Source organism: Bhargavaea massiliensis (assembly GCF_018390575.1).
Lineage (GTDB): Bacteria > Bacillota > Bacilli > Bacillales_A > Planococcaceae > Bhargavaea > Bhargavaea massiliensis.
Window position 1 is genome coordinate 109,929 of sequence record NZ_JAHBCJ010000007.1, and the last position, 57,671, is coordinate 167,599.

Below are 57,671 nucleotides of genomic sequence, written 5' to 3' on the forward strand. Positions count from 1 at the left end.
CGCGATTTGCCACATGGCGCCCGGAGTTGCCACATGGCGCCCGGAGTTGCCACATGGCTGCCCGATTTGCCACATGGCGCCCGGAATTGCCACATGGCACCCGGAGTTGCCACATGGCGCCCGGAGTTGCCACATGGCTGCCCGAGTTGCCACATGGCTGTCCCGTCAGCTCTAAACTCATCATCATCTCGATTTCTTATATCGTCGTTCCGGAGGGATCCGTTTTATGGAAGATCAACTTCAACTTGAACAGCGTGTAAAGGAGCTCCACCAGCTCCTCAATGAATACGGGCATGCCTATTACGTCCTTGATAAGCCGCTCGTGCCGGATTCGGAATATGACGCCCGGATGAGGGAGCTCATTGATCTGGAAGAACGTCACCCGGACCTGATCATGCCGGATTCCCCGACGCAGCGGGTCGGCGGGGAGGTGCTTCCGGGCTTCAGCAAAGTCGTGCATGATACGCCGATGCTGAGTCTCTCCAACGTCTTCAATGAAGAGGACATCCGCGAATTCGACCGGCGAGTGCGGTCGGACGCGGGGGAGGTCACCTATGTATGTGAGCTGAAAATCGACGGTCTGGCCATCTCACTGAAATATGAGAACGGCCGGTTCAAGCAGGGCGCGACACGCGGGGACGGCACGGTCGGCGAGGACATCACCTCCAATCTCCGGACAATCCGCGCCATCCCGCTGAAGCTGACGGAAGACGTCACGATCGAAGCGCGCGGGGAAGCGTATATGCCGAAGAAAAGCTTCATGAAGCTGAATGAACACCGTGAAGAAGAAGGACTGGATATTTTCGCGAATCCACGCAACGCGGCAGCCGGTTCTCTCCGCCAGTTGGACCCGAAAATCGCCGCACAGCGCAATTTGTCCGTCTTTATGTACGGTATCGGAGGAGACGGAGCGGCCTATGGGCTCGATGCCCATTCCGACGCGCTCGACTATCTGGACCGGCTCGGTTTCCGGACAAACCCGGAACGCCGTCGCTGCAAAGACATTGACGAAGTCATCGCCTATATCGAGTCGTGGCAGGACCGCCGGCAGGACCTCTCTTATGAGATCGACGGCATCGTCATCAAGGTGGACAGTTTTTCCCGCCAGGATGACCTCGGCTTCACGGCCAAGAGCCCGCGTTGGGCGACGGCCTACAAGTTCCCGGCGGAAGAAGTGGTGACCGAACTTCTCGATATCGAGCTGACCGTCGGGCGGACGGGCGCCGTCACCCCGACGGCGATCCTGGAGCCGGTGCGTGTCGCGGGGACGACCGTCGCGCGGGCATCCCTCCACAATGGAGACCTGATCCGTGAAAAGGATATCCGGATCGGTGATCGGGTCGTCGTCCGAAAAGCCGGGGACATCATCCCGGAAATCGTCATGTCGCTTGCCGATCAGCGCAAAGGCGATGAAGAAGAATACAAGATGCCGACGGAATGTCCGGCTTGCGGAAGCGAATTGGTCCATCTGGAAGATGAAGTCGCGCTCCGCTGTGTGAATCCGCAGTGCCCGGCGCAGCTCCAGGAGTCGGTCATCCATTTTGTCTCCCGCAACGCCATGAACATCGAAGGCCTCGGCGAAAAAGTCGTCGCCCAGCTGTTCAATGAAGGACTGATCAAGGACGCGGCAGATCTATATAGCCTGACCGTAGCCCAGCTGATGAAACTCGAGCGGATGGGCGAGAAGTCCGCATCAAATCTCGTGAATGCCATTACCCGTTCAAAGGAAAACTCGCTCGAGAAGCTGCTGTTCGGCCTCGGCATCCGCCATGTCGGACAAAAGGCCGCACAGATTCTTGCACAGGAATTCGGCACGCTCGACGCACTAAAAGAAGCGACGGAAGAACAGCTGACCACGATCCACGAGATCGGAGAGAAAGTGGCGGACTCCGTCGTGAACTACTTCGACAACGAAGACGTCCAGAATGTACTTGATAAGCTCACGGCAGCCGGCGTCAACACGGTCTACAACGGGCCGCGCAAGCAGGACATCCCGGAAGACGGGCTGCTCGCGGGCAAGACCGTTGTCCTGACCGGTAAGCTCGAACAGTTTTCACGGAGCGAGGCGAAGGCGGCGCTTGAGTCCCTCGGGGCAAAAGTGACCGGGAGCGTCAGCAAAAAGACCGACCTTGTCGTGGCGGGAGAAGACGCCGGCTCGAAGCTCCAGAAGGCGGAAGAGCTCGGTATCGAAGTATGGGACGAAGCCGCACTTATCGAAGCCATCCAGTGACCAAAGGGGATTTGCACCATTGAAGATCAAGACAATCACCGCGGCCGCCATCGCCGCGCTGCTGCTTTCCGGCTGCCTGCCAAAAAGCGAGGAGCCGGAAGACGCCGCGGACCAGGAAAAAGAGGCGCAGGAGACACGGGTTATCATTCCGACCCATCAGCTTGAGGAAGACTACTACCGGATGCTTCTGCCCTATAAGAAAAGTGCCTCGTACGGCCTTGTCGTCAGCATGCTGAACTCGCAGTACAATATCGCGGAAGTCGAGGGCGGCCTCATGCGCCTGTCCCGGCAGCACTTCCCGACGGATGAGTACTATTACCAGGAAGGCCAGCACCTCGACCAGGAAACGATCCTTTCCTGGCTCGGCGGCAAAGATAAAGAGAATAACCCCGAAGGGCTGAACCCGGGGGGACAGGATGCCCCCCGCTACGTCGCCCATATTCTTGAACAGAACTACCTGAAGCGTACATCCGAGGACAAGATCCGCCTGGAAGGCGTCTCGGTCGGAGTCGCGCTGAATACGGTGAATACCATCACCGGTGATAAGCTGCCGGCTGAGCAGGTCGAGGAAAACGGCAAAAAAGCAGCCGCGGCAATCGTCAAGCGGATGCGGAGCATCGAAGGCTTGAAAGAAGTGCCGATTGTCGTCGGCCTGTTCAAGCAGAGCCCGAAGACCGAAATCGTACCGGGGAACTACTTTGCCGTCGGAGTTGCGGAAAAAGGCAAGGATGTGCTGTCCGGCTGGGATCCGATCAATGAGGAGTACGTTCTGTTCCCGACCCGCTCCAGCAAGGACCGTTACCGGGACGTCGACACCAGCTTCCGGAACTTTAAGCAGGATGTCGAGAAGTACTTTTCATCCTTCGTCAACGTGATCGGCACCGGCTATTACAAGGACGGGCAGATTGCCTCGTTGGATATCGATGTCCCGATCGAATTCTACGGCAATGCGGAAATTATCGGATTCACCCAATACCTGACCGGGCTGCTTGTGGACCATTTCCCTGACATCCAGGTCGAGGTGAGCATCACTTCCACAAAGGGACCGGAAGCGCTCATCGTGAAAAAGCGCGGGGAAGCCGAGCCCTACACCCATATTTATCACAACTGACGAAGGCTTTCGTGATATGATAGCGGAGGCAGACACACAGGACATTTGCGCGATTGGAGGAGACACAAATGGCAGCGATCACAAAGGATCAGGTGAAGCACGTCGCGAACCTCGCGAGGCTCGCCATCACCGAAGAAGAAGCGGAATACTACACCGGCAAACTCGCGACGATCATCGAGTTTGCCGAACAGCTGAACGAAGTGGACACGGCGGGTGTCGAACCGACGACACACCCGGTGCCGCTCGTCAATGTGTTCCGGGAAGACGAGCCGGTCAAAGGGCTCGACCGCGACCTGATGCTGAAAAACGTACCCGAGCATGAAGATGGCATGGTCAAAGTGCCGTCCATCCTGGGCTGACGGACAGAGGAGGAAACCAGAAAGATGACGCTATTCAATCATTCCGCGAAAGAGCTCCAGCAGCTCCTACATAGCAAGGAAGTGTCCGTCACCGAACTGACGGACGAGGCGTTCCGCCGCATCGGCAAGGTCGACGGTGACGTCAAGGCCTTCCTGGCGCTCAACGAAGAGCAGGCGAAGGCGCGCGCTGCTGAGCTCGACAACACGCCGGCGGACCAGCGCGGCCCGCTCCACGGCCTGCCTGTCGGCGTAAAAGACAACATCGTGACCGAAGGCCTCGAGACGACATGCGCGAGCCGCATGCTCGGCGGCTTTGACCCGATCTACCACGCGACGGCCGCGAAAAAGCTGGACGACGCCGGCCTCATCACAGTCGGGAAAGTGAACATGGACGAGTTCGCAATGGGCGGCTCGACCGAGAACTCGTACTACAAAAAGACGGCGAACCCGTGGAACCTCGACTATGTCCCGGGGGGCTCGTCCGGCGGTTCCGCAGCTGCGGTCGCGGCAGGCGAAGTGCCGTTCACGCTCGGCTCCGACACGGGCGGCTCGATCCGCCAGCCGGCAGCGTACTGCGGCGTCGTCGGCATGAAGCCGACTTACGGCCGCGTCTCGCGCTACGGCCTTGTCGCATTCGCTTCGTCGCTAGACCAGATCGGCCCGATCACGCGCACCGTCGAGGACAATGCGTTCCTCCTGTCCGCGATTTCCGGACATGACCCGTACGATGCCACGTCGTTTGACGTTGATGTGCCTGACTTTGCATCGGCACTGACAGGCGACATCAAGGGACTCAAGATCGGCATCGCGTCCGAATACCTCGGGGAGGGCGTCGGGGAAGCATCCCGCAATGCGGTAAAAGACGCCATCAAAGTGCTCGAATCGCTCGGTGCGGAAGTGGAGGAAGTATCGCTTCCGCACACGAAGTACGCGCTTCCTGCGTACTACCTGCTCAGCTCTTCCGAAGCATCCTCGAACCTGGCCCGCTTTGACGGCATCCGTTACGGATATCGCGCGGAAGGCTTCGGGAACCTGGAAGAACTCTACAAGAAGACACGCTCCGAAGGCTTCGGCGACGAAGTCAAGACCCGGATCATGCTCGGCACATTCGCCCTCAGCTCCGGCTTTTATGACGCCTACTACAAAAAGGCGCAGAAGGTCCGCACGCTCGTGCGCGACGACTTCACGAACGCATTCGAGAAGTACGATGTCGTCATCGGCCCGACTTCGCCGACAGCTGCGTTCAGGATCGGCGAACAGATCGACGACCCGCTCACGATGTACGCAAACGACATCCTGACGATTCCGGTCAACCTTGCCGGCGTGCCCGCGATCTCGGTTCCTTGCGGATTCGACAATGGCCTGCCGCTCGGCCTCCAGATCATCGGCCGCCACTTTGACGAATCAACCGTCTACCGTGTCGCCCACGCATTCGAGCAGGCGACCGACTTCCACAAGAAGATGCCGGAAATTCGGGAGGGACTGGAAAAATGAACTTTGAAACCGTCATCGGACTTGAAGTCCACGTTGAACTGAAAACCGACTCGAAAATTTTCTCTCCTGCCCCGAACCATTTCGGCGCGGGACCGAATATGAATACGCACGTAATCGACCTCGGCTACCCGGGCGTCCTTCCGGTGATCAACAAGCGCGCTGTCGAATTTGGCATGAAGGCCGCGATGGCCCTTAACTGCCAGATTAACCAGGAGACGAAGTTTGACCGGAAAAACTACTTTTATCCGGACAACCCGAAAGCCTACCAGATCTCCCAGTTCGATAAGCCGATCGGCGAGCACGGCTGGATCGAGATCGAAGTCGAAGGCAAGAAAAAGCGCATCGGCATCACGCGCCTCCACCTTGAGGAAGATGCGGGCAAGCTGAACCACACCGACAAAGGCTATTCACTAGTCGACTACAACCGTCAGGGCACGCCGCTGATCGAGATCGTTTCCGAGCCGGACATCCGCACGCCGGAAGAGGCTTACGCGTATCTTGAAAAGCTCAAGTCGATCATCCAGTACACGGGCGTTTCCGACGTGAAGATGGAAGAAGGCTCGCTCCGCTGCGATGCCAACATCTCGCTGCGCCCGTACGGACAGGAAGAGTTCGGCACGAAAGCCGAGCTGAAGAACCTGAACTCCTTCAACTTCGTCCGCAGGGGACTCGAGCACGAACAAAAGCGCCAGGCGGAAGTGCTGCTTTCGGGAGGCATCATCGAGCAAGAAACACGCCGCTTCGATGAATCGACCGGCAAGACGATCCTCATGCGCATCAAGGAAGGCTCCGACGACTACCGCTACTTCCCGGAACCGGATCTCACTGACCTGTCCATCGACGACGAATGGATGGAGCGTGTCCGCGCGGAAATCCCGGAACTTCCGGATGCCCGGAAAGAGCGCTATGTGAACGAACTCGGCCTCCCGTCTTACGATGCAATGGTCCTGACGCTCACAAAAGACATGTCGGACTTCTTCGACGCGACGGTCCGGGCCGGAGCGGATCCGAAGCTTGCGTCGAACTGGCTCATGGGTGAAGTGTCCGCCTATATGAACACAAACCAGAAAGAGCTTTCCGACACCGGTCTCACGCCGAACAATCTCGCAGGCATGATCAAACTGATCGAGGAAGGCACGATCTCCTCGAAGATCGCGAAGAAAGTGTTCCAGGAACTCGCTGACAACGGCGGCGATCCGGAAAAGATCGTCAAGGAGAAGGGCCTCGTCCAAATCTCCGACGAAGGCGAACTCCTGAAAGTCGTCACTGAAGTGCTGGACAACAACCAGCAGTCGATCGACGACTTCAAGGAAGGGAAAGACCGCGCCGTCGGTTTCCTCGTCGGCCAGGTCATGAAAGCGACGAAAGGCCAGGCGAACCCGCCGCTCGTCAACAAACTCATCAACCAGGAAATCCGCAAACGCTGATTCCGCAGACCGTCCTCCGGGGCGGTCTTTTTCTGTTTGCGTACGGATGCGCGGGGCAGGGCGAATGTGTAAGCTCGCGAAGGGAACGTGTAAACTCGGCGACTGAACGTGTAAACCCGGGGAGCGAACGTGTAATCTCAACTGCGCAACCTTTTCCGGAACGGTCCTTCCTCATAGGTGACCCGGGCCCAGACAAGTGAAATTCCGGCCGTCAATCCACCCAACATCCTGAATCTGCACAATGAAAAGGAGAGGGAATGCTCAGTTTATCTTTGCCCCGGAAGTGAATAGTAAAGTGAGATCATTAGAGGGGAGAAATGTGGAGATGAACCGATGGAAGTTGCTTGCGGCAATCGGATTTCTGATGGCCATTCTCGCGGGTTGCGGAAACCAGAATGCGGATCAGGAAGCGGAAAACGGGGATACGGGTGCAACGGAAGACAAGGCTGCTGAAGAAGCCACTGACGCGGGCGAGGACGCTGAAGGTACCGGCACCGATCAGGATACAGACACGGAAGAAGGCACGGATCAGGAAGGCCAGGAAGTCACCGTGAAACTTAATGATGTAGAGGGGGCTGAAGTCGGAACCGCGGTCCTGACGGCAAATGAAGACGGCGGCGTGCATGTGGATATGAAGGTAAGCAATCTGCCGGAAGGCCCACATGCATTCCACATCCATGAAAAAGGCGCCTGCGAAGCACCGGACTTTGAGTCGGCCGGCGGGCATTACAATCCGGAAGACAAGGACCACGGCAAGAACAGCGAGAATGGGCCGCATGCGGGAGACTTTGACAACATCGAAGTCGGTGAAGACGGCACAGCCCATGTTGAATTTGATACCGACCAGGTAACGTTGGACGAAAATGCGGACAACACCCTGTTCACCGCTGAAGGCACGTCCCTCGTAATCCATGGCGGCGAAGACGACTACGAGTCACAGCCTGCGGGAGACGCGGGTCCGCGCATTGCGTGCGGTGTCATCGAGAAATAAGGCAACTGTTGAACTGCAGCCCATCCGGTCTGCAGTTTTTCGGTTTTCGGCAAAGTATTGCGCGATGGGGCACCGCACTTCTTCCATTTGCCTAACCGTTTTCATTTCCGTACAATTTGGATAGGAGGGGATACCAATCAAAACAGAAGAGCAGTATTACCAAGAGGGAATTGCGCTCGCCGACTACATGGAGGGCATGACGACCCATAAGGAAAACAGCCAGAAAGTGTACGAAGGCTTTAAACTGCCGCAGGACGATGAGTTTCTCACGCTTCTCAAGGAAAAGCAGCCGCATATCCTCGTCATTACCGAGGACTGGTGCGGGGATGCGATGATGAACAATCCGATTCTCCGGCACATCGTCGAGGCGGCCGGCGTCGAGGCGCGCATCGCCTATCGCGACGCGGACACCGAACTGATTGACCGCTGGCTGACGAACGGCGGCCGCTCGATTCCGGTTTACCTGCTTCTGGATCAGGACGGAGATGTGCTCGCCAAGTGGGGACCGCGCGCGCCGCAAGTGCAGGACTACGTCATGGAGCAGCGCGAGGCGCTTCCGCCAAAGGACGCCCCGGACTTTGAAGAAAAGCAGAAGGAGCTGTTCAAAAAACTTTACGGCGAATATACGACCAACGCGGACTACTGGCTTTGGGTGTATGAAGATATCCGCCGCACGTTCATGACGGCACTCCAGAAACAAGACTGAACGTCCGGCTTGCACGTCCGGCCGGACAGGCATATGATGAAGGAAAGGGGAGTCGGCTGCAGCCGGCTTCTTTTTGGTGGATACCGCAACATCTGACGGGACCCGCCGTCATATCCTATATAAGTACTCAAGAAGCGAGAGGACAACCATGACGAAACGTGCACGCATTATTTATAATCCGACATCCGGCCGCGAAATCTTCCGGAAACACCTTCCGGAAGTGCTTGTCCGGCTGGAGGAGGCCGGCTATGAGACGTCCTGCCACGCAACGACTTGCGAAGGTGACGCCACAGAGGCCGCCAAGACTGCTGTCGAGCGCGGATTTGATATCATCATCGCCGTCGGAGGCGACGGAACCCTGAACGAAGTGGTCGCCGGGGTGAGCGGTTATGAAAAACGCCCGAAAATCGGGCTGATTCCGATGGGCACGACCAACGACTTTGCCCGCGCCGTACACATCCCGCGCGATATCGATGCAGCAGTGGACATCATTCTCGCAGGCGATACGATTCCGGTGGATGTCGGGATCGTGAACGACCGCCAATTCATCAACATTGCCGGCGGCGGCAAGATCACCGAGCTCACCTACGAGGTGCCGAGCAAGCTGAAGACCGTCCTCGGACAGCTCGCCTATTACCTGAAGGGCATCGAGATGCTCCCTTCCATTCGGGCGTCGCGCGTCCGAATCGAGTATGACGGCGAAGTGTTTGATGACGAGGCGATGCTGTTCCTCGTCGGCCTCACCAACTCGGTCGGCGGATTCGAAAAACTGTCCCCCGACGCAAGCATCAACGACGGGAAATTCAGCATGTTCATCCTGAAAAAGTGCAATCTGTATGAATTCATCCGCGTCGTCAGCCTGGCGCTCCGCGGCGAGCACCTGAGCGACCCGCTCGTCATCCATGCGAAACCGTCGAAAATCCAAGTCACCTCCGATGAAAAGGTGCAGCTGAACCTCGACGGCGAATTTGGCGGCCTGCTGCCGGCCAAGTTCGAAAACCTCCACCGCCACATTGAAATGTTTGTTCCGATCGACCAGATCAAGGAACAGGATCGAGTGTGATTGATGAGCCTCCGCTTCGGCGGGGGTTTTTGCTTTTGGATGGGGCTGTGAGAGTGACGATTTGGGGGCGGAGTGTGATGATTCGGGGGCTGAGTGTGACGATTCAGCATTTGAGAGTGATGATTCCGGCCCTGAGAGTGACGGTCGCCTCGAGAATGATGATTCAGGCTCCCGGGAATGACGATTCGCTCCCTGAGTGTGATGATTCGCCCCTTGAGAGTGACGAGTCGAAATTAATTTTATAAAAAGCCATCTTTGTATTTTGCCGCTATTTCGAGGGTCAAGTTTGGAATATGAAACAACTTCCGATGTCAAAATCAAAATATGCTCAATCGCTGAGATTCCAACGCTATTCTCTATCTTCTTCATGCATGGTATGTTGAGAGAAATAAGGAGGCGGAGGTAGCGATTTGGGGGAATCGATTCGACTGTTGCATGAGGTTGCATTGGATATGGTGCTCAATTTGTTGGCCCCGCAACACCGGTCAAAAAGCGCCGTCGAGAAACGGTTATATTCGCTGAGGGCAGGGATAGCCGGCGAGCGGAAGGTGTTGCAATACTTGTTCAATCTGGGGTTGCCGGCCGAGATATTATGGGATGTTAATCTGAGGCTTGCTCCGGGGCATTATCTGCAGATTGACGTGCTTGTGCTCACGCCTTTCCACGCGATTATTTATGAAGCCAAGAACATGGCGGATCGGCTCAGGTTTGAATCCGGCCCTTCCCGTTTGGACAAGTTGGATTCTGAAGGCAGGCTTATAGCCAGCTATGAATGTCCAATGCTTCAACTGCAGGAAGAGATGGCCAATCTGCGCAAATGGTTTGATGATCACAAAATTGCGTGTGCAGTTGACGGAGCAGTGATCATGACCGGAAGTGCGATGCTTGAAAAGCCTCCAGCTAGCGGAAAGTTATTTAGAATCCGTCAAATAAGGAATCATATTTCCGGGGATTATTATGGGGATGGGGGCAGAACACGGCAGGAGATTGTAGCGCTTGCTGAATATATCAGGACTCGCAATGAACCTTATTTCCCTTTTCCTTTGCTCGAGATCATTGGAATAGCAGTCATGGATCTTCTTTGGACGCCCGTATGTGAAAAGTGCTGGCGGAGGTTGGAGAGAGTCTCAGAGCGGCGCTGGAGATGCCAATGTAATTGGGAAACAACAGATCCGTATACACGGACTTTGGAAAGATGGTTCCTGCTGAGAAGCTCTTCAATCACGAATGAGCAAGTAAGAGAACTCTTTGGGATTTCACAGACAGCTGCCGCTAACCTGCTTAGCAAATACCCGTTACAGAAGGTCGGCCAGGGAAAGGCGACACGATACATATGGGATTATAAAGGACGACTGAAGCGGATAAAAAAGTGGAAATGATGATTGGCTTGGCGAGAATGATGAATCCGGGTCTGAGAATGATGATTCAGCCTCTGAGAATGACGATTCCGGTCCTGAGAGTGACGATTCAGCCTCTGAGAATGACGGTTCCGGTCCTGAGAATGATGAATCGTCCCTTGAGAGTGACGATTCGCCCTCACTCTCGTCCCGAGCCCCTCGCCCATACAAAAAAAGATCCGGCACACGGCCGGATCTTTTCGTTTCATTAAAGCGCGTCAATCGCCATATCCTGTTTTTCCGCGAGTCCGTGGATGTCGCAGACGGGCATCCAGCGGATTTGGAGTTTGAGCCCCTGGTCTTTGCCATCTCCGGTGACGGTGTGTTCCCATTGGTCAGGGCCGTCTCCCCGGTATTCCAGCTGGAAGATTGTGCGTTCGTACTTCCTGTCACGGTGACGGGGGAAGTACGTGTTTTTCGCGAGCTTGCCAATCAGGACCAGGTCATCCTTCTGAATGCCTGTCTCTTCTTCAATCTCGCGATAAAGTGCATCCATCAAGAGTTCGCCGCGGTCGATCGTTCCGCCCGGCACTTGCACACCCGATTCGGGATGATCCTTCATCGTGTAAACGAGCAACTGCTGGTCCGGCCCGTTTCCGCGAGTAATATAAGCCAGTACTTTTTTTCTAAGCTCAACCATCATAACGGCCGGCACCTCCTGTATAGTGTGATTTATTCAGTATATCCAATTCTTTGAAAGTTCGCAACTCTAAATGTCACGAGTTTGTCACTTGACCCTAACAATATTGTCATAGCAAGCTCAGAGTTCTGCCTTATTTAAAGCGTTAATCCCTCTACTAGCGGGGGTATACTGTTTTAAGAAGGAGAGGGATGCCTCGTGTATAAGAAGCAGGAACGCTGGCTCATGTGGCTTGCATTCGCCGTGGCAGCCATTATGCTGCTGTCGATTGCCGGCAGGATCTTTGGGGGATGACTACGTGTACATACCCCAAATCAATGCGTACCAAACGAGGGAGCTGACATAATGGGAAACGAAGAAGCTGTGTTTTTTTCAAGAGTCCTTACTGAGCTGACCTTGAGCTTTCACATCATCTACGCGACGATCGGCGTCGGTGTGCCGCTCATGATCATGATTGCCCAATGGGTGGGCATCAAGAAAAATGACGAACATTACATTCTCCTCGCCCGCCGCTGGGCAAGAGGATTTGTCATCACGGTCGCGGTCGGGGTCGTGACCGGAACGGCCATCGGGATGCAGTTGTCGCTGCTGTGGCCGAACTTCATGGAACTGGCGGGGCATGTCATTGCGCTTCCGCTGTTTATGGAAACTTTTGCGTTCTTCTTTGAAGCGATCTTCCTTGGAATCTATCTCTACACCTGGGACCGGTTTGATAATCAGAAAAAGCATCTCCTGCTGCTCGTTCCGGTGGCGCTCGGTGCATCGTTCTCGGCCGTGTTCATCACCATCGTGAATGCCTTCATGAACGCGCCGCAAGGCTTTGACATCGTGGACGGAAACCTCGTCAACATCCAGCCGCTCGTTGCGATGTTCAACCCGGCGATGCCGACCAAGGTTGCCCACGTCGTCATCACGGCATACATGACCTCCGCGTTTGTCCTTGCAGCCATCGCGGCGTTCCGGCTTCTCAAGGGCTCCAATCACGAATACCACAAAAAGGCGCTGTTCCTGACGATGAAACTCGGACTGATCTTCTCGATCGGGGCCGCTGTCATCGGCGACTTCTCGGGGAAATACCTGGCCGAGTACCAGCCTGAAAAACTGGCCGCCGCTGAATGGCACTTTGAGACCGAAGGCGAGGCGCCGCTCATGCTGTACGGCGTGCTCGATGGCCAGGAAGTCAAATACGCGATAAAGATTCCATACGCGCTCAGCATTCTCGCGCACTCGGATCCGACTGCTGAAGTGATCGGGCTGAATGAATTCCCGGAAGATGAAATCCCGCCGCTCTACATCCACTACCTGTTCGACACGATGGTCATGATCGGTATGTTCATGATCCTCATCTCCGGGCTGTACTGGCTCGGCAGGCACCTGCGCTGGCAGTTCATTCATTCCAGATGGTACCGCTGGCTGATTGTCGCGGGCGGACCGCTAACCATCATTGCGATTGAAGCCGGATGGTGGTTCGCGGAAGTCGGGCGCCAGCCGTGGATTCTCCGCGACATCATGAAAGTGCCGGAAGCCGCCACAACAAGCGGCCATGTCGACACAATGCTTTATCTGTTTGCGGCGCTTTATCTCGTCCTCGGCGTCGGAAGCGTCGTCGTCCTGAGACGGATGTTCCGCAACAATCCGGTTGAGCGCGAGATCGCCGACCGCGAAGCGGAAGCCATTGAAGGCAACCGGAAAGGCGGTGATCACCGATGAGCCTTGAAGTGCTGGGAATCACGGTCCTCATGACGTTCCTGTTCGGCTACATCATCGTCGGCGCCATCGACTTCGGCGCCGGGTTCTTCAACGCCTACAGCCTGCTGACGGGAAAAGAACGCATCCTGACGAATGTCATCCAGCGCTACCTGTCGCCCGTATGGGAAGTGACGAACGTTTTCCTCGTGTTCTTCTTTGTCGGGATGGTCGGATTCTTCCCGTCAACGGCGTTCTACTATGGAACGACCATGCTTGTACCTTTAAGTATCGCTCTGATCCTGCTGGCAATACGCGGATCGTATTACGCGTTTGAAACGTATGGCGCCCGCGGCCACAAAGGCTACTCGTTCATGTACGGGCTCGCCGGCTTGCTGCTCCCGGCTTCACTCTCGATCGTACTCACGATCTCTGAGGGCGGTTTTATCGACATGGTCGACGGCCAGCCGGTGCTGGATTACGGGGCACTGTTCACGAGTCCGCTTACCTGGTCAATCGTCTTCCTGTCGATAGCTGCGACCCTCTACATCTCGGCGGTGTTCCTCACCTGGTATGCCGACAAGGCGGGGGACCGCGATGCGACGGAACTGCTTAGGAAATATGCGCTCATCTGGTCGCTTCCGACGATCATCACGGCAGGCGGCATCGTCTGGGAGCTTCGCAGCCACAACGCAGAACACTACAATCAGCTGCTCGGCCTCTGGTGGATGTTCGCACTGTCCGGCGCGCTCTTTATCGGCACAGTTTACCTGCTCTGGAAACGGCATAACTACGGCCTCGCAGTCTGGCTCCTGATCGGCCAGTTCGCGCTCGCCTTCTACGGTTACGGAATCGCCCACTACCCGTACCTGCTGTATCCGCACCTGACGATCCATGACAGCTTTACTAACCCGGCAATGGCGACCGCTCTGATCATCGCCTTCATCCTCGGGCTCGGGCTGCTCATCCCGTCGCTCTACCTGCTCCTGCGCCTGTTCCTCTTCAACAAGGACTACGTGAAAGGGCGCAAAAAAGACGAACACGCCTAAAGGGCGAAGGAGGCAAAACCAATGGATGAATTCCTCATGTTCTACGCACCATTCATCGTGCTGATCGGCGCGATCATCCTCGCCTTCATCGTCGCCCCGATGGACGGAGCGGCGACAAGGCCACCGAAGGAAAAGAAGAAGTGAAGGAAGGAAGCCGTCCCGGGTTTGCGGGGCGGCTTTCTTTTGGGGTGAGGAGGGGAGTGCTTCGAAGCTTTGGGCGAGTGCTTCGGGATTTGTTGCGGGTGCTTCGAAAAGTTTCCCGAGTGACTCCATTCAACTAATCGCCGGATTCTTTGTGAGTTTTATTAGAAAGGGGCGAGTGCTTCAAAATGTGCGATGAGTGCGTCCAAACTCAGGCCGAGTGCATCCAAATCTTCGCTCAGCGCTTCGAATATGTGTCTAAACTTATTTAAGGACCGGCAGAATCTAATAAAACCCGCTCCGTTCTGCTAAAATAAACCCAACTGCACTGAATCGGAGGAAAACATACATGGCTTACGCAGTCCAACCGAACGACCGGCTCACCGGCGAGATCACCGACCTGACCCATGACGGCTCAGGCGTGGCGAAGATCGACGGCTATCCGCTTTTCATTCCCGGGGCGCTCCCGGGCGAGACCGTCGAATTCAAGGTCACCAAAACGCTCAAGAAATATGGCTTCGCCAAGCTCCTCAACATCATCGAACCGTCCGAAGACCGCGTCGAGCCGCCGTGCCCGGTATTTCCGGAGTGCGGGGGCTGCCAGATCCAGCACCTGTCCTATGAGGGCCAGCTGGAGCGCAAGCGCAAAATGGTCCGGGACGTCATGGACCGGATCGCGAAGCTGCCTGATGTCCCGGTTCATCCGGTTAAGGGCATGGAGCACCCGTGGCGCTATCGGAACAAGTCCCAGATCCCGTTCGCGGAGCGGGACGGAAAAGTTGTCGCAGGATTTTTCCGCCGAGGCACCCACACGATCATGGACACCGAGACGTGCCTGATCCAGTCGACCGAGGCCGACGTCGTCATGCGCACGATCAAGCACAGCTTGCACGAGCTCGGGATCAAGGCGTATGACGAACAAAAGGACAAGGGCTTCCTGCGCCACGTGGTCATCCGGAAAGGGAAGGCGACCGGTGAGACGATGGTCGTCCTCGTTACCCGGAATCGCAAATTCAAGAAAAAAGACGAAGTTGTCGACCTGATCCGCGGCGTGTTGCCGGACGTCACATCGATCGTCCAGAACGTCAATGACCGGAAAACGAACGTCATCATGGGGGACGAGACCATCACGCTCTACGGACCGCCCGTCATCACCGACAAAATTGGCGGTGTGACATTCGAAATCTCCGCCCGCTCGTTCTACCAGATCAACCCCGACCAGACGGAAGTCCTGTACTCACAGGCTCTCGACTACGCCAACCTCAGCGGAAACGAAACCGTCATCGACGCCTACTGCGGCATCGGCACCATCTCACTATTCCTCGCGAAGCAGGCGAAAGAAGTGTACGGTGTCGAAATTGTCCCTCAAGCAATCGAAGACGCCAAGCGCAATGCCGAGCTGAACGGCTTTACGAACACTCGTTTCGAAGCCGGAGCGGCAGAAGCCGTCATCCCGAGCTGGTACAAGGAAGGCAAACGATTCGACGTCCTCGTCGTCGACCCGCCTAGAAAAGGCTGCGACGAGCACCTTCTCCGGACCATCCTCGAGTACCGTCCGAAGCGCCTCGTGTACGTCAGCTGCAACCCGGCCACACTCGCCCGCGACCTCCGCATCTTAGAGGACGGCGGCTACAAAACGAAGGAAGTCCAGCCGGTGGACATGTTCCCGCAGTCGAGTCACGTGGAAGCTGTTACTTGGCTGGAACTCGATAGGTAACTAATCAATTAAGCCGTTTCTCAGTCTAACTCATCTTATCGGCTGCTAAAAATAAAGGAATTAGATGGAGGATGTCCAGATGCAAAATGTAATTCCTGCATTCCGCATTGCTGACTATCAAAGAAGTAAGGCGTTTTACGTGGAAGGAATGGGGTTTCAAGTCGATTGGGAGCATCGATTTGAACCTGATTTCCCTGCCTTTGTTCAGATTTCTAAGGAGGGGATGGCCATTTATTTGACCGAACATGCTGGTGACTGTGAAGCTGGCGGGCTAATTCACTTTTTTGTTCCCGATGTTGATAGATGGTACGACGAATTAAAAAATCTAGCGGAACCTCCAAACGAAGATCTGGAAGGACTTCGCATGATGACAGTTGTGGATCCTGATGGAAATCAATTGCGCATATGTACTCGCTTATCTGCGTCATGAACAACGAGAACTAAAATTAGCACCGGGCATCCGAGTGATCTGAAGTCACTTGGTTGCCCGGTATTTTTGTCGAGTTGGGAGGAGCTACTTAAGCGGCAACCCAAAATGCTCACGTAAGGTCTGACCTTCATAGTTCGTTCTGAACAGACCTCTCTTTTGCAGTTCAGGGACAATCAATTCCACAAAGTCCTCTAAGCTTCCGGGTAACGTAGGGGGCATGAGGTTGAATCCATCAGCCACGCCTGCTTTAAACCACAGCTCCATCTGATCTGCAATTTCGTCGGGCGTGCCGATCAGGGTGAGATGCCCGCCTCCTGCACTCAGGTATCCCAACAGCTCCCTTACTGTAGGCTGTGTATCGTTTATAATCTCCAGGATCGTTTCGTAACGGCCGACCGGGCCGGTAAATTCCTCAACCGGGGGAAGGGGAGGCACGGGCTGATCGATCTCCCAGCCCGAACAGTCTTGCCGGATAAAGTAGCTTAACTGCTTTAAAGCCGTTTCAAGCGGCAATTGCTCATCTAAGGCTGCTTTTTTGGCCAACGCCTCTTCGCGTGTGTGCCCCACATAGGTAACCAGCCCCGGAAACACTTTGATGTGTCTTTGATTGGCATCTTGCCGGTGAACTTGTTCATCTAATTTTCCGCGGAACCTTTTGGCTTGCTTGAGGTTCCAGGACACCGAATAAACGGCATCGGCGTATTTGGCCGCCAATGCGATGCCTGGTTTGGATGCCCCCGCTTGCATCAGTACCGGTTTACCCTGTGGGCTTTTTGGTGTAGTGGACGGCCCATGCACCTTAAAATAGGTGCCCTCGTGGCTGATTGGCCGGATGCCGGAAGGATCGATCAGTTCCCCTGTTTCCCGCTGATGGACGAAGTCATTGCCGTCCCATGAAACAAACAGCTTATTCATTAAATCAGCAAACTCATCCGCTTTCTCGTAACGTTTGTCATGTGAAGGCAGTTTCTCCATCCCGTGATTCAGTGCTTCCAAATCGGTCATGGACGTAACCAGATTCCAGCCGACACGCCCATTCGTAATGTGGTCCAGGCTTAACAGCTGGCGGGAAGCGGTAAAAGGATTGGAAAACGTACTTGAAATCGTCGAAACCAATCCCACATGTTCCGTCACTTGAGAAATGGCCGTCAAATTGACGACCGGATCAAACCAAAAGGCAGGCATGTCAGTGGAATGTTTGCCGGGAAACGACTGATTGTCCGCAAAGAACACCGCATCGAAGTAACCCCTTTCGGCCAGCTGCGCCAATGACTGGTAATAGGAAATGTCTCCGATGCGCTCGATGCTTGAGTCCGGCATTAACCAAGCGGCCTGATGGTGCCCGCAGCCATAAAGCAAAACCCCGATGTTCAGCTGTTGATCTTGAGTCGATTTCATTGTTTTACACCTCATCATCAGAACCATTGTTTTTCATTTGAGCGCGGGAATCAGTTCATGGTCAGCCCGCCGTCCACCGTGATATTCTGACCCGTAATCCCATCAGCACTTTCCGAGCAGAGAAAAGCGACCATATTCGCTACATCTTGGGGAGTGGTCACTTTCTTCAATGGGGTCGACTGGGCAATTAAATCAAATACCTCCGGTGTGGTCACAGCACTGGCATTTGTCGTTTTCAGTAATCCGCCTGAAACGACATTCGCCCTGATCCCGTATTGCCCCAATTCGGAAGCGAGATTGCGTGTAAAACCGATCAGTCCGGCTTTTGCAGTCGTGTATTCGTGATAAGGAACAACAGGGTTTTGATAGAGATTGGTGCCGATGCTTATGATGTTTCCGCTTTGCCGTTCAATAAATTGAGGCATGACGCTTTGAGCGATGTTAAATGCAGCCTTTAACGTACCGTCCAGTTGTTTTTGATAGTCATCCCATGTGAGCTCTGTGAAAGGTTTCTGCTTGTTTGGATCGAACTTAAAATCGACCAATGCATTATTGACCACCACATGAATCGGGCCAAAGTAGGCTGTCGCCTGTTCGATCATGTGATCGACTTCCTCACGATTGGTTACATCCGCCTGGATCGCAATCGCATTCTCTTTGCCGATTTCCGAAACCAGCTTTTCCGCAGCATCCTTGCTTTGATAGTAGTTGATCACCACCTGAAACCCTTGACCGGCCAATGTCTTCACAATAGATGCTCCCAAACCCCGGCTGCCGCCCGTCACCAATACAACCCTTGTCATCATAACAACCCCCATGTTTTTGATAGTGAGAAACAAAAAAATAAATAGCGATTGAAAAGTAAAAAACGCAACCTTCCATAGGAAGATTGCGTAAAACGATAACGTCATGATGAAAAGACACATGGCCCTTTACGGATGCATTAAAGTTCACACTTTCCTACGCTAGTTTTACCTAGATCAGGTTCAAAGGGTTTGAGTACACACTCATCTCAGTTAAAAAACACCCCTAGTGTATCGATATGAAATTGTGGTTAGTTGCTATTTCCACGACAAGCGTACCACGCTCTAACTTTTATTACAAATCAATTTCTGAATTAGTTAAAAGATTTAACTATCGGGGTATTTGCCAGGCGACGGAAAAGCATCCAGCAGAAGGGATGATGGGATTCATAAAGACAAATAAGAAATTTGATCGTCCAGATTGTCAACGACGCCATAATGAGCAAAGAAATAATTCCGTTCCATGGACCGCCCGTCATCACGGACAAAATTGGCGGCGTGACATTCGAAGTCTCTGCCCGCTCGATCTACCAGATCAACCCCGACCAGACGGAAGTCCTGTATTCTCAGGCACTCGACTACGCCGACCTCAGCGGGAACGAACCGTCATCGACGCCTACTGCGGCATCGGCACCATTTCCCTCTTCCTCGCGAAGAAAGCGAAGGAAGTATACGGCGTCGAAATCGTCCCGCAGGAAATTGAAGACGCCAAGCGCTTCGACGTCCTCGTCGTCGACCCACCAAGAAAAGGATGCGACGAGCCCCTTCTCAGGACCATCCTTGAGTACCGCGCAAAGCGCCTCGTCTACGTTAGCTGCACCCGGCCACACTCGCCCGCAATCTCCGCATTCTCGAAGACGAATGCTCCAAAACGAAGGGAGTCCAGCCGGTGGATATGTCCCCGCAGTCGAGTCATGTGGAAGCGGCTACTTGGTTGGAACTTGAGAACCCGACAACATGAACTGATTTTTAGTAGCTTAAGACTGTGAATAATAGATCGCTCCTTTGTGATGTAGTAACTACAAAAGGAAGCGATCTTTTCATATTTATTTACCTTGGAAGCATAAAAGTCTCGTCTTTTTGATGGAAATTTAAGAAATATTTACTGAAGTACTGGTAAGATTATACTACTATTAAATTATGGAAGGGCAGAAATGGGACTACTTCTGTCTGTCCTTAGGCGAGCAACCCCAGGTCTTCAGGTGAACAGCCAATCCGACCGCATAATACCCGGCCAATGATGTATTGGACAACTGCTTGTCGTGCTTGTGGATAACTTTAATGGGTCTGGGATGGTGCACCATTCAGTTCCTTTAAAAGTAGTTGCGTGTTGAAGTGGCTAGAATAGATTAAAAAGCATTGAGTAAAGGGGAATCGACTTTGGATACAAACAAAATGAAATCTTTACCGTATGATGAGCTGCGTTCTTTATACAAAGAATTCTTACAGAGCCAGAACATCTCAAATCCAACAATCAATACTGCTCACTCAGACACCTTTTACCTTTGGAGGAAAGGAAGCAAAGACCTGTTCTGGGATACAGTGACCGCCATTGATTTCGAGAATGAGGCGAAGAATTCATTGATAAAAGCACTTTCTGAGAACTCGACTGGTAATGCTAAATCACTTGTTAATGGTTACTTGTCTCATCTAAGAAGGTTCCGTTTATTCTTAGCTTCTGATGGAGCAGCTGCCGAACAATCTATGCCCATGAAAGAAAGTACTTCTAATCGTAAGATGAAAATAAATGTTCCCGCTCCATCAATTGAGCAGGTTGAGTTTTATCTTGCTAAGTGGGATGGTCTTGAGAATTACCATCTGCAGGAGGATGCACTTAATAAACTGTTCTTTGAGTTATGCCCGAAGAACACAGACATTATCGATGTTCTTTTGAAGGCATCAACGCTTAATGACTTTTATAGTACGAATATTTTCTCAATCTATCCGGTGGCTAAGCACATTTGCGCTCTGGATATTGATTCAAGACTTAAAGCCGGTGACGTTACCTTAGTACGTGATATCCAATATGTAACTATCGGTGATTCAGAAAAGAATTTTTACTCTTTTGCTACAAAGTATTGTAGCCATCACAACCCACTTGATTATCCGATTTATGACAGCTACGTTTATGAGGTGCTTCGCTATTTTAGGAATCGTGATAGTTTCTCAGATTTCCAAGATGACGATTTGAAGGACTATATTAAATTCAAAGTTATACTGATTGATTTCCGTGCCTTCTATGGCTTGGATAATTATGACTTAAAGCAAATCGACCAGTATGTTTGGCTACTTGGCAAGGATTACTTCCCGAAAAACTATGGAAAGAAAAAAAGAGGAGATTAAACCTGATTCACCGAAATGCTGAACTCTTAAATTTTGATCATGGAGTAAAAGGAAGGCAGGGACCGGCCTGACGATAGAAGGAGGGAGTATAACAGAATGAATCAGGCAGAAAGAACAGACCGACTCGTTAGTACAATGAGTGTTGCTGACGATGGGTTCAGCTTTTCATCTTCCATCGAGACAGCATTATCATCCGCCGAAACTGAAATTCAGAGTCTGAAAGAGACAATCATGTCAGTTGAGAGTCTCAGATCGGACTGTGATAAGTTGGATTATGCGTTGGCTGCAAGTTCAGGAGTTCTCTGTGGCATCATTGATATTTTCTTGGTTGGAAAACCTGGGGAGTCACCAGCTGGGGGTGTTACGGATAAGTGGTTTGAAAATCGGACAACTGATTTCGCTAAACTTTGCGGATGGAAAGGCAAAAGGAATGATTCACTGTCATCAGCAATTGGCTTTCTTGAGAAGAAATTTAAAATCCCATATGATCAGCGCGGAGCCGGTGATGCTGGAAGTATAGTATTTGACTTGAATCCTTCAAATCATCATTTCAAATCACTTGGCCATAATCCGACTTTGCTTGGTTTGTTTTTTTCGATATTAGATCAATTTACAATTCAATCGCACTTTGTTTCCGGAGGTGAACTGATATCTTTACAGAACACGGATGGAAAATTTGAACTTCGAGGTAATAACGTTCCAGAGAAATTATTTAGTGGGTTTGTCAACTGGTTTGGCCATTTGATTTCCGATATGTCTGGATCATCCAGCAGTAAAGGTCGAGGTATGGGAATACCTTCACCGTTTTGGGCATGGACGAACGATATTATTGCAATAAAGAGGAATCTGGACATTCCCGTTTCACAGTTTGACAACACAATAAATGAGTTGGCTCTGAGCATATACAAAGAAGGATACGATATCCGCTTTAACGCCACCCAGGTCATTCCAGTCTTTATCAATGAAACCATTGTCAGGATGGTATATGCAATAAGGCGATTGGTAAGATATTTCGTAACAACAGAGAAAGAGGAATATTCGGCATCCGCTATGTGGAAAGCTTGTGAACCATTCTCAAATCCCAGTGTAAAGAGAATGCTAACAATAGCGCACGGCACCTTCTGCATGATGGATCTCGGCGATGCCACCATACGGGCCTTCATAACCGGAGGTGGTACCTTCAATGTGACTGAATTTTTCCTTCGGCTTAACATAGCGGGGGAGGGCCGTTTCACGATTTCATTGTATGGCGAGGCAAAGCGGGTCGTTGTAATACGAAAAGCTGAGTCTGAAGCTCAGTTTGCAAGAAGAGAAATAACCATCGTAGAAAACTATCTAAGCGGACTCTCATTATTATCTGAATTATACGATGATAAGGAACTTGTAGATTTTGTTAATGACTTTAAGAACAGCGATATGTATGTTCAGTCATTCCAGAAATCTGTCCGATTGGCAGAACTCAGAAAGGTCCCTAATATACTCAGGACAAAATCCGATATAGATTTATATTTTGGGGGTAACAGGTAATGAGCAAGAAAAAATCGAGGTTAAAACTTGCCCAAGATCAGGCAGAATCGGCTATCAAGAAAACAAACGATAAAATTGGCGAGTTGGGCACACACACAAGCCAGCTTTATGATGAATTGAACACCATACAAAAACTCTTTGACGATATTAGAAATGTTCCAGGCGAGAAGCGATTAGAGTACGAAGAACTGAAAAAAAACCGTCTGAACTGGAAACAGCAAGCAGAAAAGATTGAATCAGATTACAAAAATGCCGTCGCGAAAAATGCTGGAAAAGGTGTTGCTGGTATAGGTGCCGGAATCGCAATTACTGCCTTGGGTCCTACTGCCGCAATGGGTATTGCGACAACATTCGGTATTGCTTCAACAGGAACAGCCATATCTGCATTGAGTGGCGCTGCGGCTACCAACGCGGCATTAGCCTGGTTAGGTGGAGGTGCGCTTGCGGCCGGTGGTGGAGGAATGGCTGCTGGAAATGCATTCTTAGTCCTAGCCGGACCTGTAGGTTGGGCGATTGCAGGAGTTGCACTTGTGGGAAGCGGGTTTCTGCTATGGAAAGGAAAAAGTGATCAGAACCGTCTTGTGGAAATTTTCACCCTCATCAGCGGGCGTGATGTTAAATCATACGAACTTGCTATTGTAGAAATAAATGAGCGTATAAGCCGCATTAAAGATGAAAGCCAAAAACTCAATAATGCAAGCGAAAGAACAAGAGAATTTGGAATGGACTACAACTTAATGACAGAGAAACAACAATATGAATTGGGTTCTTATGTAAATCTGATGAATTCCTCTACTCAATTGTTGGTTAATCCGATAACTGGGTTGCAACCAAAATACGACATAGTTGATCTGCAGGAATACATAGCTTTCAGTAAAAAGAAGTTTGATGATAAGCAGGAATCTTTGATTGTTTCCCTCTCTAATCTCTTGTTTAAAATAGATCTGGATGAAAAAGATAAGACACTATTGTGGAAGTCTTTCAAAGGAAACAAGGAGTTTTTATCTTCGATAGGAATAACAAAAAAGAATTTTGAATTTTCCATTATTGAAACAGTAACTGATGCTCTTAAGCATAAGTATCGTTAGAAAAAGGCTGATAGCAATACTTTGAGTAGAGAATCTCCTATAGTCGCATGTGGAAGCTATTACTTGGATGGAATTACAATAAATATACAAAGGAGTTAAGGATTATGAGTGATAGTATGGAGTTTAATCGCCTACTCCAAGGTAAGTTGAAAGAGTATGAAAATGTAGTTGATCAAGCTAAGACACAAGGTCTCTTAACAGAAAACACAGCGAAAACATACTTGCTGCATGCGAATAACTTTGCTAGATGGTGTGAAGGTGAATTTGTACCTGGAGGCAGGAATGACCAAAGCAAACGGAAAGACCATCCTCATCAAATTCAAGAAAATAAATTAACAGCGGACGGAAGAGGAAATAATTTTGACCCGCTCCGAAAATTCTTGGGTTTTGAGGACTCAAACAGCGTAATGATGACTCTCTCTCAAGTGGAAGTAGTTCTCGGATTTAAGCTTCCGGCATCTGCATACAAACATGCCGCATGGTGGAGTGGTGCACGAAATCATGTATTCTCTTGGATTGAGGCCGGTTACAAAGCTAAGCCAAGGCTGGAGGAAAGAAAAGTTGAGTTCGTGAAAATAATATGATTTATGTCAAACAGCTTCCAAAACCTAATACGGTTTTGGAAGCTGTTTTTCGTTATTCAGTCTCAGGGAAAAACACCTGAGCCGTTTTGATATCAACAAGCGAGGGGCCACCTACATTAAGTGCTTCCTTCAACACCAATTCAAGCTCATCATCCGACTCCGGCCGGAATGCTTTCCAACCACACGCTTCTGCGAGTTTGACGAAGTCGGGGTTGGTGAGGTCTGTCCCGATGTCTTTTGTTCCCATGACATCGATTTTGTCTTTTTCCATCTGCAGGGATTCGTTGTTCAGGACCACGACAGTTATACCGAGTCCGTACCGGATGGCGGTCATTAGATCCGCGAGCACCATCTGGAGGCCGCCGTCCCCGACAATCGCGACGACTTGTTTGTCCGGATGGATCAGTTTGGCGGTCATGGCGGCAGGGAGGCCGAAGCCCATGGTCCGCCAGTAGCCGGAGAATACAGTCTTTTGATTGGTCTGCCGGAAGTTGCGGTTTGTCCAAACTGTGTTGTCTCCTGTATCCAGCGCGAGGATGGCGTCCGGCGCGACGGTGCGGTCAAGCGCCCGGATGATTCGCGAAGGGTGGACGGGATACCCTTCGGAATTGCCTTCTTCTTCATTGTCTCGGGCCCATTGTTCTTTCACTTCCTGGCACCGGGCCACCCAGTCGTCAGAAGGGGAGAAGCCTTCAAGAAGCTCATTTAATAAAGGAAGGACTTCTTCCGTTGTACCGGCGATCCCAAGTTCGACGGGGATGTTCTTTTCGATCTGGTTAAAGTAGCGGTCAATCTGGATCACCCGCGCGTCAGTCGGAACGTGACCCTCAGGCCACCAGGTCGTGCCTGCGAGAAGGACGACGTCCGCTTCTTTGAACAGTTCAGAGGCATGCGGGTTGCCGCCTTCACCGATGCCTTGCAGCATGTTAGGGGCGGATTCTTCAATCAGGCCTTTACCGCCGAGGCTCACCAGGATGCCGGCTCCCCATAACTCGGCCAGTTTCTGGAGGTCTTCTGCAGACCCGGCAGCTCCGGATCCTGCAAGAATCATCGGTCGTTTCGCTGATTTCATGATGGTCGCCGCCTTTTCCAGGCTTTCTTTCGTAAAGACGGTGGTGCCTTCGAGAACTTCAGCGAGTGGGCGCGGTGTTTCTGTCGTCTTTTCCATAAACAGATCCTTCGGCACGGACAGATGGGTGACGTCCCGCTGCCTGAGAGCGGTCCCCACCGCTTTTTCCAAAAGGTCGACTGTTGCATCCGGGCTGGCCAAGTTCGCAGAGTAGGCAGCAAACGGCTTCACCAAGTCCTGCTGGTTGATGAATTGTGGGGTCGCTGTTCCGAATTTGTCAGTGGGTGCCTGTCCGGTGAGCGCAAGGACAGGGGCGCGGTCTGCATGGGCGTCACCCAGGCCATTCAGCAGGTTCGTCGCACCAGGACCCATCGTCGCCGTACAGACGCCGAGCCCTCCAGTCAGCTTCGCTTCGGCGGATGCCATAAAGGCCGCCGTCGACTCATGTTTGGTTGTAATGAACTGGATCTGATCCTGTTTGGCCAGTGCGTCGATGAACCCGATCGTGGCATCGCCCACAACTCCATATATCCGTTTCACGCCGTACATGGACAATTGTTCAAGCATTAGGTCTGCAACGGTTCGTTCTGTTTGAGCCAACTTGGATAACCTCCTCAATAGAATCCATCATACTCGTATCATGATTCCTCTAAATCAGACGGAACAAACTTGTAGTCTGAGCAGGAAGGCCCGAACTAAGGAATCGCGTATACGAGAAAAATCATGCTACACTATAGACAATCGATCCATTGGTTGTTCGAACAGGACATGCGCACAAATTTCACTGCGAGGAGAGTCAGCATGACACAACATCAGACGGCGGTACTGCGCGTAAACGGCAAGGCGGAAAAGGGCTTGGAGAATACGGTCAATGTGAGGGATCTCCCGGCTTTTTCTGTTGATGAACCGGAGCGGCTCGGCGGCACTAATATGGGGCCGCACCCACTTGAATATTTCCTTGGCGCGCTGTCTGCCTGCACATCGATCATGGTTGCCTATGTAGCCAAGGAACAGAGTTTCAATTACGAAGGACTTGAGTACGAAGCTTCCGGAACTTTGGATCCGCGTGGTTTCCGTGGCATAGAAGGCGTCCAGACTTATTTCCAGTCTGTCGAGCTGAATATAGTGGTCGAGACCGGGGAAGATGAGGATGCTTTGGAACGTCTTAAAGAAGCGGTAGAAAAAAGATGTCCTTTGTACAATCTTCTGAAAGACGCCGGTGTAGAAGTGAACAGCCACTGGACGATTAAACAAAACATCTGAAATTAAACTGACGATTAATCCGGTCACCTGGCTGGAAATTCGCTTTGTTAATTGATACGATTCAAAAATAATTGATTGGATGGTATCCGCAACGAGAGGACTGGAGTAAGAAATGAAAGAGAATTTTTGGCGTGATTTACCACGGCCATTTTTTGTGCTTGCCCCGATGGAAGATGTGACGGATGTCGTGTTCCGCCACGTCGTCGCTGAAGCCGGCAGGCCGGATGTGTTTTTCACCGAGTTCACGAATTCGGACAGCTATTGCCATCCGGAAGGCATCAACAGTGTTCGCGGCCGCCTGCTGTTCACGGAAGACGAGCAGCCGATGGTCGCGCATATCTGGGGGGACAAGCCCGAGTATTTCCGTCAGATGAGCATCGGCATGGCGGAAATGGGATTCAGCGGCCTTGATATCAATATGGGCTGCCCTGTGCCGAACGTGGCGACAAGAGGGAAGGGCAGTGGCCTGATCCTGCGCCCGGACACTGCGGCGGAACTGATCCAGGCAGCCAAAGCGGGCGGATTGCCGGTCAGCGTAAAAACCCGTCTCGGCTTCAATGAGGTCGACGAGTGGCAGGAATGGCTGGCGCATATTCTCGAGCAGGACATCGCAAACCTTTCGATTCACCTGCGGACGAGAAAGGAAATGAGCCAGGTAGATGCACACTGGGAACTGATCCCCGAAATCAAGGAACTGCGTGACCGGGTGGCGCCGGACACCTTGCTGACGATCAACGGAGACATCCCTGACCGCCAGAAGGGCCTTGAGCTCGCCGAGAAGTACGGCGTGGACGGCGTCATGATCGGCCGCGGCATTTTCAAGAATCCATTTGCCTTCGAGAAAGAGCCGGCAGAGCACAGCACGAAGGAATACCTGGATCTTCTGAGGCTGCATCTTGATCTGCATGATCAATACATCAAAGACATACCACGTTCCGTCACCGCGCTTCACCGATTCTTTAAGATTTATGTCAAAGGATTCCGCGGAGCGGGTGAGCTGAGAAACCAGCTGATGCAGACGAAATCGACTGACGAAGTACGGGCATTGCTCGATCAGTACAATGTGGAAGCCTGATCGGATAAGCAGGACAGAGCCTTTTCTGAACGGGAAGGCTCTTTTATTTTGATTGGCCGTCCCGAATAGGCGGCAAGGGGGAGAATGTGATGAAACAATACGATGTGATCGTGTTCGATGTAGATGACACGCTTATGGACTTCGACCAGTCAGAGCAGGCGGCATTCAGCAGTGTGTTCGGGAAATATGAAATGCCTGATGGCCTCAGCCAATACAGGTCCAGCTACCGGACCATCAGTGAGGGCCTGTGGAGGGATTTGGAAAACGGGAATCTTGGACTAAGCGAATTGGGTTCGGAACGGTTCAGGAGACTGTTCTTGGAACATGAACTGGATCTGGATGCGGTCGTCTTTAATCAGGACTACCTTGGTTTTCTTGGAGAACAGAGACATCTTATCCCGGGAGCCGAAAAAGTCATCGAATCCCTATCCCACAAGCGCCTCGCCATCATCACCAATGGCTTCGAGGCTGTTCAGACATCCAGAATCCGAAACTCTCCATTCCGCGATGCATTCGAGCAAGTCATCATCTCCGAAGCCACGGGATACCGGAAACCGCAAAAAGAAATTTTCGAGTATGCGTTCCGACAACTGCAAGTCACGGATCCCTCGACTGTCCTCATGGTGGGCGACTCGCTCACATCCGACATTCAGGGCGGGCTGAACGCCGGGGTGGACACATGTTGGTTTAATCCAGGTGGTAAGGAAAATAAAACATCAATCAAGCCGACTTATGAAATCAGCCGGCTGGAAGACCTTTTAGAAATTGTTATCTGATGCGAATCCCCTTGGAAGGGGATTCGTTTTTTTGTGGGTTCATCTTCAACTGCATTTGTCGTTGTGTGATAATTTAAAACAAAAGGTGGTGCCCCGGTTTGGGAGACATTCCGGAAACCGTCAGAACGGAGTCCATCCAATCTTTCCAATCAACCATCCGCAAGATGGAAAAGGGGTGGGCTCAGATGAAGGAAAAAGGAGCCAATACGACCCTGATCGGGAAGCGGCTCCATGCAATGAGGATCGGGCTGGCTGTCTTGGAGAGCACTTGGAACCGGCAGCCTTATCCATACGGGAAAGAGGCATTATCAAAAGCCCGAGATGTGCACCGCGGTCTGATTCCATCCGTCGAGAAGGCATATGCTAATTCAAAGACCGGCAGCCCCCAGCGGACACTTCTGGAACGAAGGTTGAAATCATTGGAGCTTGCGATAAAGGCAATCGATGAACAATGCGGAGAATGTGATGTCTAAATAAACGATAGGAAATCGTATCAGAAAAGAGGGGGAGCCGAATGGAGGAAGAAGTCAGGTACTTGCCACCACCGCATAGGTACGCGGTCTGTTCAAATGATGAGGTCCCGATCAAGTCGTTCTATCAGGATATATTCAGTGATGTCTTTATCTTCTTCCATCCGTTCATCAAGCCGGTGACCTTACCGCTTGAACAGTATTTTTCAGACCCTCGACTGGGAAAGCAAGAGATCATGCGGCACTGTGAAGCTGTCGGGTGGCAGGAGTTTCTTTCGCTGTCCGGAATCAAATCGATTCGCCATCTGGATATCGGCCTTCGCACAGGGATCAGCGGGCTACAAGAAAAACATGCCGACGAACAGCTTGCTGAAAGAGTCTTTGCAGTGTGCGAGGAGCACCGTCTGATTCCGCCAACCGAAGGGTTCTTGCCGGAGCTGCTGATCAATGACGTATTGGGTGCCGTGAAGAAAGAAGGGTACGAGTGGCTCTGGGTTGGCGACGAATTTTGCACGGAGCGGAAACTTGAATATATTGATGACCTGATCACGGGTGACATGATGGAAAGGAGTAATCTATTTACACATGACCAATCTCTTCTCATCACTACCCATTGGGACAGCCATTTTTCGATGATCTGCTCAAATGACAGAAAGAGGCTGGAGCGGATCGTCCAAGACTGTAACTTGGAAGGCTTCTACTGCGACGACCGGACAGAGATCTACTGGAGCGTCAGAAATTGATCCATAAACAGGAGTGCTAAGGGGAGATGACATGGCGGAGCTGTGGGACATCTATGATGCGGAAAGAATGAAAACAGGCAGGACGATGACGCGCGGCGGCGAATTCAAAGAGGGGGACCTTCATCTGGTCGTTCATGTGTGTATCTTCAACCAGGAAGGAAAGATGCTGATCCAGCAAAGGCAGACGTTCAAGGAAAGCTGGCCCGGCATGTGGGACCTGACGGCAGGAGGAAGCGCGACAGTTGGCGACAGCAGCCAGGCTGCAGCGGCAAGGGAACTCGAGGAGGAGCTGGGGATCCGTCTGGACCTGGAAAACGTCAGGCCGCAGCTGACCATCAACTTCGAACGGGGGTTCAATGACGTCTATCTGGTCGAAAAAGAGATCGATCTTGAACAGCTCACTCTCCAATACGAGGAAGTCCGGGACGCCAAATGGGCAACAGCAGATGAAATCGAAGTGATGATCGAGGATGGCACGTTCATCCCGTATTACCCGAGCCTGATCCGGCTGCTGTTTGATATCCGCAGGCAATACGGCTGCCGCATGACTGACAGGAGGCAGGCGTCATGGTGAGGATTCTTCTGCATGTCGAAGGTTTGGCCATGCTGCTGTTTGCCCTGTACCTGTATGCTTCCCATTCGTTCAGCTGGCCGATGTTTTTCATCCTGCTTTTTGCACCGGATCTTGCTGCGCTCGGATACCTGGTCGATCTGAAAACAGGGGCCAAGATGTATAACTATTTTCATACCACATCTGTTCCGTTCGTCTTCATCATCGCAGGACTCCTCTTCGACAGTGGGGTCATTCTGGCAATCGGCCTGATCTGGCTGGCCCATATCGGGATGGACCGCATGCTCGGCTACGGACTCAAGTATCCGACCCGCTTTAAGGACACCCATTTAAGCCGTCTATAAGAGTTTCAATTCACCTAAAGGGACTTTGAATGAAGGTTCCGGAACTAACCCGGAGGATTTTATGGAAACAGAATTAATCAGGAATTACGTCGATTCACTGGATGCTAATGGCTATTTTAACGGGGCCATTGCAGTCCGGCACAAGGGGAAGACCATCTTTTGCAAAGGTTACGGCATGGCAGATTACGGGTTTGGTGTCCACAATACCTCCAATACCAGGTTCAAAATCGGCTCATTATCAAAAGCGTTCACTGCGATGGCGATTCTTCCACTGGAGAAGCAGGGCGTTCTTCGGAGGGAAGAACCGATCAGCCGTTTCTTCAGTGATTTTCCGGGCGGTGACCAGATCACCGTCCACCATCTGCTTTCCCATATGAGCGGCGTGGCCGATTTTGCTTCACATCCGGACTATTGGACACGGATGATGCGACTCCCGGCCACGATGCAAACGTTGATGGAAGCCATTAAAGAACTGCCTCCGGAATTCGGGCCCGGCAGCCATGCCGGCTATTCCAACTCCGGCTATACGATCCTGGCAGCCATCATCGAAAAAGTGACCGGGCTCAGCTACGGAGAATATATGGACGAAAACGTATTCAAGCCGCTCGGCATGGAAAACACCGGGACTGATGACGGAAGGAAGGTCATCAGCCAGTATGCCCAGGGCTACACGCTCGACCGGGATATCAGGCGTGCAGAGTGGATCGACATGACAGTGGCGACGGGTGCGTACAGTATATATTCGACAGCAGAAGACCTGCTTCGCTGGGACCGGGCCCTCGACGGGGAAAGCATTTTCGGTCGGGAACCGTTCGTGAAGATGTTCGCCCGGCACAACGAACTGTGCGGATACGACTGGTTCTTTACCGACGAAGAAATAGATGGCATCAGTCGCACCAGCTGGGAACACTTTGGTGACGTCAACGGCTTCGCGTCATATTACCTCCGGTATCCGGAAGAAGAGTTATCGGTCATTGTTCTGAGTAATTTCGGCCTGACACCGGTAGACCGAATCGCGAAAGATGTTGCTTCCATTGTGTTTGAGCAGAAAGACTATGTACTTGATTCGCCAGCTTCAATCGTTCCTGATGAGCGACTCATTGCCGCCATTACCGGAACGTACAGTTCGGAGAAGGGGCAGCTGAATATCTTTTCGGAAGGGGACCGGGTATTTGCTGCTCTGCCGAAGATGTACGGGGTCGTCTATAACTGTGAAATCATACCTGTCGCCGCTGACTGCGGACAGGTGAGTTTCAAGGGCAAACATTTAAACGATGAATTGATCATTGACCTGCAGCAGCAAAGCATGACCCATACGGACCCCTATGGGACAAGGATCCGTTATTTGAAGAAAGCAACGAATCTGGAGGAGGATTTGTAAATGGGAATCGGGGCATTTTCGCTTAGCCTGACTGTCAAGGATCTTCAGGCATCCAAGGAATTCTATGAAAAGCTTGGCTTTTCCGCGCTCGGCGGAGACGAGGAAAGCGGCTGGCTGATTCTGAAAAACGAAGACTGCGTGATCGGACTTTTCCAGGGGATGTTCGAGAAGAACATGCTGACGTTCAACCCGGGATGGAACAGCAGTGCTGAAGAAGTGAACCCGTTCAGGGACGTGAGGGAGCTTCAGGAAGAACTCAAGGCAAAGGGAATCAGGTTTGTAACGGAAGCCTACCCGTCGACGGAAGGGCCGGCCCACTTCGTGATCGAGGATCCGGACGGCAATCCGATCCTGGTGGACCAGCATAGATAAAAGTGAGCCGGCCCAAGCGATCGGGCCTGCATTCTGATGAGAGGTGATTCAAATGGATCCAAAATTCCCTGAACTCACGACCGAAAGACTGCACTTGAGAGCCGCCACTCCCGCTGATGCACATGATATGCTGCGTTACCTGTCCGATCCGGAGGTGATGAAGCATACGGGCATGGAGCCGTTCCAAAACACGGAGGACGTATTGGACGAAATCAACTGGTATCACTCCCTTGTCGAAGAAGGCAGCGGCATCCGATGGGGCATCACGCTCAAAGAGTCCGGCAAGATGATCGGAAGCTGCGGTTTCCATAACCGGGAACCCAAACATTTCCGTGCTGAAATCGGGTATGAACTCAGCCCCGAGCATTGGGGGAAGGGCATTGCAAGTGAAGCCTTGCGGGCAGTGATCCGATACGGATTCAGCCATCTCCAGCTCGAGCGGATCGAAGCGCTGATCGAACCCGAAAACGAACCTTCTCTCCGACTGGTGGAGAAAAACAGCTTCCTGAGAGAAGGTCTGCTGCGGCATTATGAATACGGACGGGGCAGATTCGATGATCTGTATATGTATTCCATTTTAAAAGGGGATATCGCTTTAGCGGATCGGGTTGGGTAAGCTTGCTGAAGAATAGCCGAAGGGGAGTGTCCGGATGAAGCAAAGCCGGAAGAATATTGTTGGAATGACGATAGTCTTCATCTGCCTGGTCACTTTTCTCATCTATGCCATCCTCATCAGGTTGGAAGACGGACGCACGTTTCTGGGTGCGGTGATGGCAGTCTCGCTGGTCGTCGTCCTCGCCTATCAGGCAGTTTATTGCAAACTCCAGGTCAGATCCACATTGGGCCTGCACCGTCCGACCTTGAAGAGCATGGTGTTTTCCATACTCTTGCCGGTATTGCTCGGAATCACTCTTCACGTCTATCCCAGCTTTCAGGGTATGCGGTTTCTGTTCGAGCAGGAGAAGGAACTGGTTCTGCTGTTCGTGATAGGCCTGACTGTTGCGTCCTTATCTGCATTACTGGAAGGTGTCGTTTGGCGCGTGAACTTGCATCACCACCTGCGGAAAAACTATTCTTTGCTCCGGGCAGCTGTCATCACGGCTAAGTCTGGTCACGGTGGCACTTGCCGATTGCCGTTTTTTATAAAGGATACGGGGATTTGTGGGTGGGAATCATTTCTTACCTCGGCCTGTTGTTCTTGATCTCCATTACGCTCACCTATGTTAGAGAAATTGGCCGATCGGTCATCCCGGCGGCCGTCCTGCACGGATGCTGAATGTCTTCTACCTGTCCGGCGGGCTGCAATCCGTAACAGCAGAACAGGAGGAACTGTCCAAGTTACTGCTTTATACGGTAGTGATGGGCATGATGGCGCTGGCTTATGGAAAACGATTGAATAACATTCAAATCAAAAACAGAAAGTCAGCGGTTTAGGAGAGAAGGGATTTCCGTGATCACTGAAATCCGTTTAGAAACCACCAAAAGCGGGGCGCTCCCTGCCTATATTGTCCATGAAGCCCTTTCGCTCAAAGGAGAAAATGCCTCAACAAATAATTTATGGAGTGGTAATCTTTATTTAGGAAAAGGTATTTTAAAAATAAGCTCAAACTTTAATGTTAAGCCTGAATTTGCTATAATAATTGCCTAGACATCGCTGGCTATGTCCCCTTACCTCTATACGTTTCACACGTAAATTAGTGGGGCATGCGGCATGTCTTTTTTTTATGGAGATCCATACCTTTTACAATAAATAACAGGAACATGCGTTCTTATAAAAGGTGAAGTATGTTATAATCTAATTAAAATGAGACAAGGTGAAGGCATATGTCAATTAAATTTATCGGTAATAAGACAAAATTACTAGACTTTTTAATTCGGAAGATAATGTCAGAAACGGGGCTAGTTAATGGAACCTTTGTAGACCTATTTACTGGTACTACAACTGTAGCAGTTGCATTTAAAAAACTTGGGTTTAATGTAATCGCCAATGATAAATTGGAAAGCTCATATTTATATGCTAAGTCAGGGCTATTAGTTAACAAGGAGCCAACTTTTTCTAAATTAATAGAACGCGAAGAAATAATCCAAAAGGATTTATTTGATTTACCTTATAATCAAATAATAAGTGAATTGAATTTGCTTCAAGGCGCAGAAGGCCTTTTTTACAATGAATACTCACCAAATAGCCAGCATAAAAGACAATATTTCACTGAAAGTAATGCGAAAAAAATAGACGCTATTAGAAATAAGATTAAGTTATGGGAAGAAAAAAATTTAATTAGTGACCTTGAAAGATCGCTTTTACTTTCTAGCCTCTTATTAGCAGTCAATTCAGTAGCGAATGTTAGTGGGACATATGGAGCCTATCTAAAGAAATGGTATGAAAGATCATTACAACCAATTACATTAAATAGATATCCACTACATTTCTCTGACAGAAATTTTGAGGTTTATAAAGAAGATGCAAACACACTTGTGAAAAAGCTTCCTCATACAGATATCGTGTATATAGATCCGCCTTATACTAAACGACAGTACCAAGCTTATTATCACATACCAGAGACTATTGCTATTGGTGATAATCCGAAGTTATGGGGAAAAACAGGGCAGCGCCCTCGTAGAGAAGATGATGTATCTAATTACTGTTACAAAAGCAAGGCTGGAAAAGAATTGTTAGATTTAATAGTAAATATTGATTCGAAATTTATATTTTTAAGCTACAGTTCAGATGGCCATATTACTCATGAAGAAATTATGGACATACTCTCAATAAGAGGAACCCCAATGTTTTGGAGTGAAGAATACGTTAGATTTAAGAGTAACAACGTAAATAATAAGAGAACTGTAAATGAGATGCTTTATTGTGTGAAAGTTGAAAGGAGTTAGTTTAAATGGTCGTAGGTTTCGAATCCAAGAATAAGAAATCAACTGAAGATGGATTTGAGTTTTTTTTAAAAAGTTCAATTTCTCGTCTCTATATATATTTTAAAGAAATATATCCTAATAGTGATGATGATGAGTTGCTCAAAGATTCAATTGAAATAATACTAGATATAGGATTTATATCATTGGCATATAAAAAAGGACTGTTCAATAGTTCAAATGATAAGGATTTATCTAATTCTTTGTTTGAGCAATTAAAGACATTGAGCGGAAATGAAAACATTCATTGGAAATCTTCATTTGTAAGGGAAGTTCTGACTCAATCTCTTTCCATTGTTTCAAATCAAGACTCATATGAGTCATTGAGTAAGTTAGTAGAATCCAACTCGCAAGAGAATCTTTTCGATTTCTCTGACAACAGGAAAGAAAAAGGTTCTTATTATACTCAACAAGAATTGGTGGATTTAATAGTCAATAACACTATGAACAAATTAAGTGTCAATAAAGATGTTGAACAGATATTGAATTTAAAAATACTTGATCCTGCAGTAGGAGGAGGAGCATTTTTAATTTCGGCATATAATTGGGTGGCAACACATTTAGGAGAGCGAAACAATAACTTATATCGGACAATAGTGGAAAATTGTCTTTACGGTGTAGATGTAAATGTAAATGCTCTAAAAGTGACTGCTTATTCTTTATGGTTGATTGTCGGTGACCCAAGCACAGACTTAAAAAAGATTAGTAATAATTTAATACATGGTGATTCATTGATTGCTACCAAATATAAGGTCGAATCAGAAGTATCCAATAACAAAATATTTAGTTTTTCCTGGGAAGAAGTTTTTCCTGCTGTTTTTGGTTCTTCGTCAGGATTTGATGTAATTATAGGTAATCCACCATGGAATAAGATAAAAGTTCACACTAAAGAATTTTTCTCGAAAATTGACCCTTCTGTCATAGGAATGCAAGGAAGCGATTTGAAAAGATACATAAATGAAAATATCCTCACTGAGGAAGTGAGTAAGAAAAAGTGGGTAGCTTACACGCAAACCATCAAACTTTATACTAAAAGGCTTGATGAAATAGAGCATTATAGATTTCAAAAGAAAGTTATTGGTGGCAAGGTTTCTGGTGGAGATAAAGATTTATATAAATATTTCGTTGAGTTATCTTATAATTTGGTCAAAGAGGATGGGATAGTTGGGTTATTAATCCCTGCATCTGTATTTCAAACACAGTCAACAACTGGTATTCGTGAACTACTGTTTAAAAATGCAAGAGTTAAAAATATTATTACAGTAGAAAATCGAGATAAAGTTTTTCCAATAGATAGCAGATTTAAGTACAGTATTTTAATTTTTGAAAAGAAGGAACCTACTGAGAGTATTCAAGGCAGATTTATGCTTAATTCTGTTAAAGAAATAAAGAGAGTCTTTGCAGAAAATGATTTTTTGGTCATTCCATTAAAAACTATCGAAAATATCAGCCCTATTTATCTAACAGTTCCTGATTTTAAAAATCGGATAGAGTACTCTGTAATAAAAGAAATTTATGATAAATTCCCATTAATTAATACAAGCAATGGTTGGAAAATATCAATTCATAGAGAATTAGATATGACTAATGATAGCAAATATTTTATTCACGAAAATCTTTTAGATAGAAAAGAAAAGTTCGTTCCACTTTATGAAGGTAGGATGGTAAATCAATTTGATTATGCTGCGAAAGAATATATTAGTGGGGAAGGTAGAAAAGCTATATGGAGGAACTTGAATTGGGATGAGAAAAAAATTAAGCCACACTATTATTTAAGAGAATCCGATGCAGTGAAAAAATTCCAAAGTTATAATAGGGTTAGACCGTGTTATTGCGATATTGCAGGACAAACGAATGAAAGAGCAGTTCAAACTGCTCTTTTACCAAGTGGAGTAATTTGTGGGAACAAGGTCCCCACATTTACAGTTAGCAATAGGTTAAGTAAAGGAAGTATTGCTTTAGATTTGATCTGGGTAGCAATTACAAATTCATTTGTATTTGATTGGATAATGAGACAAAGAATTACTACAACTATTAATTATTTTCACTGGAATCAAGTTCCTATGCCTGTCTTAGATGAAAAATCATCGATTGGTAAGAAATTAGCGATTTTGTCTGGTAAATTGTCTTTATTTGGCCACGTATTTGAGAGGGAGAGGGAGGAATTAGGGAGAATTTATGGGGAAGAAATATTCCCAGTTCAAACTTTAGAGGAAAGACAACATTTAAGGGCAAAGATAGACGCCTTAGTTGCAGAATTATTTGGTTTGAATTCATTTGAACTGCTATATGTTTTAGGTCAATTTCCTCTGTTAGATCGGAGTCAACCTAGTATTGGCTCTGGCAAGTCTTTTGTTACAAGAGATACTGTGCTCTACCACTTTCAAAAGTCGCATACTTCTAAGAAAAAGATTGAAAACTCAGAGGTTTATTTAGAAATGTCTATAGAGGAGAAGGAGTTATTAAGCGAACCTAGAAATCTAAACAAAAGAATAAATCATTATAGGGAGATAGGAGCAATCGCCTATATCCCGGGTTAAGGAGGATTTCCAATTGACAAACTTCCAACGAATTCTATATAAGGAAATTACACCGGGGGATCGTCGCAAGTTTAAGGGAGAATCAAATGATACACCTAGTGGTGGCGGAGCAATGGATTTGCGCTTTAGTCCGTACGATCTTTTTAAAGATTTCTTAGTAAGAATGTTTCCGGAGAAAAAATCGGATCGAATTCGAACAAATACTTTTAGATGGTATGAAGAAGATTTCAAAGGACCAAAATCAGAACCTGCACTTCTACACGAACCCACTAAAGCCAGGCCTGGTGAGTGGAGGATAGCAAATATTAATAAATACCTTCCTTTCGGAAAACTACCTCCAGAAGATGAGGGGGAAGCTTTTGTTATCCTAATCCAGGATGAAAATGGAGAGATTTGGCCAAAGTTTGCAAGTAAAAAATCATTAATTGAAAAATGGCATGAAGATATTGCTGAACCTATATTATTGTGTCACAAATCAAAGAAGAGAGAAAATATGGCTACTGCAGGTTTTATCGAAGCAGCAACTGGCGAAAGGAAGTGCAAACATGAGGGGTAGTTTTTCTCAGCAGTGTAGCCAGGTTGTTGAGTTGCTACAAAAACGCAAAAATGTAATACTCACTGGCCCTCCCGCAAGCGGGAAATCTATGCTTCTTAATGAGATAGAAAAAGCTTTTCTCAACCCTCCTACCTTAGTTGGTGCTTCCACTGGGAAAGGAAGACCAAAACTGATACCTGCAGAAGATGTCGGAATTCCTAAAGGTACCTCTGCCTCATTAGACAAGAATTGGATCGGGGGAACAAGGAGGAACAGGAAAGTTTTCAGAACGGTATTTCATCAAGAATACAAAAATAGAGAGTTTGTTACCGGATTGTCTCCTAAAATAGGCGGTGGTTACGGTTTTGAAGTTATTGAAGGAATATTGTATAGAGCTAGTGAGTTTGCTAAGCAACAAGATGGAGCAGCACTACTCATTATTGATGAATTGAATAGGGGGCCTGCTGTTCAAATTTTTGGAGGGAGCATTGCTGCTATAGAGCCGGAAAAGAGGCTGGACGCTAATAATAATAAAACGGATAAAACTCAAGCGTTTGAGCTATTAGATCCTAAATCCGGTAAGTTTATAGAATATTCTTTACCTGAAAATTTATTTATACTGGCTGCGATGAATCAAGCCGATTCTTCAATAGAACCTTTAGACGTAGCATTTTTAAGAAGGTGGAGTACTTATGAAGTAGCTCCTAATTATAAATTGTTAGAGGGATACTTAAATATTAATTTTAAGGACCCCGTAACAAATAAGGTCACTTCGCCAAAGGAAGTATACTTAGTAGCTGTCAAAGCCCTAATAGCGATTAATGAGAGAATAGTTATATTAAGAGGAAAGGATTATCGTCTTGGACATGGAATTTTCATGATTTCCCCAAACACACCTTTCAAGGATATTACTGATGCACTCAAAGATATTATTGAGATATGGGCTTACATTAAAGAGCATATTTTTGAATTGTTCTTTGGAGACGTAGAGAGCCTAGCTTACATTTTAAATGCTTCTAATACTAAAAGTAATGGTTTTTTCTTGCAAGAAGTAGATGTGAATGACGAAATACATACTTTGTTAGTTGAACCAGATATAACAACAGCTAATATTTGTACAATACTAGCCAATGTTATAGGTGAAAAAGTTTGAAGAAAATAACTTTGTATGAATATGGTCGTACGCAAGGAATAGAGACTTTATCTACTGAGTTAGGAATACCAAAAGAACGTCTTATTAAAACTGTTCAAGAAATGAATGTTGTATTAAAAAGTAAGTTAAGCTTGGATAATCCTTTTAAACTATCTGATAATACTATAAGGGCCCAAGGCTTGGCGGGTATTATAAGTTACAAAGGCATTGAAATAGAAATTGTTCCTAAATTCCTTCAGCCGGAATCGGATGATTGGAGGGAAGACTTTTATTTCTTATCGAACATGTCAAAGTACGGTGATTCGATGGGAAAAGTCTCTTCTCAAGTTTCTAACAACAAAAGTCTATTTGACTTAATTGGTAACGAGTTTATCATGGGTTATTTGAAAAATCATAGGAATATTATTAGGAAGTATAACAAAAAGAAATATGAAGACTTTATCATTCATGGGACACTTGAAGCCGAAACTATTTTAATGCCTAGTGAACAAGGATTTAGTCAGACAACAATAAACCTTACAAAAAAGAATCAATATAATGCTGTAATATTGGGTGCAGCACTTATTTTGAAATCTTTAGTTTCAAATATAACAATAAAAGTTAAGTTGCAAAAAGTTATAGATGAACTATCACCACAAGACATTTACAAATTGCCAATAGCACCGTTACCTATTAGGCATAGAAAATGGGAGAGTGTATACGAACTTTCGAGAGATATATTAAAGTTAAAAGGTAATAAGTTTGGTAGTGGACAAAATACGGTTCTCGGTTATACGGTGAACACTTGGAGGACGTGGGAAAAATTTGTGTCTTCTCTAGTTAGTAATTCCTTTCCAAACCAAGAGGTTTTAAATCAACATGAGTATTCGTTAGGTATAAGAAAACCAGCAATTGAGCCTGTTAAGGTAAAACCGGATTCTGTCCTCTTATGGAATACAAAAAATGGAGCAACAAAAATTGTAGTTGATGCAAAGTACAAAAATACCTCCTCAAGAGTTGATCTTAAAATTAGTGAAGCAGATATTTATCAGAGTTTAGCTTTTGCTACTGCATTAAATAGTAATGTGATTTTTTTAATATATCCTCATTTTGATAGTTCAAATGACGAGAGTACTAGAATATTTGAGAGAATTAAAATAAAAAATGTAAACATAGTTGGGGTAGGAGTTAATGTAAAAGGAATTTCAAATAAAAATAATCGAGTAACAATTTACAAGGAGTTTTCAAAAAACATTAAAATTCTTATAAGAGCATTACTTAGATAAAGGGGAAGGGTTATGTGAAATGTAGAGAATGTGGTGTGCAATTTAGTAGCTTAGATTTGCTAGAAATGAATGAATCAACATTGTTGATCTGTGATTCCTGCCAAATAACAAATTTATACATAATAGAAGCTAATGGCGTTCTCACATTAGTTGAAGCAGTAACCGAGATAAAGGCAGTAGAAAAATGGAAAGAAGTCAACCATGCAATGTTTCATGAAATTTATTCATTAAAGAGTGTCAGTAAGGTTATTTCACAAACTATTACACATATCTAAATTGAGGGGAATTCTTAAGCCTTGCAGTAAATAGGGACAGACCTCAATTCTACAAAAGTCTGTGTGAAGAAGTTTACGGTATTTACAACAGCACGTAATATCATGGCTACACTATAACCTAGCATCACTTAATCATTCAGAAGGCAAACTAGGGGAGACAACAGTGATCACTGAAATTCGTATTGAAACGACTGAAAGCGGCCCTATTATGCCCAATCAGGAACGGGTCCATGACTTGCGGATCACCCGGAAAGGCGTGATTGACCATGAGGTCCTTTCAACTAAAGGGGAAAACGAACCCGGCATGCACCACACTAGAGATCAATACAAAATTGATTCCGGTCGTACATCTGCTTTTCTTAATTCACTCGTCACCGAATTCCGGATCAATGAGTGGAAATCGGATTTCGGTTCGCCGGTTCTGGAAGGAAGGACATACGAGGTGACTGTCCGTTATGATAACGGATCGGTGCAGCGCTCCCGCGGGACGGTTGACCTGCCACCGGGCGGGCAGGCGATCCGGGATGTCGTCAGACAGCTCACTGTATTCAAACAGGAAGTGTGGATTTTCTGATAAGTGGTTTCCCGGAGAGGCGGTAACGGTATAGTACAAGTACCATTATGGAGGAGGCATGCACATGGATCACCAGGCACTCAAGGCGTTCCAGCAGTTTGACGATAATCGGTTCACGAAAGTCGATTTCATGAAAAACGAGAACAGCACGGCATTCACGCTGAACTTCCTTCCGGGTCAGTCTATGAAAGCGCACAGCCATCCCGGAAAGGAACTGTACCTTGTCGTGACGGAGGGGAGCGGCACGTTCACGGTAGACGGGGAAGAGATCATGGCGACAAAAGGAGACGTGCTCTTCTGCGGAGAAAAGGAAAGGATCGGGTTCGATAACAACGGCGACAATCGGACGACCCTTTTCGGTACCCTAACGGAAATCGGTTAACCGGTCTCCTGACTACCAAGCAAGCAACAACCCCCTCATCATATTTATTTAAAAGCCATCGTCCGTATACGGGATGATGGCTTTTTGCATACCGTCCGTTTTTGGCAGGCAACACTTCCCTGAACGGGAGACTTGACGAATTCGAGATATTAAAATATATTTAATTACGAAAAGTAACTATTGGAGCCGGAAGCATCCGCTCCGTTTAATCAATACCTTTCAATCTCTGGCTTTGGAGTGAAACAGGAAGATGAATTCAAAAAATGAAAAGCCGCCATTTGAGATCGGCGTCTATACACTTGGTGACATTGTTCCGGATCCTCATACCGGAAACACAGTTTCTGCAGGCCAGCGCCTGAAAGAGATTCTGGAGGCGGCAAAGCTCGCCGACCGTCTCGGCCTTGATGTGTTCGGAGTCGGGGAACATCACCGGCTGGACTACGCGGTCTCTTCGCCGCCGGTCGTTTTGGCCTCCATCGCTCAGGCGACGGAACGGATCCGGCTGACGAGCACGACAACCGTCCTCAGTACCGTCGATCCTGTCCGGCTTTTTGAAGACTTCGCGACACTCGACCTTCTGTCGGACGGACGGGCAGAAGTCATGGCCGGCCGCGGGGCCTTTATTGAATCGTTCCCTCTGTTCGGTTTCGATACGGCGGACTATGATGCATTGTTCGAAGAGAACGCGGAACTGTTCAGTGTGCTCAATGAAAACGAAGTCGTGGACTGGAGCGGGCAGTACCGCTCTCCTCTCCGGAATGCAGAAATCGCACCGCGTCCCGTGCAGCCCGAAATCCCGTTCTGGATCGGTGTTGGCGGTACGCCGGAAAGCGCCATCCGTTCAGGAAGGCTTGGTGCCGGGATGGCACTTGCCATCCTCGGCGGTCCGCTTGGACGGTTCAAGCCTTTCGCCGATCTGTACAGGCAGGCGGGCGCGGCGGCAGGGCATGATCCGGATTCACTCCGTGTCGGCGTCACCGGGCACGGCTTCCTTGCAGAAGACGGGGAAACCGCACGGGACACATTCTATCCTTACTACTCGGGATATTGGGAAGAGGTGAACCGCCAGCGGGGCATGGCCTTCCGTATGAGCCGTGAGGACTTCGATCAAGTCACCGGACCGGACAATGCACTATTTGTAGGCAGCGCGGAAGAAGTGACGGAGAAGATCCTACGCCAGCATGAAATGTTCGGCCATACCCGCTTCCTCGCACAGCTGGACATCGGCGGCCAGCCGTATGAGCAGGTCGCCCGGAGCATCGAGCTCCTCGCAACAGAGGTCGCACCGGCTGTCCGGAAAGCGATCGGCTCAATATAAACTCGTTTCTCAGACTTTGGAAACAATTAATCAGGAGTGATCATCATGGGATTTTTCTCTAAACTTTTCGGCAAAAAACAGGAAGCGGCACCAGTAGTGCCGGAAAAACTCAAAATCGGTATCATCCTCGGCTCTACACGCGAAGGCCGTGTGAGCCCTCAGGTCGGCGAGTGGCTCAAAGGCATCGCGAAAGGTCGAAATGATGCCAACTATGAAATCATCGACATCCAGGACTACCAGCTCCCGTTTGTCGGAACCACCGACGGTTCTGAACCTGGCATTGCTAAATGGAACGAAAAGCTCGCCAGCCTAGACGGGTTCGTCTTCATCGTCCAAGAGTACAACCACAGTATTTCCGGTGTCCTGAAAAACGCGATTGATACGGCGCGGGAAGCATGGGCGAACAAACCGGCAGGAATCGTCAGCTACGGCTCGACCGGCGGCGCGCGTGCTGCGGAACACCTCCGCGGCATCCTGGGCGAACTTTCCGTTGCCGATGTCCGGACACACCCGACCCTCTCCCTCTTTACCGACTTCGAGAACTTCTCCGAGTTCAAGCCGGCCGATCTGCATCTTGAAAATGTCACCGCGATGCTGACCGAAGTCAACGATTGGGCCGCTGCGTTCAAGACGCTCCGCGAAGGCGCAAAAGAACCGGCTCGCGTATGATCCACATGCACTGAGCATAAAAGCCATCATCCCCAAAAGGATGGTGGCTTTTTCAACTGAACGGACAGGGGCTATCTCGTCGATTTCGTCATTGGTTCCCCGGATGGTGGCGAATGACGAAACCGGAACAACACTCCTCCCAATCTGCCCGTCCGGCCACGTTGTTTATGGACCGGGAGAGAAGGGAATAGAGTACTTGGCTAGTTATAGATTCTGAGGCAGTGGATAAATGGTCAGGAAAGGACGGGGAGATGGATGGGGAAACTGACAAAGCTTGCGGGCGCAGCCGGACTGGTTGCCGGGGCGGCGTATCTCACGAAAGAAGAAAACCGAAAGAAAGTCAAAAAGCAGATTGACGAGGCAATCCGTGTGTTTAGTCCGGATTACAAGAAGGAGCTTGGCAAGCCGGCCGACATTGACGATGCAAAGATGGTGGCGGAAGGGGCGATGACAAGCGTCCAGTATTATAATCAATCCCAGGAAAACAAAACCGAACACCAATAAGCGGTGACATGCAGGGCGGCCCGAGGAACGATCCGGGCCGCCCTTTCCATATTCACCAATCGAAGTTGTTTAAATCTATTTATCTACGGGAAGAAGGGAAGAGAATCAGATGCAGAAGGTGATCCCGGCACACGGGAGTATTCGGCATCTTAAATGAATGATTACGGGAAAAGGGTGAAGACATGGATCACAAACACGAGGGCACGACAAACAAGAAACACGAGCAGCTGGAACAGTTCCGCCGCCAGAACACCGGCCAGCCGATGACCGACATCAACGGCAATAAAGTCGCGAATGACCAGAAGACATTGCGTGCGGGCAGACGCGGCCCGCTCCTCATGCAGGATTTCCACTTCTACAAAAAGCAGTCACACTTTAACCGTGAGCGGATTCCGGAGAAGGTCGTCCACGCACGGGGCTACGGCGTGCACGGAGAATTCGTGGCGACGGAGTCGATGAAGGACTACACGATGGCGAAGTTCCTGGAGCCCGGCAAGAAAACACCGGTATTCGTGCGCTTCTCCAACTTTGTCGGAAACCGCGGATCCAAGGACACGGCGGTTGACATCCGCGGATTCGCGACAAAATTCTACACAGAGGAAGGCAACTATGACATGCTTGCCCTCCAGTTCCCTGTATTCATCCTCGCTGATGCGATGAAGTTCATGGATGTCACACACGCCGCCAAGCCGGAACCAAGGCAGCACATGCCGCAGGCAACGGTGGCGCACGACAACTTCTGGGATTACGTGACGAGCAACCCGGAATCGGCACATATGGTCATGTGGCTCATGTCGATGCGCGGCCGGCCGCGCAGCTGGCGCATGATGGAAGGCTATCCGGTCAACACGTTCCGCTTAGTCAATGAAAAGGGCAAATCGACGTTTGTCCGGTTTATCTGGAAGCCGAAGCTCGGCGTCCATTCCATCACCCTGGAAGAAGGGAATATCATCGGGGGCGTCGACCCGGACTTCCACCGCCGGGACATCATCGAAGCGATCGAGAGCGGTGCGTATCCGGAATACGAACTATGCGTCCAGCTGATTGATGAGGAAGATGAATTCAAGTTTGACTTTGACATTCTGGATGACACCAAGCTGTGGCCGCAGGAAGAAGTTCCGCCGAAGGTCATCGGGAAGATGGTGCTGAACCGTCTCCAGGACAATTTCTTCTCGGAGACGGAACAATCCGCGTTCAACCCGGCAAACCTCGTGCCGGGAATCGAGTTCACGAATGACCCGGTGCTGCAGGGCCGTTCATTTGCCTACCGTGATACGGAGCTCCACCGCCATCACTCGGCGAACTACGAAGAGCTGCCGATCAACCGCCCGGTGTCCGACGTGAACCACAACCTGCGGGACAGCTACCTGAAGTACCCGATCGAGCAGGACAATGTCCACTTCCATAACAACATGCAGGAGGACGGCACCCCTCATGAAACTCCGGCACCGGAAGGTTATGAAAACTATCCGGCCGAAGTGGAAGGCCATGTGACGAGAGAACACCCGAGCGATTCCTTCCAAGACTACTACTCTCAGCCGCGTATGTTCTGGAACAGCCTGTCGATGCCGGAGAAGCAGGACCTTGTCGAGTCGTTCAGCTTCCACGTCGGCGGGGTGAAAAACAAGGACATCCGCCAAAGGACAGTTGAAATGTTCGCGAACGTCGACACCGAACTGGCGACGATGATTGCGGAAAACGTCGGCGTCACGCCGCCTGAGACCAAGCACGTCGACTACGAAAAAAGCTATCCGTCCCTGAGCCAGATGAATACGCCGCATTCCGCGATGACGTCAAGAGTCGCGGTCGTGATCGGCGACGGGTTCGACGAGAAGGAAGTTGACCAGGCGATGGCGGCACTCAAAGGCGTCGGAGCGGTGATCGACATCATTTCCGAGACACTCTCGCCGGTCAAGGGGAAAGACGGCATGGAACTCACGCCGACCAACACTTTCCTGACCATCCACCCTGCGCTGTATGATTCGGTCTACCTCGTCGGCGGCAAGGCGAAGATGAACCAGCTCAAGTTCGACCAGGGGGCGATGGACTTCTTCAAGATGCACTATATGTTCATGAAGCCGATCGCCGTCGGAGCAGGTGCCGCCCAGTACGCGGTGAGCACGGAAGCCAACAACCTGGACGGCGTCGTCATGGCGGAAAACAACCCTGAATTTGCGGACCAGTACATCGAAGCACTTGCGATGAAACGATTCTGGGACCGTACCTGACCGAAAGAAAAACAAGCCTGATCCGGCTTTTGCCGGATCGGGCTTTTGTGTGTCATTGCGTGCGGGCGTCTTCAATAATTTCGCGGATGTAATTCATGGTATTCCGTTCCGCCTGGCCGATGTCATAGTCCAGGCGGTGGTTGAGGATGTTCGTCATCATGCCCTGCCAGATCAGATTCGTTTTTTCATTGACCGGATTCATCTGCTCCATCGGTATCTGGCCTTCCTCGGCCGCCATCTGCAGCATGGATTTGCCACGCTGCATCACACTGCGTTCAAACAGGGTGGGCTGCAGTTCGTCAGGGACATTGACCAGTTCCGCCGGGTAAACCTCATAATAGCGCTGCATAAGTTTCCCGGGCTGGTCCCCGAGGTCCATGATAAACACCGCATTAAACAGTTTGGGCGACCTGAACGAATGTCGGATAAAGCATTCCCACGCGATTAAGTACTTGTCCAGCGGCGTTTCTCCGTCTTCCATCCGTGCCGTCACTTCTTCGGTATAACCGCCCAGCAGCCGCATCGCTGCGAAAAATTTCAGATGGGACAGTTCGCTGAAATAGTTATAAAGCGTGGCACTGTTGTAGCCTGCGCGATCCGCAACTTTGCGGATCGTCACTTTGTCGATCCCTTCCTCGTGAATGATCTCGACTGTCGCTTCCACGAAATATTTCCACATCCGGCTCATCTGCAGCTGTTTATTTCTCAATTTGGATCAGCACCTCCGTATTCTCTGTAAGTCTAGTGAAAAAATTGAAAGCGCTTTTGCAAACCGCTTTCTCGTATGTTAGGATAATCACTGGCATAAAAATAATCATGATTATTTACTATATCATGATTAAAATGTTCTCTGATTGCAAGTGTGACATTTTATAAAGCAATTGGATTGGCCAAAAACAATTGAGAGGTGATTGGGTGCAGAAAACACGAATCGATTCTTTTATCTTCTGGTTTGCGATTATTGTCGTCCTGCTGGCCACGACGTCTCTGGTAGTTTTCCGGGAAAGTGCTGAACCGGTGCTTGATGACATCATGACGGGCATTACATTTAAAATGGACTGGGCCTGGCAGTTCCTGACGATCGGCCTATTTGTCTTTCTGATCTGGCTGGCGTTCAGCCGTTTCGGAAAAATCCGGTTGGGTGACGAAAAGCCCGAGTTCTCGACATTCAGCTGGGGCACCATGCTGTTCACAGCGGGAATGGGAACAAGTATCATGTACTGGTCCATGGTGGAGCCGCTCTACTACTACTCCGGACCTCCATTCGGAATTGAACCCGGGAGCCAGGCGGCGGCAGAGTGGTCGCTGACTTATGCGCTATTCCATTGGGGGATATCCGCATGGTCCTTGTACGCATTCCCGACAGTCGTTATCGCCTACTCCTATTTTATCAGGAAGCAGCCGTCCCTGAAGATGAGCGTGGCGCTTCGCGGCGCACTCGGAAAATACGCGGACGGCTGGCTTGGCAAGATAATTGACATTCTCGTCATCTGGAGCCTGATCGGCGGACTCGGAACGACACTTGGCCTCGGGGTGCCGATGGTATCGCAAGTTGTTGCCCGGGTGTTTGGCCTCGAGCCGTCACTGATGCTGGATGCCATTCTTGTCGTCCTGATTACGGTCGTTTATTCGGCAAGTGCCTACCTCGGCCTTCATAAAGGGATCCGCCGACTGAGTGACCTGAACGTCTATCTCGCTCTGGCACTGGCAATCTTCGTGCTGCTTGCGGGTCCTACGCTGTTCATCCTGACTTACTTCACGAACAGCTTCGGCATGATGATCCAGAACTTCGCCATGATGAGCTTTTATACGGATCCGATCGCGAAGGGCGGATTCCCGCAGGCGTGGACAGTCTTTTACTGGGCGTGGTTCGCTGCGACGGCACCGTTCATGGGGCTGTTTGTTGCGCGGATCTCCAGGGGCCGCACGATCCGCCAATTGATCATGCATATGCTTCTCTGGGGTTCGGTCGGCGCGTGGATTTACTTCATGGTCTTTGGGGGCTATTCGATGAATGCCGAACTGACCGGCAAGCTGGATCTTTCCGGGATTCTTGCGGAAAAGGGCGGCGACGCGGCAGTTGTCGAGATTTTAAGTTCATTGCCGCTGAGTGCCGTCGTCCTGCCGTTCTTCATCGTCCTGGCTGTGATTTTCCTGTCCACTTCGCTCGACTCGGCCACCTACGTCCTTGCAGCCATCGCGACGAAAGAGTTGCTGCCCGGACAGGAGCCTGCCCGATGGCACCGGATGATCTGGGGCGGCGTGCTTGCGGTCATGGGAATTTCGCTTCTCCTCGTCGGAGGGCTGAGGGTTGTCCAGACATCCGCAGTCGTCGTGTCGATCCCGATCTTCGTGTTTTATCTTCTGCTGATTGTTTCACTCGTGAGATGGCTGAAAAAGGACTTTCCCGCAAAATCACGGATTTGATTATAAGCTTCCAAGGAGGAATAGCTGTTGGTTTTTAACGTCCGAGAAACAAACCGCTCAATCAGGGATGAATTTCCCCACAAAATAAAGGAATTGAACAACCTATGGATACCGATGTCTGATGGGACGAAGCTGTCCGCGAAAATCTGGCTGCCTGAAGACGCGGAGAACAATCCGGTTCCGGCGATCCTTGAATACTTGCCTTACAGGAAAAATGAATTCACGGCACTGCGTGACTCGCTCCGTCACCCATATTTTGCGGGGCACGGCTATGCAAGCATCCGGGTCGACATTCGCGGTACCGGTGATTCGGACGGTATCCTGTATGACGAATACTTGAAGCAGGAGCAGGATGACGCGCTTGAAATCCTTGAATGGATCGAGCAACAGCCGTGGTCGACAGGAAGTGTGGGCATGATCGGCAAGTCGTGGGGCGGTTTTAACGGACTGCAGGTGGCCGCGCGCCGTCCCAAGCAGCTCAAGACGATCATCACAATCTGCTCGACCGACGACCGGTATGCGGACGATGTTCACTACAAGGGCGGCGCGATGCTTGCATCGGACATGCTCTGGTGGGCCTCGACGATGTTCGCCTACAACGCCCGCCCGCAAGATCCCGAAGTGGTCGGCGAGTCCTGGAAGGCGAACTGGCTGGAGCGCATGGAAAAGACACCGCCGTTCGTCGAAGAATGGGTCCGCCACCAGCGCCGTGACGCCTATTGGAAACACGGTTCCGTTTGCGAGGACTATCGCGCAATTGAAATTCCGGTGTTCGCCGTCGGGGGCTGGGCGGACGGCTATCCGAATGCCATCCCGAGAATGCTTGAGAATCTCGATGTTCCACGAAAGGGACTTATCGGGCCATGGGCGCATGAATATCCGGAAATGGCGGTGCCCGGCCCGCAGATCGGCTTCCTCCAAGAATGTCTGCGCTGGTGGGATCAGTGGCTGAAGGGGGAAGACACCGGCATCATGGAAGAGCCGATGCTCCGGGCTTACCTTCAGGACAGCGTGCCGCCGCAGACCAGCTATGACTACCGCCCGGGACACTGGGTCGCGGAAAACCAGTGGCCGCCTGCGGCAATCAAAGACCAGAGGCTATACCTGGATGATAACAAACTCACAGAAAGTCCGACGGAAGGTGTTTCCATCAAAGTCGGAAGTGTCCAGCAGCACGGTATGCACGCGGGGGTTTTCTGTCCGTTCGGGCAGCCGGGAGATCTGCCGGCGGACCAGCGGAATGAAAACGGCTATGCCGTCGTCTTTGAATCCGAACCTGTGCGGGAGGAGACGGCCATTCTGGGCCATCCCGCGTTCCGCGTCGAACTGTCTTCCGACAAACCGCATGCACTGATTGCCGTACGCCTGAACGATGTCGCGCCGGATGGATCATCCACACGGGTGACCTGGGGAATGCTGAACCTGTCCCATCGCAACAGCGATGAATTCCCGGAAGAGCTCGAGCCGGGGAAAAAGTACACGGTCGACGTGAAAATGGACGTCATCGGCTACACGCTGGCCAAAGGGAACCGGTGGCAGCTGGCCATTTCACCGAACTACTGGCCGCATGCATGGCCGTCCCCGGAAGAGGCGACACTCACGGTCTACCCTTCCAAGAACACCTACCTGTCGCTGCCGGTCCGCGGGGGAAAGGACATCGACGCGGAGCTAAAGCCATTCTTGCCTGCGGAAACGGCTCCGGTCCTGACGAAGGACATCCTGCGGGAAGCCGGCCGGACACGCGAGATCAAGCATGATGTCGTAACAGACGTCTGGACGCTGGATGACTTCTCCGATGAAGGCTCCCGCCGACTGCATGTCAACGGCCTGGAATACGGCAGCACGAACCGAAACGTTTATACAATCAGAGGCGGAGACCCGCTTAGCGCCAGGGTCGAATGCGACTGGACGCTGGATGTCGGCCGCGGAGACTGGCAAACCCACCTGGTCACGAAAAGCATTATGACTGCGGACGAGGTAAACTATTACCTGACGAACCGCCTGACCGCCTATGAAGGTGAGGAAAAAGTATTTGATAAGACATGGGAAACAGAGATTCCCCGGGACTTTACGTAAATAAATTTATCCATTATCACTCGCCCGACCCGGCCATTGCCGGGTCGGGCATTTTCAGGTATTCCATTTCTTCATGCATATCGATGGATAAACGGTATTTCAGTTATGTCAAAACAAAGACTATACTAAAGAGTAGATGGAATCGGAGAGGTGAGCGGGAATGGAAGAGCGGGACTGGCTGATTTTGAAAACGCTGTTTGTCCACCAGAATATTACGAGAACAGCAGATGAGCTTTATCTCTCCCAGCCTTATCTGACCAAGCGTCTCAGGCAGATCGAAGAAGCGTTTGGAGTTGAGCTTGTCATGCGCGGCAGGAGAGGTGTCGGCTTCACCCCGCAGGGCGAGTACCTGGCCGCGCAGGCGGACCGGATGCTGGACCGTTTCGCCGAGATCCGGAAAAACGTCATGCAGATGAAAAACGAAGTGGCCGGAACGCTGAAAATCGGTGTGTCCAACCACTTTTCCAAAAACCGTCTCCCTCCCCTTTTGAACCGGTTCCGACAGCTGTTTCCGCAGATCGACTACCAGGTGCATGCCGGGTGGAGCAAAGAAATCGTCGGCATGGTGAACAACAAGCAGGTGCATGCCGGAATCGTAAACGGTGAATTCGACCGGGTCCACCGGGCCGAACTTTTGATGAATGACCCGCTTGTCGCCGTGGCAAGGAGAGAAATCCGGAAAGAGGAACTGCCGGCGCTGACAAGGATCGAATACCAGACCGAACATCTGTCGGAGAAATTGGCGGAGCAGTGGTGGACCGAGAATTTCAGTTTGCCTCCAAAAACAGGTTTTCACGTCGACAAAGCCGATACAGCGAAGGAACTGGTGAAAAGCGGTGTCGGCTACGCCATCTTGCCGGAATTGGTCATCGGGGTCCGGGACCAGTTATGCCGTTATGAAATCAAAGACCGCAACGGCTCACCGGTCTCTTCGGGAATTTATCTATATTATCCGGAAGAGTTCCGGGAAATCAGACTGGTCGGGGCGTTCCTTGATTTTATGAAAAAAGAACATGCCGATTTTATAGAATGAACTGAGGTTTTTCCCATGGATATTTTGATCACCATCCTCCTGAAAGTCATCGCCCCCGTCTTTGTTCTGATCGGGGCGGGGGCTATGATGCACAGGATTTTCAACTTGAATCTGGCAACACTTTCAAAGTTGCTGACGTATTATTTTCTTCCCGTCGTGGCGTTTGTCAATGTCTACGACAGCCAGGTGACCGGGGACATGTTTTTCATCATTGTCCTCGTCCAGCTGCTCGTCGCGGCAGTGATGGCCGGAATCTCTTCAGGGATGTCACGGCTTCTCAAACTGGACAAGGGCATGGACGCGACATTCAAGAACAGCGTGGTGCTGATGAACTCCGGCAACTACGGCGTTCCGGTCAGCCAGCTGGTCTTCCAGGGCCAGCCGGTCGGTGTCGCGGTGCAGGTGATTGTGATGATCATCCAGAACCTCATCACGTATACATATGGGCTCTACAACTCGCTGTCCGCCCGGCACGGCGGGGCAAAGGCGATCCGGGAGTTCCTGAAGATGCCGGTGCTGTATGCACTGCTTCTCGGAGTGATCCTGAAAAGCTTTGATATCGGGCTGCCGTTCTTTATCATGGAGCCGATCGAACGGTCAGCGGATGCCTTTCTGGCGGTAGCGCTCCTGGCTTTGGGGGCGCAGGTCGCCTTCATCAAGATCGGGAAACTCAGCAAAGTGATCATTGCCAGTTGCATCGGCCGGCTGATGATCGGGCCGGTCGTCTCGCTGGGTGTCATCTTTCTGCTCGGGCTGGACGGAATCGTGGCACAGGCGCTCTTTATCGCAAGCTCGTTCCCGTCGTCCAGAAACAGTGCCCAATTTGCACTGGAATACAACAACTATCCGGAAGTGGCCGGCCAGATTGTGCTGGTCACGACGGTGTTCAGTGCGCTGACGGTCACAATGGCCGTCTATCTGTCCAAACTGATCTTTTAGAAAGGAGAACCTATGAATCATCTGGAATGTGAACTATTGGATCAGCTATCCAGGCATCAAACGATCACAAAGGCCGCGGAAGCCATGCAGCTTTCCCAGTCGACGATCACCAAGCGGCTGAAGCAGATGGAGGCCGGTTTTGACGTACAGATCGTCCACCGGGGAAAAAAGGGCATCCACTTTACTCCGGAGGGGGAGTACCTTGCCGCGTGTGCAAGATCCATCCTGAAGGAAATTGAGGCGATGAAGGATACGCTGTGGAATATGGAAGAAGAGGTCAAAGGGACGATCAAGATCGCCGTTTCAAACTTTCTGACCAGCTTTATGCTTTTTGATGTGATCCGCGCCTTCAAGGAAATGTATCCGGAAGTGGATTTCCGGATTACCACCGGATGGAGCCGGGACATGTATGAACGGGTCCGGAGCGATGAGGTGCATGTCAGCTTCATCAGGGGGGATTATCAGTGGCGGGGAAGAAAACATCTTCTCTTCGAAGAAACCCTTTGTGTGGCATCAAAAGAGCCGCTTCCGCTTGAGGCATTGCCGGCCGCCTCAAGGATCGACTATAAAAAGGACGCAAAGCTTGCTGGGATGATCGACTCGTGGTGGGACTGGAACTTCCGTGAAATCCCGAAGGTCTCGATGGTCCTGGACAATGCGGAAAGCTGCAGGGAAATGATCCGGAACGGCCTCGGCTACTCGATCGTCACGAGTCTCGTCGTCCGGGATATGGATGACATCCATAAGACTGAACTAAAAGACCGGGCTGGGAAACGGATTACAAGAGGTTCGTGGATGTTCTGCAGGGAACAATCAATGGAGCTGAAGGCGGTCAGGGAATTTGTGGAATTCGTCGAAAATTATGATGCTGAAAGACACTCCGCAGGCTGAGAAATCCGGTTGGACGGGACGTCCGGGCACCATTATCCAGTACAATAAGGGATAGAAATGACCAGAGGAGGATTCCATGACCGACAGCTCAATGATTCCACTTACAATGACCCGTACGTTTGCCAGCTTGCCGGAAAAGGTTTATGACGCATGGCTGGTGCCGGATAACTTCAGGAAGTGGCTGTTCACTGCAGAAAACACCAATCAGGTGGCCGAGAATCAACCGGAAGTCGGCGGAAGCTGGGAGATCATCGACCGACGTGAAGGAAAGAACTACAGGGCGATCGGAACGTACTTGGAACTCAACCGGCCGAACCGGATTGTCATGACATTCGAAATGCCGCAATTTGGTGATGCGACCGACGAATTGATCATCAGCCTAAAGCCCGTTCCGGCCGGCACCGAGATGACCTTCACTCAACACATCACCGTTCCCCATGAGGAGGTGTGGGGGGAATCGGAGATTGGGAAGGCGCAGCAGGAATTCTATGACAGTACAGAACAAGGCTGGAACCTGATGTTCCAAGGATTAAAGGCATTGTTGGAAACCGGGGAAAACCCCTATAAAGGATAGCTGAGCAAAGAAAGCCAAATCATCATCCATGAGAAGGAGCTGATCAAGTGGCACAATTGCCGATCAACGAATACGGGCCGGCCATCCACCTCAATGAACGGGTCATCCCGATAGAGCCGATCAACCCGCTGGACCGGGTGCGGGTAACGGATAGCCTGATCGATGCATTGGTGGGAGAGCCGGAAATGCCGGAAAGCGCCGAGGTTCCTGAGTCATATGAAGAAAAGCGGAAACTCCTGAGAGGGCTCCTCAATATTCGGCCGCCATATCCGATGGAACCGGACTTCCTGAACAGTTTGGACGGGCTGTTGCAGCTGGAGCTGAAAGAAATGGGTGTGGTCAGATCCTCGTCGCTTCCGCTTGTATCGGAGCAGTTCCCGGAAGCTCCTGTTTCACACGGAGACAAACTGGCACTTTGGCAGGGGGACATCACGCGTATCGATACGGATGCCATCGTCAACGCTGCGAACGAGCAGCTCCTGGGGTGCTGGCAGCCGCTCCATGAATGCATCGACAATGCCATTCATTCCGCCGCGGGCCCGGAGCTCCGGGAAGACTGCAACACGATCATGGCGATGCAGCAGGAACCGGAAAAAACCGGAGGTGCCAAAGTGACGAGGGCCTACAACCTGCCTTCGAAATTCGTCCTCCATACGGTCGGCCCGATCATTGAAGGCGGGCAGACACCGACAAAGGAAGAAACTGAACAGCTTGCTTCCTGTTACATAGCCTGCCTGGATGCCGCTGCGGAAGTGGAGGCCATCAGGACGGTCACCTTCTGCGCGATTTCCACGGGCGCCTTTGGCTACCCGAAAAGCGAGGCCGCACGTGTAGCGGTGGAGGCGGTAAGCGGATGGCTCGACCATCATCCGGACCGGTTCAGCATGATCGTCTTCAACGTATTCGCCGATGAAGACGAAGCAGCGTATAAAAACGTATTCGGAGGAAAATAAAAGCTGTGTGGCATAAGTGCCGCACAGCTTTTTACTTGGAGGCCGCCTTGTCCAGATAGCGGCGGACGGCATCGATGTCGCCCGCGACTTCACATTCGCGTGCCTCGTCTTTTTCCAGCTTGGCTAGTGCTTTCTGCAAAATCTCCTGTTCCTGTTCGCGCGGAATGACGGTGACCCCATCCGCGTCACCGATGACCAGGTCACCCGGGCGGACAGCCGCGCCGCCGCACGAAATCGGGACATTCACTTCGCCTTCACCTGTCTTGCTGCTTGCCGCGACAGTCGTTCCCCGCACGAAAACCGGGAAGCCGAGTGCCTTGATATCGCGGACATCCCGGATGGCCCCGTCCACGACCAGTCCCGCAAGACCGAGCGTCTTCATCATGCCGACGACAAAATCCCCGGCCACCGCCTTGGTAAGATCCGCTTTTGCGTCCACAACTAGCACATCACCGGGACTTGCCGTCCGCATCGCGCGCAGCATCGCCGGATTGTCGCCGCCGGGAAGCTTCACCGTGACCGCGCGGCCCGCAATCCGGTATTCCTCGCGGAGCGGCTTAAGCGCGGCATCCATATTGTTCATCCCGCCCGTCGCATCGGAAATCGCCGTGGTCGGAATCGTTGCAAAGCGGACAATCAACTCGTCTGTCATTGTTTGGCCTCCATCCACTAAGATACATTTATCCTATCAAAAGGGGCGGAATCTTCAAAACATCAATTGAACAAAAAAAGAACTCAAGATAAATGTCTTGATTTCGAGATTAAATCATTGTATAGTGAGTAACGTAAAGTAACCAATAACAAGGAGGCCAAACAACATGGCAGAAAAACTCAACATCGGCATTATCCTCGGCTCAACACGTGAAGGCCGCGTAAGCCCGCAGGTCGGACAATGGATTAAAGGCATCGCGGACGGCCGCGGCGATGCAAACTATGAAATCGTTGATATCGCTGACTACCAGCTTCCATTCCTCGGGACTACCGACGGCACGGAACCGGGCATCGCGAAATGGAACGAAAAGCTGGCGAGTCTCGACGGCTTCGTCTTCGTCGTACAGGAATACAACCACAGCATCTCCGGGGCTTTGAAGAACGCGATCGATTTCGCCCGTGAAGCCTGGTTCGACAAAGCGGCAGGGATCGTCAGCTACGGTTCCACCGGCGGCGCGCGTGCGGCGGAACACCTCCGCGGCATCCTCGGCGAGCTGAAAGTGGCAGACGTGCGCACGCATCCGACACTCTCACTCTTCACGGATTTTGAAAATTTCTCCGAGTTCAAGCCGGCTGAACTGCACCTCACGAACGTTACTGCCATGCTTGACGAAGTGAATGCATGGGCGGGCGCTCTGAAAACAGTCCGCGAAAAACAAGCAGTCACCAAATAATTTAACATTGAAGCCCCGCTCTGCAGACGATCTGCGGAGCGGGCTTTTTATGGAGGCATCAATCGATTTCCGTTAAAATATGGTAATATACAGAAAAACGGGGGTGAAGAGAGATGCTGCGAATGATTTTGACGGCAGTTCTGATCATATTGGCGATAGCGCTTTTTTCCTTGGTCATCCGTCGAATGATGGGTGTCAGACAGCGGAAGTGGTTTTCCTATGATCACATCAACGAGCGGCATAGGAAGCTGGAATGGAGAGTCCGGATCGGATTCATCATCATCATCCTTCTTAACACTGTCATCGTCTTTGCAACAGGTGCTGTTGAGGATCCGCCCTGGTACATGGAAGTTTGGTGGCTGATCTTCGTCTTCGTGGTCGTGACCGAACTGCTGAGGGCTTATATGGAATACCGGTTCGTGGACGATCGAAAAGCAATGGCCGCTACGCTTTTTGAAGTGATCTTCGGTACGGTTCTGCTCGGCAGTGCAATCGCGACTGGTTTTTACGGATCGATTTGATGTGAGTGACTGGTTCGGATGTTTTGTGAAGGCCTTTGCGGTTTACCTGGCAGGGGGGCACGAGGTTACAGCTTACGACCAATCCGAAGTCGGCCTCCACAAAGCAAATCAGCTGGCCGAACGCCTGGGTGTTGCTATCGAAACACGGGCCATGGCTTGGCTCCCAAGACATTCCTCATTTTTACTGCGGGAAAGCAGACCGGCACGAAGGCAAAAGACATACCGGAACCGGTCATGTGATTCAGGGAGTCATCAAAAA

General features: G+C 50.3%; 57 protein-coding genes, 1 pseudogene and 1 riboswitch. Of the genes and pseudogenes, 52 read left to right on the plus strand and 6 right to left on the minus strand.

The window, feature by feature from the left end; translation table 11 throughout:
- Window positions 1-226 precede the first annotated feature (226 nt).
- The 9 genes from ligA (at window position 227) to KHA84_RS11735 (ending at window position 10,760) form a co-directional block, all read left to right on the plus strand.
- The gene (ligA, locus tag KHA84_RS11695; protein WP_213423697.1) at window positions 227-2,230 is read left to right on the plus strand and encodes an NAD-dependent DNA ligase LigA; all 2,004 of its coding nucleotides are present in this window, start codon (window positions 227-229) and stop codon (window positions 2,228-2,230) included.
- Window positions 2,231-2,249: 19 nt separating this feature from the next.
- On the plus strand, window positions 2,250-3,341 hold the full coding sequence (locus tag KHA84_RS11700; RefSeq protein WP_213423698.1) for a CamS family sex pheromone protein: 1,092 nt from the start codon (window positions 2,250-2,252) through the stop codon (window positions 3,339-3,341).
- Window positions 3,342-3,409: 68 nt separating this feature from the next.
- On the plus strand, window positions 3,410-3,700 hold the full coding sequence (gene gatC, locus KHA84_RS11705) for an Asp-tRNA(Asn)/Glu-tRNA(Gln) amidotransferase subunit GatC (protein WP_213423699.1): 291 nt from the start codon (window positions 3,410-3,412) through the stop codon (window positions 3,698-3,700).
- Window positions 3,701-3,724: 24 nt separating this feature from the next.
- Window positions 3,725-5,194 (plus strand): Asp-tRNA(Asn)/Glu-tRNA(Gln) amidotransferase subunit GatA, encoded by a 1,470-nt coding sequence (gene gatA / locus KHA84_RS11710; protein ID WP_213423700.1) that lies wholly within the window; start codon window positions 3,725-3,727, stop codon window positions 5,192-5,194.
- On the plus strand, window positions 5,191-6,621 hold the full coding sequence (gene gatB / locus KHA84_RS11715) for an Asp-tRNA(Asn)/Glu-tRNA(Gln) amidotransferase subunit GatB (RefSeq protein ID WP_213423701.1): 1,431 nt from the start codon (window positions 5,191-5,193) through the stop codon (window positions 6,619-6,621). The genes gatA and gatB overlap by 4 nt, the downstream gene beginning before the upstream one ends.
- Window positions 6,622-6,946: 325 nt before the next feature.
- Window positions 6,947-7,612, plus strand: a complete 666-nt coding sequence (locus KHA84_RS11720; protein WP_213423702.1) for a superoxide dismutase family protein — start codon at window positions 6,947-6,949, stop codon at window positions 7,610-7,612.
- A 136-nt stretch (window positions 7,613-7,748) separates the two neighbouring features.
- Window positions 7,749-8,318, plus strand: coding sequence for a thioredoxin family protein (locus tag KHA84_RS11725; protein ID WP_213423813.1), 570 nt, complete (start codon window positions 7,749-7,751; stop codon window positions 8,316-8,318).
- 148 nt (window positions 8,319-8,466) lie between these two features.
- On the plus strand, window positions 8,467-9,381 hold the full coding sequence (locus KHA84_RS11730) for a diacylglycerol kinase (protein WP_213423703.1): 915 nt from the start codon (window positions 8,467-8,469) through the stop codon (window positions 9,379-9,381).
- Window positions 9,382-9,791: 410 nt separating this feature from the next.
- Window positions 9,792-10,760, plus strand: coding sequence for a nuclease-related domain-containing protein (locus KHA84_RS11735; RefSeq protein ID WP_213423704.1), 969 nt, complete (start codon window positions 9,792-9,794; stop codon window positions 10,758-10,760).
- Between the two features lie 226 nt (window positions 10,761-10,986).
- Here KHA84_RS11735 and KHA84_RS11740 read toward each other — a convergent pair whose 3' ends face one another.
- Window positions 10,987-11,421 (minus strand): NUDIX hydrolase, encoded by a 435-nt coding sequence (locus tag KHA84_RS11740; RefSeq protein WP_213423705.1) that lies wholly within the window; start codon window positions 11,419-11,421, stop codon window positions 10,987-10,989.
- A 342-nt stretch (window positions 11,422-11,763) separates the two neighbouring features.
- On the opposite strand from KHA84_RS11740, the gene KHA84_RS11745 reads away from it, so the two are divergent.
- The 5 genes from KHA84_RS11745 to KHA84_RS11760 all read left to right on the plus strand — a co-directional run bounded on the left by KHA84_RS11745 (window position 11,764) and on the right by KHA84_RS11760 (window position 16,441).
- Window positions 11,764-13,128, plus strand: a complete 1,365-nt coding sequence (locus KHA84_RS11745; RefSeq protein WP_213423706.1) for a cytochrome ubiquinol oxidase subunit I — start codon at window positions 11,764-11,766, stop codon at window positions 13,126-13,128.
- Complete coding sequence (locus KHA84_RS11750; protein ID WP_213423707.1) at window positions 13,125-14,153, plus strand: cytochrome d ubiquinol oxidase subunit II; 1,029 nt, start codon at window positions 13,125-13,127, stop codon at window positions 14,151-14,153. The genes KHA84_RS11745 and KHA84_RS11750 overlap by 4 nt, the downstream gene beginning before the upstream one ends.
- Before the next feature lie 21 nt (window positions 14,154-14,174).
- Window positions 14,175-14,297 carry a cytochrome bd oxidase small subunit CydS family protein gene (cydS, locus tag KHA84_RS15530; RefSeq protein WP_008300041.1) on the plus strand — a complete coding sequence of 41 codons (123 nt, stop codon included), beginning with the start codon at window positions 14,175-14,177 and terminating at the stop codon, window positions 14,295-14,297.
- A gap of 346 nt (window positions 14,298-14,643) precedes the next feature.
- The gene (gene rlmD / locus KHA84_RS11755; protein WP_213423708.1) at window positions 14,644-16,011 is read left to right on the plus strand and encodes a 23S rRNA (uracil(1939)-C(5))-methyltransferase RlmD; all 1,368 of its coding nucleotides are present in this window, start codon (window positions 14,644-14,646) and stop codon (window positions 16,009-16,011) included.
- A 79-nt stretch (window positions 16,012-16,090) separates the two neighbouring features.
- On the plus strand, window positions 16,091-16,441 hold the full coding sequence (locus KHA84_RS11760; RefSeq protein ID WP_213423709.1) for a glyoxalase superfamily protein: 351 nt from the start codon (window positions 16,091-16,093) through the stop codon (window positions 16,439-16,441).
- Between the two features lie 84 nt (window positions 16,442-16,525).
- Here the strand turns inward: KHA84_RS11760 and KHA84_RS11765 are convergent, their stop codons facing one another.
- On the minus strand, window positions 16,526-17,839 hold the full coding sequence (locus KHA84_RS11765; RefSeq protein WP_213423710.1) for an LLM class flavin-dependent oxidoreductase: 1,314 nt from the start codon (window positions 17,837-17,839) through the stop codon (window positions 16,526-16,528).
- A 50-nt stretch (window positions 17,840-17,889) separates the two neighbouring features.
- Entirely contained in the window at window positions 17,890-18,642 is a 753-nt protein-coding gene (locus KHA84_RS11770) for a 3-oxoacyl-ACP reductase (protein WP_213423711.1), read from the minus strand.
- A gap of 137 nt (window positions 18,643-18,779) precedes the next feature.
- Window positions 18,780-18,880: riboswitch (TPP riboswitch) on the minus strand.
- A gap of 173 nt (window positions 18,881-19,053) precedes the next feature.
- Between KHA84_RS11770 and KHA84_RS15425 the strand changes: the two are divergent.
- The 5 genes and pseudogenes from KHA84_RS15425 to KHA84_RS11795 form a co-directional block, all read left to right on the plus strand.
- Window positions 19,054-19,603: pseudogene (locus KHA84_RS15425) on the plus strand (class I SAM-dependent RNA methyltransferase); the annotation flags it as partial.
- Window positions 19,604-20,022: 419 nt separating this feature from the next.
- The gene (locus KHA84_RS11780) at window positions 20,023-20,985 is read left to right on the plus strand and encodes a PD-(D/E)XK nuclease family protein (RefSeq protein WP_213423713.1); all 963 of its coding nucleotides are present in this window, start codon (window positions 20,023-20,025) and stop codon (window positions 20,983-20,985) included.
- A 96-nt stretch (window positions 20,986-21,081) separates the two neighbouring features.
- Window positions 21,082-22,512: a hypothetical protein gene (locus KHA84_RS11785; RefSeq protein WP_213423714.1), complete on the plus strand. Its 1,431-nt coding sequence runs from the start codon at window positions 21,082-21,084 to the stop codon at window positions 22,510-22,512.
- Window positions 22,512-23,600, plus strand: coding sequence for a hypothetical protein (locus KHA84_RS11790; RefSeq protein ID WP_213423715.1), 1,089 nt, complete (start codon window positions 22,512-22,514; stop codon window positions 23,598-23,600). Before KHA84_RS11785 ends, KHA84_RS11790 begins: the two co-directional genes overlap by 1 nt.
- 104 nt (window positions 23,601-23,704) lie before the next feature.
- Window positions 23,705-24,184: a DUF7662 domain-containing protein gene (locus tag KHA84_RS11795; RefSeq protein WP_213423716.1), complete on the plus strand. Its 480-nt coding sequence runs from the start codon at window positions 23,705-23,707 to the stop codon at window positions 24,182-24,184.
- Window positions 24,185-24,236: 52 nt separating this feature from the next.
- On the opposite strand, the gene KHA84_RS11800 is transcribed toward KHA84_RS11795, so the two are convergent.
- Complete coding sequence (locus tag KHA84_RS11800; RefSeq protein WP_213423717.1) at window positions 24,237-25,853, minus strand: thiamine pyrophosphate-binding protein; 1,617 nt, start codon at window positions 25,851-25,853, stop codon at window positions 24,237-24,239.
- A gap of 201 nt (window positions 25,854-26,054) precedes the next feature.
- Between KHA84_RS11800 and KHA84_RS11805 the strand changes: the two genes are divergently transcribed.
- From KHA84_RS11805 to KHA84_RS11920, 24 genes are all read left to right on the plus strand, one after another.
- Window positions 26,055-26,516, plus strand: coding sequence for an OsmC family protein (locus KHA84_RS11805; RefSeq protein WP_213423718.1), 462 nt, complete (start codon window positions 26,055-26,057; stop codon window positions 26,514-26,516).
- Between the two features lie 112 nt (window positions 26,517-26,628).
- On the plus strand, window positions 26,629-27,591 hold the full coding sequence (locus tag KHA84_RS11810; protein ID WP_213423719.1) for a tRNA dihydrouridine synthase: 963 nt from the start codon (window positions 26,629-26,631) through the stop codon (window positions 27,589-27,591).
- A gap of 89 nt (window positions 27,592-27,680) precedes the next feature.
- Window positions 27,681-28,367, plus strand: coding sequence for a YjjG family noncanonical pyrimidine nucleotidase (locus KHA84_RS11815; RefSeq protein ID WP_213423720.1), 687 nt, complete (start codon window positions 27,681-27,683; stop codon window positions 28,365-28,367).
- A gap of 98 nt (window positions 28,368-28,465) precedes the next feature.
- Window positions 28,466-28,840 carry a hypothetical protein gene (locus KHA84_RS11820; RefSeq protein ID WP_213423721.1) on the plus strand — a complete coding sequence of 125 codons (375 nt, stop codon included), beginning with the start codon at window positions 28,466-28,468 and terminating at the stop codon, window positions 28,838-28,840.
- 41 nt (window positions 28,841-28,881) lie between these two features.
- Window positions 28,882-29,580, plus strand: coding sequence for a DUF2711 family protein (locus KHA84_RS11825; protein ID WP_213423722.1), 699 nt, complete (start codon window positions 28,882-28,884; stop codon window positions 29,578-29,580).
- A gap of 31 nt (window positions 29,581-29,611) precedes the next feature.
- The gene (locus KHA84_RS11830; protein ID WP_213423723.1) at window positions 29,612-30,154 is read left to right on the plus strand and encodes an NUDIX hydrolase; all 543 of its coding nucleotides are present in this window, start codon (window positions 29,612-29,614) and stop codon (window positions 30,152-30,154) included.
- On the plus strand, window positions 30,148-30,495 hold the full coding sequence (locus tag KHA84_RS11835; protein WP_213423724.1) for a DUF4260 domain-containing protein: 348 nt from the start codon (window positions 30,148-30,150) through the stop codon (window positions 30,493-30,495). Before KHA84_RS11830 ends, KHA84_RS11835 begins: the two co-directional genes overlap by 7 nt.
- A 61-nt stretch (window positions 30,496-30,556) precedes the next feature.
- A complete protein-coding gene (locus tag KHA84_RS11840; protein ID WP_213423725.1) occupies window positions 30,557-31,876 on the plus strand; it encodes a serine hydrolase domain-containing protein in 1,320 nt (439 codons plus the stop codon).
- Window positions 31,877-32,248 (plus strand): VOC family protein, encoded by a 372-nt coding sequence (locus tag KHA84_RS11845; RefSeq protein ID WP_213423726.1) that lies wholly within the window; start codon window positions 31,877-31,879, stop codon window positions 32,246-32,248.
- 52 nt (window positions 32,249-32,300) lie between these two features.
- On the plus strand, window positions 32,301-32,864 hold the full coding sequence (locus KHA84_RS11850) for a GNAT family N-acetyltransferase (protein WP_213423727.1): 564 nt from the start codon (window positions 32,301-32,303) through the stop codon (window positions 32,862-32,864).
- A gap of 34 nt (window positions 32,865-32,898) precedes the next feature.
- Complete coding sequence (locus KHA84_RS11855) at window positions 32,899-33,450, plus strand: hypothetical protein (protein ID WP_236823263.1); 552 nt, start codon at window positions 32,899-32,901, stop codon at window positions 33,448-33,450.
- Window positions 33,451-33,698: 248 nt separating this feature from the next.
- On the plus strand, window positions 33,699-33,896 hold the full coding sequence (locus KHA84_RS11860; RefSeq protein ID WP_213423728.1) for a hypothetical protein: 198 nt from the start codon (window positions 33,699-33,701) through the stop codon (window positions 33,894-33,896).
- A 176-nt stretch (window positions 33,897-34,072) separates the two neighbouring features.
- Window positions 34,073-35,134 (plus strand): DNA adenine methylase, encoded by a 1,062-nt coding sequence (locus KHA84_RS11865; protein ID WP_213423729.1) that lies wholly within the window; start codon window positions 34,073-34,075, stop codon window positions 35,132-35,134.
- A gap of 5 nt (window positions 35,135-35,139) precedes the next feature.
- Window positions 35,140-37,710: an Eco57I restriction-modification methylase domain-containing protein gene (locus KHA84_RS11870; protein WP_213423730.1), complete on the plus strand. Its 2,571-nt coding sequence runs from the start codon at window positions 35,140-35,142 to the stop codon at window positions 37,708-37,710.
- A gap of 13 nt (window positions 37,711-37,723) precedes the next feature.
- Window positions 37,724-38,266, plus strand: a complete 543-nt coding sequence (locus KHA84_RS11875) for a hypothetical protein (protein ID WP_213423731.1) — start codon at window positions 37,724-37,726, stop codon at window positions 38,264-38,266.
- Entirely contained in the window at window positions 38,256-39,398 is a 1,143-nt protein-coding gene (locus KHA84_RS11880) for an AAA family ATPase (RefSeq protein WP_213423732.1), read from the plus strand. The genes KHA84_RS11875 and KHA84_RS11880 overlap by 11 nt, the downstream gene beginning before the upstream one ends.
- On the plus strand, window positions 39,395-40,663 hold the full coding sequence (locus KHA84_RS11885) for a 5-methylcytosine restriction system specificity protein McrC (protein WP_213423733.1): 1,269 nt from the start codon (window positions 39,395-39,397) through the stop codon (window positions 40,661-40,663). The genes KHA84_RS11880 and KHA84_RS11885 overlap by 4 nt, the downstream gene beginning before the upstream one ends.
- 14 nt (window positions 40,664-40,677) lie before the next feature.
- Window positions 40,678-40,938, plus strand: coding sequence for a hypothetical protein (locus KHA84_RS11890; protein ID WP_213423734.1), 261 nt, complete (start codon window positions 40,678-40,680; stop codon window positions 40,936-40,938).
- A gap of 163 nt (window positions 40,939-41,101) precedes the next feature.
- Entirely contained in the window at window positions 41,102-41,512 is a 411-nt protein-coding gene (locus KHA84_RS11895) for a hypothetical protein (protein WP_213423735.1), read from the plus strand.
- A gap of 64 nt (window positions 41,513-41,576) precedes the next feature.
- Entirely contained in the window at window positions 41,577-41,894 is a 318-nt protein-coding gene (locus tag KHA84_RS11900; RefSeq protein ID WP_213423736.1) for a cupin domain-containing protein, read from the plus strand.
- Window positions 41,895-42,144: 250 nt separating this feature from the next.
- The gene (locus KHA84_RS11905; RefSeq protein ID WP_213423737.1) at window positions 42,145-43,212 is read left to right on the plus strand and encodes an LLM class flavin-dependent oxidoreductase; all 1,068 of its coding nucleotides are present in this window, start codon (window positions 42,145-42,147) and stop codon (window positions 43,210-43,212) included.
- A 45-nt stretch (window positions 43,213-43,257) separates the two neighbouring features.
- Window positions 43,258-43,881, plus strand: a complete 624-nt coding sequence (locus tag KHA84_RS11910; RefSeq protein WP_213423738.1) for an NADPH-dependent FMN reductase — start codon at window positions 43,258-43,260, stop codon at window positions 43,879-43,881.
- A 255-nt stretch (window positions 43,882-44,136) separates the two neighbouring features.
- Window positions 44,137-44,385, plus strand: a complete 249-nt coding sequence (locus tag KHA84_RS11915; protein WP_213423739.1) for a hypothetical protein — start codon at window positions 44,137-44,139, stop codon at window positions 44,383-44,385.
- A 182-nt stretch (window positions 44,386-44,567) separates the two neighbouring features.
- Window positions 44,568-46,613 (plus strand): catalase, encoded by a 2,046-nt coding sequence (locus tag KHA84_RS11920; RefSeq protein WP_213423740.1) that lies wholly within the window; start codon window positions 44,568-44,570, stop codon window positions 46,611-46,613.
- Window positions 46,614-46,665: 52 nt separating this feature from the next.
- Here KHA84_RS11920 and KHA84_RS11925 read toward each other — a convergent pair whose 3' ends face one another.
- Entirely contained in the window at window positions 46,666-47,322 is a 657-nt protein-coding gene (locus KHA84_RS11925) for a TetR/AcrR family transcriptional regulator (protein ID WP_213423741.1), read from the minus strand.
- 206 nt (window positions 47,323-47,528) lie between these two features.
- Here KHA84_RS11925 and KHA84_RS11930 point away from each other — a divergent pair, with 206 nt between their 5' ends.
- The 7 genes from KHA84_RS11930 to KHA84_RS11960 all read left to right on the plus strand — a co-directional run bounded on the left by KHA84_RS11930 (window position 47,529) and on the right by KHA84_RS11960 (window position 55,506).
- Entirely contained in the window at window positions 47,529-49,040 is a 1,512-nt protein-coding gene (locus KHA84_RS11930) for a BCCT family transporter (RefSeq protein ID WP_213423742.1), read from the plus strand.
- 27 nt (window positions 49,041-49,067) lie between these two features.
- Complete coding sequence (locus KHA84_RS11935) at window positions 49,068-51,116, plus strand: CocE/NonD family hydrolase (protein WP_213423743.1); 2,049 nt, start codon at window positions 49,068-49,070, stop codon at window positions 51,114-51,116.
- A gap of 160 nt (window positions 51,117-51,276) precedes the next feature.
- Window positions 51,277-52,149, plus strand: coding sequence for a LysR family transcriptional regulator (locus KHA84_RS11940; protein ID WP_213423744.1), 873 nt, complete (start codon window positions 51,277-51,279; stop codon window positions 52,147-52,149).
- A 15-nt stretch (window positions 52,150-52,164) separates the two neighbouring features.
- On the plus strand, window positions 52,165-53,088 hold the full coding sequence (locus KHA84_RS11945) for an AEC family transporter (protein WP_213423745.1): 924 nt from the start codon (window positions 52,165-52,167) through the stop codon (window positions 53,086-53,088).
- Window positions 53,089-53,100: 12 nt separating this feature from the next.
- On the plus strand, window positions 53,101-53,979 hold the full coding sequence (locus tag KHA84_RS11950) for a LysR family transcriptional regulator (RefSeq protein WP_213423746.1): 879 nt from the start codon (window positions 53,101-53,103) through the stop codon (window positions 53,977-53,979).
- Between the two features lie 76 nt (window positions 53,980-54,055).
- On the plus strand, window positions 54,056-54,553 hold the full coding sequence (locus KHA84_RS11955) for an SRPBCC family protein (RefSeq protein WP_213423747.1): 498 nt from the start codon (window positions 54,056-54,058) through the stop codon (window positions 54,551-54,553).
- Window positions 54,554-54,600: 47 nt separating this feature from the next.
- Window positions 54,601-55,506 carry a protein-ADP-ribose hydrolase gene (locus KHA84_RS11960; protein WP_213423748.1) on the plus strand — a complete coding sequence of 302 codons (906 nt, stop codon included), beginning with the start codon at window positions 54,601-54,603 and terminating at the stop codon, window positions 55,504-55,506.
- A gap of 31 nt (window positions 55,507-55,537) precedes the next feature.
- Here the strand turns inward: KHA84_RS11960 and KHA84_RS11965 are convergent, their stop codons facing one another.
- Complete coding sequence (locus KHA84_RS11965) at window positions 55,538-56,158, minus strand: RraA family protein (RefSeq protein WP_213423749.1); 621 nt, start codon at window positions 56,156-56,158, stop codon at window positions 55,538-55,540.
- Window positions 56,159-56,324: 166 nt separating this feature from the next.
- On the opposite strand from KHA84_RS11965, the gene KHA84_RS11970 reads away from it, so the two are divergent.
- Window positions 56,325-56,891: an NADPH-dependent FMN reductase gene (locus KHA84_RS11970; RefSeq protein ID WP_213423750.1), complete on the plus strand. Its 567-nt coding sequence runs from the start codon at window positions 56,325-56,327 to the stop codon at window positions 56,889-56,891.
- A 113-nt stretch (window positions 56,892-57,004) separates the two neighbouring features.
- Window positions 57,005-57,412, plus strand: a complete 408-nt coding sequence (locus KHA84_RS11975) for a DUF4181 domain-containing protein (RefSeq protein ID WP_213423751.1) — start codon at window positions 57,005-57,007, stop codon at window positions 57,410-57,412.
- Window positions 57,413-57,671: the final 259 nt, after the last annotated feature.

Excerpts from the sequence above, each read along its gene's own strand:
- gatB (WP_213423701.1), top strand. The coding sequence starts at position 5,191 with ATGAACTTTGAAACCGTCATCGGACTTGAAGTCCACGTTGAACTGAAA.
- KHA84_RS11870 (WP_213423730.1), top strand. The coding sequence starts at position 35,140 with ATGGTCGTAGGTTTCGAATCCAAGAATAAGAAATCAACTGAAGATGGA.
- gatA (WP_213423700.1), top strand. The coding sequence starts at position 3,725 with ATGACGCTATTCAATCATTCCGCGAAAGAGCTCCAGCAGCTCCTACAT.
- KHA84_RS11910 (WP_213423738.1), top strand. The coding sequence starts at position 43,258 with ATGGGATTTTTCTCTAAACTTTTCGGCAAAAAACAGGAAGCGGCACCA.
- KHA84_RS11880 (WP_213423732.1), top strand. The coding sequence starts at position 38,256 with ATGAGGGGTAGTTTTTCTCAGCAGTGTAGCCAGGTTGTTGAGTTGCTA.
- KHA84_RS11770 (WP_213423711.1), bottom strand. The coding sequence starts at position 18,642 with ATGACAAGGGTTGTATTGGTGACGGGCGGCAGCCGGGGTTTGGGAGCA.
- KHA84_RS11830 (WP_213423723.1), top strand. The coding sequence starts at position 29,612 with ATGGCGGAGCTGTGGGACATCTATGATGCGGAAAGAATGAAAACAGGC.
- KHA84_RS11940 (WP_213423744.1), top strand. The coding sequence starts at position 51,277 with ATGGAAGAGCGGGACTGGCTGATTTTGAAAACGCTGTTTGTCCACCAG.
- KHA84_RS11965 (WP_213423749.1), bottom strand. The coding sequence starts at position 56,158 with ATGACAGACGAGTTGATTGTCCGCTTTGCAACGATTCCGACCACGGCG.
- KHA84_RS11950 (WP_213423746.1), top strand. The coding sequence starts at position 53,101 with ATGAATCATCTGGAATGTGAACTATTGGATCAGCTATCCAGGCATCAA.
- cydS (WP_008300041.1), top strand. The coding sequence starts at position 14,175 with ATGGATGAATTCCTCATGTTCTACGCACCATTCATCGTGCTGATCGGC.
- KHA84_RS11760 (WP_213423709.1), top strand. The coding sequence starts at position 16,091 with ATGCAAAATGTAATTCCTGCATTCCGCATTGCTGACTATCAAAGAAGT.
- KHA84_RS11975 (WP_213423751.1), top strand. The coding sequence starts at position 57,005 with ATGCTGCGAATGATTTTGACGGCAGTTCTGATCATATTGGCGATAGCG.
- KHA84_RS11865 (WP_213423729.1), top strand. The coding sequence starts at position 34,073 with ATGTCAATTAAATTTATCGGTAATAAGACAAAATTACTAGACTTTTTA.
- rlmD (WP_213423708.1), top strand. The coding sequence starts at position 14,644 with ATGGCTTACGCAGTCCAACCGAACGACCGGCTCACCGGCGAGATCACC.
- KHA84_RS11795 (WP_213423716.1), top strand. The coding sequence starts at position 23,705 with ATGAGTGATAGTATGGAGTTTAATCGCCTACTCCAAGGTAAGTTGAAA.
- KHA84_RS11955 (WP_213423747.1), top strand. The coding sequence starts at position 54,056 with ATGACCGACAGCTCAATGATTCCACTTACAATGACCCGTACGTTTGCC.
- KHA84_RS11840 (WP_213423725.1), top strand. The coding sequence starts at position 30,557 with ATGGAAACAGAATTAATCAGGAATTACGTCGATTCACTGGATGCTAAT.
- KHA84_RS11810 (WP_213423719.1), top strand. The coding sequence starts at position 26,629 with ATGAAAGAGAATTTTTGGCGTGATTTACCACGGCCATTTTTTGTGCTT.
- KHA84_RS11970 (WP_213423750.1), top strand. The coding sequence starts at position 56,325 with ATGGCAGAAAAACTCAACATCGGCATTATCCTCGGCTCAACACGTGAA.
- KHA84_RS11745 (WP_213423706.1), top strand. The coding sequence starts at position 11,764 with ATGGGAAACGAAGAAGCTGTGTTTTTTTCAAGAGTCCTTACTGAGCTG.
- KHA84_RS11815 (WP_213423720.1), top strand. The coding sequence starts at position 27,681 with ATGAAACAATACGATGTGATCGTGTTCGATGTAGATGACACGCTTATG.
- KHA84_RS11855 (WP_236823263.1), top strand. The coding sequence starts at position 32,899 with ATGAAGCAAAGCCGGAAGAATATTGTTGGAATGACGATAGTCTTCATC.
- gatC (WP_213423699.1), top strand. The coding sequence starts at position 3,410 with ATGGCAGCGATCACAAAGGATCAGGTGAAGCACGTCGCGAACCTCGCG.
- KHA84_RS11905 (WP_213423737.1), top strand. The coding sequence starts at position 42,145 with ATGAATTCAAAAAATGAAAAGCCGCCATTTGAGATCGGCGTCTATACA.
- KHA84_RS11785 (WP_213423714.1), top strand. The coding sequence starts at position 21,082 with ATGAATCAGGCAGAAAGAACAGACCGACTCGTTAGTACAATGAGTGTT.
- KHA84_RS11850 (WP_213423727.1), top strand. The coding sequence starts at position 32,301 with ATGGATCCAAAATTCCCTGAACTCACGACCGAAAGACTGCACTTGAGA.
- ligA (WP_213423697.1), top strand. The coding sequence starts at position 227 with ATGGAAGATCAACTTCAACTTGAACAGCGTGTAAAGGAGCTCCACCAG.
- KHA84_RS11945 (WP_213423745.1), top strand. The coding sequence starts at position 52,165 with ATGGATATTTTGATCACCATCCTCCTGAAAGTCATCGCCCCCGTCTTT.
- KHA84_RS11730 (WP_213423703.1), top strand. The coding sequence starts at position 8,467 with ATGACGAAACGTGCACGCATTATTTATAATCCGACATCCGGCCGCGAA.
- KHA84_RS11825 (WP_213423722.1), top strand. The coding sequence starts at position 28,882 with ATGGAGGAAGAAGTCAGGTACTTGCCACCACCGCATAGGTACGCGGTC.
- KHA84_RS11845 (WP_213423726.1), top strand. The coding sequence starts at position 31,877 with ATGGGAATCGGGGCATTTTCGCTTAGCCTGACTGTCAAGGATCTTCAG.
- KHA84_RS11750 (WP_213423707.1), top strand. The coding sequence starts at position 13,125 with ATGAGCCTTGAAGTGCTGGGAATCACGGTCCTCATGACGTTCCTGTTC.
- KHA84_RS11765 (WP_213423710.1), bottom strand. The coding sequence starts at position 17,839 with ATGAAATCGACTCAAGATCAACAGCTGAACATCGGGGTTTTGCTTTAT.
- KHA84_RS11805 (WP_213423718.1), top strand. The coding sequence starts at position 26,055 with ATGACACAACATCAGACGGCGGTACTGCGCGTAAACGGCAAGGCGGAA.
- KHA84_RS11900 (WP_213423736.1), top strand. The coding sequence starts at position 41,577 with ATGGATCACCAGGCACTCAAGGCGTTCCAGCAGTTTGACGATAATCGG.
- KHA84_RS11835 (WP_213423724.1), top strand. The coding sequence starts at position 30,148 with ATGGTGAGGATTCTTCTGCATGTCGAAGGTTTGGCCATGCTGCTGTTT.
- KHA84_RS11915 (WP_213423739.1), top strand. The coding sequence starts at position 44,137 with ATGGGGAAACTGACAAAGCTTGCGGGCGCAGCCGGACTGGTTGCCGGG.
- KHA84_RS11720 (WP_213423702.1), top strand. The coding sequence starts at position 6,947 with ATGAACCGATGGAAGTTGCTTGCGGCAATCGGATTTCTGATGGCCATT.
- KHA84_RS11740 (WP_213423705.1), bottom strand. The coding sequence starts at position 11,421 with ATGATGGTTGAGCTTAGAAAAAAAGTACTGGCTTATATTACTCGCGGA.
- KHA84_RS11920 (WP_213423740.1), top strand. The coding sequence starts at position 44,568 with ATGGATCACAAACACGAGGGCACGACAAACAAGAAACACGAGCAGCTG.
- KHA84_RS11790 (WP_213423715.1), top strand. The coding sequence starts at position 22,512 with ATGAGCAAGAAAAAATCGAGGTTAAAACTTGCCCAAGATCAGGCAGAA.